Here is a 57,671-nt window from a genome sequence, read left to right as displayed (position 1 = left end):
GCACCGCTCACCAGGCCGCCCTGGCCGGCTTCGGAACGTGCCTCGTTGTCGACCGTGGCACTGGAGGCGACCTTCAGATCACCGATATCACCGCTGAAACGTCCGCTGATCAGCGCTTCGGTGCTCGTTTCAGCCGTGGCGACCGATATGTTGGCGCCCAGCGTAAGCAGGCCGGCGGCATAGCCTTCGGTCTTGGTGCGCTGGCGAACATCGGTGGAGGCGGCGAAGGTCCAGTCGCCACCGGACAGGCCGACGAAGCGGGCCGAGTCGGCTGTCTGCAGCAGGCTGCGGCTTTCGTTGTGCGCGGTGGCGACCACGGCGTTGGCCGATACGCCGAAGCCGCCGCTGACGCCGAGCCCCTTGACGGTGACGCTGTCGAGGCCCGACTGACGACCGATACGGCTCGCCAGGGTTGCGTTCTTCGCCTGCAGCAGCGCCTGGCTGCCGATATCCAGGCTGGCCAGCGCATCGGCCAGGGCAATGCCCACGGTACCGCCGGCAGCCAGCGAGCCGCCGAGGGCGACCCCGAGGCTCTCGGTCTTCACATAGGGGTTGGCCTCGGCAATGAGGCTCAGGTTTTCGCTCGCCGACAACTCGGCGTTGTTGCCAACCTTCAGCTCGGCGCTGCTGTGGTCGCTGGCGACCAGGATGACCGCGTTGACGCCGCCCTGCAGACCGGCCGCTGCGCCACGCCCGGTCAGGGTGACCGCCGACTGGGACAGGCTGGTTATGCTCAGATTGGCTGCCGTCAGGCGGGCTGAGTCGAGCACCGACACCTTGACCGCACTGTCGTGCGCTGCCACGCCGAGCACCAGGCCGGCACCCACGGTGCCAGCGAAGGAGGCACCCAGTGCCTGAACATCGAGGTTCTGCCGGTCTTCGGCGGCGACACTCATGTTGCCGCTGGTCTGCAGCGTACCGCCGAGGGTGCTGGAGACTTCGTTGTCGAGAATCGCCACACCGATGCCGGCACCCAGCGCGGCAATCAGATCGCCTGCGCCGCTGACGGCATAAACCTGCACGGCGGGGCCAGCGCCAAGGTCGGCGGCTTCAGCCTTCACGTTCAGGCTGGCGGCAGTCAGGCTGCCGCCGAGGATGTCCGCTGCAACCCGCGCGTTGGACAGGGTCAGCGCAAAGGCGCCGCCTACCGCGGTGCCGGCGCCGATTACCGCGTTGCCGGCCAGGTTGCTGCTGTGCAGCTTGTCCTGCGCCAGCAGCGTCGTGCTGCCGCCGGTCTGCACAGTGCTGCTGCTCACGCGCGCCACGGTCTGGTGCTTGCTGACCGCACCGGCGCTGAGCCGGTCGCCCATGCTCACACGGCTGTTGTCGTTGACCTCGCTGGCTGTCGCGCTGTCGCTCAGGTCCTTGAGTTCGTACTCGCCGGTGGTTTCGTTGAGTACGTAATCCTGGTAGCCGATGGTCTTGACCTTGTCGGCCTGGCCGTCGCGGTTGCTTTGCGACAGCGAACCATTGCCGTTCTTGTCCAGCTCATCGAGCGGATTGACCGTCTGGCCTTCGGCGCTGACGCTCACCGCGCCCGGGCCGAGCAGCAGCAAGCCGAGGCTGCCGCTGACCGCGCCCATGCCACCGGCGGCACCCGTCAGGGTATTGAGGTAGATGTCGCCTTCGCGCAGGGCCTTGAGGCTGAACGCGCCACTGGTCTGCAGGGTGCTGCGGTCGAACAGGGCGCGGTTGGCGCTGTTGACCACCAGTACGTTGGCGGTGCCGCCCACACTAATCCCACCCACCTGGATGGAGCCGGCGTTGTTCAGGACATCGAGACGATCGAAGGCCTGGACGCTCAGGCTGCCGAGCTTGCCGCCCGCGGTGCCGAAGTCGGCCTGGCTGGCGCCGGCCTCGGTGGTGGTTTCGATGACACTGATTGCCACCGAGCCGCCGACCGCTACCGGGCCACCGCCCGCGCTGGCCACGTTGAGCAGCACACCGGTGCGGTTGCTGGCATTGATGGTGACGGCCCCGCCGCGCACCGAGGTCCGCGCCCCGCTGGCCACGGCCGCCGCATCCAGGCTGGTGCCGACCCAGGCGCGCGTGACGCTCTGGTTGTAGAGGGTAACCAGCGAGCCGCCGACAGCGACGCCACCGGCTGCGGCCGTGGCGGCATTGGGTGACAGGTGCTGGCTGGCGCTGGCATCGACCGCCAGCGAACCGACCTGCAGGCTGCTGCCCCCATCGACCAGCGCCTCGGTTTCACCTTTGAGCACGAGCACGCTGGAGGTACCGCCGACGCCGACGATGGCGCCAGAGAAGCTGGCGACCAGGGTCGAGCCATAGGCCTGCGAGCCGGCCTCGACCCGCGTGGCCCCACGACTGTTGAGGGTGGTGCCGCGCAGGTAGGCGCGGGTGGTGCGAGTGATGACGGTGCTGTCCAGCGCACCGGACACCGCAGCGGCACTCGGACCGCCCGCGATGGCAGCCAGGTAGCCGGCGGTATAGCTGTAGCTGTCGGCGCCGACCCGCACGTTCTGGCCGGTGCCCGCGCCGCTCGCCCCGTTGATCCGGGCTGCGTCGATGTAGCCGAGGGTGTCGCCGGCCAGTACCGTGGTGTTGAGAACCCCCGAGACCGCGCCGCTGTAGAGCGGAATCACCGCGATACTGGCGGAGATGGCCAACTGACCGACCTGCTGCACGGAGCTGGCCTGTACGGCCAGGCCGGTGACGCTGTGCTGCGCAATGGCCAGGTCCGGTCGCGGGTTGAACTGATCGCCGCTGATCCACTGGTGGTCGCTACCCGGCGCGTTGACCAAGTTGCCACTGTCGATGAGCAAGGTATCGGCGGCATTCTTCGCCAGCGCGCTGACCGCGGTAGTGGCGCCATCGATGTAGGCGCGGGTGCGGGTTTCCACCACGTTGACCGTGCCGATGCCGGAGACCGCCGCGTTACCGCTGCCGGCCACGACCGCGGCGGTGCCGAGGATGCTGTCGACGTTGCGCGCGCTGATCCCGACATTGTTCTGCGCCACGACCTGCGCGCCGCTGCCGACATGGGCCAGCGCCTGGGTCTGGATGATGTTGGTGGCAGCCACCGCCATCACCGTGGCGTTGGCCGAACCGCCGCCGGCGACCGCGGCGGAGATGATGTCCGCCGCCGAGTGCGCATCGACCCGCAGGTTGTTCAGCGCCCAGCCGGTGTTCTTGGTATCCAGCAGTCGCGCTTCGATCTGGCTGTCCACGCGGTTGATCGCCGTGGCACCGCCGACCGCCGCGTTGGCCGCGCCTGCCACACCGCCAGCACCGGAATAGATGCTCGAGGTGTCCGCGGCCAAGACGGAGAGATTGCCTGCCGCACCGCCGCTGTTTTCGACGCTGGCCAGGGTGCGTGCGGCGATGTTGTTGCTGGTGTTGGAGAACACCACTGCCGCGTTGCCGGCACCGGCGCCGCTGAGGGCCAGCGTGGTAATGGTTGCCCGGGTGGCGGCTTCGACGCGCGCAGCGGCGCTGCCGATGCTCAACTGGCTGTCGAGGATGCGCGCCTGGCGGGCCTGGTTCACCGTACTGATGGCGACCGCACCAGCACCGGCACCGTTGCCGGCACCCTGCACGTTGCCGGCCAGGGTCTTGATATCGGCATCGCCGCGCACCACTTCGACCGTGACGCTGCTGGCCCCGGTGATCGTGGAGCCCCTGATGAGGGCGCTTTCCTCGCCTTCGATCACGTTGATGGCGATCGAGGCGCCGGCTGCCGCGTTACCCGCACCGCCGCCACCGACAGCGGCGGAACGAATGTGCGCCGAGCCACCGCTTTCCAGCTTCAGCGCGCCGGTCAGGGTCAGACTGGTATTCAGCGTTTCGGCGACGCGCTTGGACAGAATGATGTTGTTGGCGTTGGCTACGCCCACCGCGACCGTACCGGCACCGCTGATGGCACCGGCGAGGCTCCAGATGGTGCGATCGCCCTCGGCGGCCGACAGGGTGAGCGAGCCGACCTGGAAGCTGCCGCCGTCGATGGTCGCGCGCTCTTCGCCCTGCAGTACGTTGCTGGTCGAGGAACCGTTCACCGCAACGTTGCCGGCACCACCGCCGGCAATGGCGATGGCGTAGATGTCCTGCTTAGCGCCGCTGAGCAGGCTGGCGCTGGAGAAACCGCTGACCGTGCTGTTCTTGGCCAGGGCGATGCGGTTGGCGCCGATCCGGTTGACCGAGATCGCGCCGCCCACCGCGGCCGTGCCGCTGCCTTTGATCGAACCCGTCAGCGAAGCGATCATCAGCCCGGTGCCGCCGCTGGCATCGAGCAGCAGCGCCTTGCCGGTGCCGCTGGTGGTCAGGGTGCTGTCCTCGACCGAGACCTTGTCTTCGCCGTCGATCACGTTGATCACGATCGAGCCGCCAACGCCGGCCTGGGCACCGCCGCCAGCATCGACGCCGACGCCCCAGATCTGTCCGTCCAGGGCTGAAGCGAGGGTCGCATTGCCGGTCAGGTTGACTGTGCTGCCAGTGATCTTGGCGCTGCGATCGGCATCGATCACGTTCACCGCGACCCCGGCGCCCACGCCGGCTGCACCGCCTGCTGCGGCCAGGTTGAAGGCCAGCGACCAGATGCTTGCCCCGAGATTCGGCTGGCTGGCCGAGACGGTCAGGTCGTCGGCCTGCAGGTTGGCATTGCTCAGCAATGCGTTGGTGGTATCGGCCACGCGGTTGTAGGTCAGCGCGCCGCCAACGGCCACGCCGCTGCCGGATACCGAGCCGGACAGCGCTGCGGTGATGATGCGGCTCTCCTGCCCGGCCTTGATGGTGGCGTCGCCGCCGAGGCGGTAGCTGCCGTTGGCAACGGTCGCGGAGGTGGTCTGCTGCATGTCACTGAGGCTGAAGGCGCCGCCGACCGAGGCGTTGTTGGCGCTGCCGGTGATGTTGCCGGCCAGGGAATAGGCACCGCCACTCTTCACCGCGGTCACACTGAGGTCGTCGGCCTTGAGGGTACGGCCGGTCATGTCGACGCTGGCCGTCACCGTACCGCGGGCGATCACCGCAGTGCCCGAGCCGGACACGCCCACATTGGAGCCGCCCGCCGCAGAGATCGCCGCGGCGAGCACATCGGTGTTGTTGCTGGCGGCGACCTTCAGGTCGCCGGTGAGATCGATGGCCGTGTTGGCCACCGTGGCGCTGTAGTCGCTGCCGGTGTAGATCACCGAGAAGGCGCCGCCGACGCCAGCCTTTCCGCCAGTCGCGGCCAGCGAACCGGCCACGCCCAGCACCGCTTCGCCGGCGAGTTCACCGGTGAACAGATTGTGCGAACTGGTGGTGCCGGCGTCGCCACCCTCATCGAACAGGTTGTCGTTGGTTTCCACCTTGCCGTCGATCTGCCCGGTGGTGGTCTTGCCGTCCAGATCGAGTCCGGCATTGCTCAGCGCGGTCTGCGCGGCGTTGTCGAACAGACTGTCCATCGCCTGAGCGCCGGAGACGCTCTGCGCGTTGACGTTGACCGCGCCGCCGGTGAGCGAGGAAGCCCCGGTGCCGGCATCGACCCGGGCGCCCACGTCGTTCTTCACCACCACCGCCAGGATCGAGCCGGCGCCCGCGCCGCCTTCGGACCCGGCGGCAATCGCACCGGCAATGGCCCCAGCCAATACGCGCGAGGCGCTGTTGGCGGAGACATCGAGCCGGTCGAAACCGGTCGCCTGGCTGCCGAGCCACTCGGCCTTGACCTTGTTGGTCACCACGCCGACGACCACCGAGCCACCCGCCGCAGCGCCTTTGCCGCTGGTGCCGGCAAAGGCGCCGCCACCGATCAGCAGGCGCGAGCGGTCATAGGCAGTCACACTGATGCCGTCGACCGATGCTTCGCGCTGGGTGATTTCACTGTTCTCCACCGCCGCGCGCGTGGTGTTGCCAACCACCGCGCCGGAGGCGGAAACGGCTACCCCGACGTTGGTCTCGCCGCCGGTGGAGACGGCCAGACCGAGGCCCATGGCGATCTGATCTCCGCCGCTGGCCGCCTGGACCTTCAACAGGTCGTTGGCATTGAGTTTGGCGTCGTCCAGCAGCGCCTCGGTGACGTTGAACAAGTGGTTGTAAGCGATGGCGCCGGCAATAGCCGAGCTGAAATTACTCTTCTTGCCGCCAGCCAGGGTCAGAGCGCCAGAGCCGGAGCCGCTGAGCTGATTGGTCTGGTTAAGCGAGAGCACGGTGACCTTGCTGCCCTTGAGCGGGTCTCGCGGATCGAGGACGATATCGCCCAGATGCGCGCGGGTCTTCTGCCCGGACACGTTGAGCGACAGCGAGCCGGCAATCGCCAGGCTGACCTTGCTGCCAGGCTCTTGCTGACCGCTGTCGTCGCCGCCACCGCCACTGAGCATGCCCTTGAGCTTGTCCCAGTAACCTTTGAGCTTGTCAGGTATTTCGACGATGGTGTCCTTTACCTCCACAGCCTGGTCCTTCACCGAGGTGAGGCCCGAGCCGATGAGGTCGACGCCGTTGGTCAGCGTCTGGGTGATCGCTTCCCCGAGGCTACCTGCCAGCGAAGACGACCCGCTGTCGGCGCCGCCTTCCGAGGCGTTGGCTTCGTCCTGCTTCTGTTGCTCCTCGGCGGTGCGCGCCACCGCGCCGGCGACCGAGAAGGCACCGACCTGGCCCGTGCTCTCTGCATTGACCAGCACTTCATCCACGCGCCACTGGGCCTTGGTCAGCCCGGTGCCACCCGCGCCGAGCTGCTCGACAGGGCGCCAGGCACTGTTGTCGCCGACCAGGGCGAGCACATCGGTGGTCAGCACGTTGACCGCCACGCTGGCGCCGATGCCGGCGTTTTCCGACGCAGCCAGCGCGCCGGCAGCGGTCCAAACACCGATGCCATGATCGGCAGTGACGCTGACCTGGTCAGCGGTGACTGCGGTGCTGTTGTGCACCGAGGCGTGCACGGTGGAGTCGACCACGCTGACCACCACCGCACCGCTGGCCGCGACGGTCGCGCCCTTGCCGGCCGAAGGGCTGATACCGACGATCAACTCATTCTGTTTGGCGTTAACGTTCAACCGCTTGGCCGTGACCGAACCGTTGGCGCCAATTCCGGCGATGGCCTCATTGTCGGTGATCTGGACGTTGACACCGGCGCCCACAGCGCCGCCGTCTGAGGTGTTGTTGAACAGCGACCACCAGAGGTTACCGGTAATGGCGAGCTGCTCGAATTCGTTGGCCGCCTGCACGCTCAGTGGGGCATCCCACTCCCAGGCCATGTCGCGCAAGTCCTTGCGGGCCTCGTCTTCCTCGGCGCCATCCATCAGCACATCCAGGCTGGCCAGCGGGTTGCGCGTCCATGGCTCGCTGCTGGTACTGGTGGCATTCAAGGTGACATTGTCACCGACCCAGGCGGTGGCGTCCTGGTCGTTGAGCAGCACCGAGATCGTGCCGGTCATCGACAATTTGTCGGCTTCACCGGTGGAGTTGGCGTAGCTGGTCGACAGCATGCCGGGGACTTCCGGCATGGTGACGGTCAGGGTCTTGAGGTTGTCGAACACTTGGTCGAGCGAGCTCCAGCGGTCCAGCCCGTTGAGGTCCAGCTGCTGCTGATTCTGCGCGCCGAGGCCGATGCGGCTGGCGGTGATGTTGGCGCCATCGCCGATCAGGGCGCGGGTCTGTTGCTGGAGCTGGCTGTAGACCGCGGCTACGCTCAGGGCGACCTTGGTGCCGTCGTTCATCTCGACGTCGGCATTGACGGTACTGTCGGCGGAGTTGTGCAGCGCGCTCTGGCGCTGGAGCGCCTGAACGCTCAGGTCACCGCTCAGCGACAGGGTCGGCGCCGTGTCGTCGCTGCCGATGATCGCCTCGGCGGTGTGATCGGCGATGCCGATGGCCAGCGCCGAGGCCATGCGGAACTTGCTCTCGGTCGGCTTGGTGGCGGTGGGATTCGGGTCCTTGCCGAACAACTCCTTGACCTTGCTGAACATGTAGTCGGTCAGCGGCTTGGCCGTGGCGATGGCCTAGGTGGTGATGTAATCGGTGGTCGACTTGCCGGCCTGCACGGTTGAGCTGTTGCTCTGCTCGTGCACCAGATTGACAGCGGTGACGTCGAGGTTGCGCGCGCCGGACAGATTGGCGTTGAACACCGCCTTGGTGTCGCTATCGAACAGCGTCAAGGCAATGGCCGGACCACCGACCGCACCCTCGCCGATCGATTTGAAGCTCACCTCGTTGGACAGCGTCTGCTCGGTCACCGCCGCCAGCGACACGTCGCGCGTGACGTTCAATACCGCGCCCTTGGCGACCTGGGCGATGGTGTCGATGTCGCTGTGCGCCATGCCGAAGGCAAAACCGGCGGTGGACAGCTGGCTGCCATTGCCATCCTTGGAGTTGGTTGCGCTGGACGTCAGGGACAAGGTGTTGCCGCTGAGCGCTTCCATGCGCAGGTCGCGACCGCTGGTCAGCTGAGCGCCGCCCTTCACATCCACCAGCGTCTTGCCGCTGATACGTCCGTAGGCGGCACCGAGGTTGAACGGCAGCTTGCTGTTGAGCAGCGGAATGGAGCCGGTGCTGGTGTCTACCAGGCGCGTGGCTTCGGCGCGGATGTCAATGTCTTCGACGGCATTGAGCACGGCCGTGGTGTCGATCTTCACCTCGGCATCGGCATTGGCGATGGCCACGGTGATGTAGGGCAGCAGCGCGGCCAGTTCCGACCAGCCGCTCGGGTCGAGGCCCAGCGCGGTGATGATGGCGCTATCGGTTTGCAGGTCGGACGGCCGAACGCCTTGCGAGGCAGCATCGCCGAGTACGCCGATGATGTGCGACCAGGTCTCGGCGTCGGTCCAGCCCTTCTCGCCCTTGAGCTTTTCGAACTCGGCCTTCATCTCATCGCTGGAGAACAGGCTGCCCAGCAGCGAGCCAGTGACTTGCGAGGTGCTGGTGGCATGCAGGTCGATCGAGCCACCGGTGATCGAGCCCTTGACGTCGATGGTGCTCTTGGCGTCGGCATAGCCGCTGATCTGCTTGTCGAACGCTGCCGCGACCAGGGTGACATCGCCGGCCTTGGTCTTGTCGGTGGCGTGCCCGGCATCGAGCTTGGTACCGGCGCCGAGGATAATCTCGGCCTTGCCGGCGTGCGTGGCCAGCACCGGCTTGGCTTCGGCGCTGAGCTCGGCCTCCATCTTGGCAGCCAGGTCGTCGAGGGTCTTGGCGTCGCCCGCCTGGAAACCGATGTCGCTGAGTGCCGCCAGCTCAATGTCGCCGGACTGGCCGGCACCCGTCGCACGGGTGATCACTTCTGCATTATCGGCGAGGGTAATCGAGCGACTGCGAAGCGTGACATCGCCGCTGTTCTTGCCCGCGGCGCCGGAGGTGACGATGCTCGCGTCGCCCTTGAGCGCGACGGTCTTGCCGCCTTCAACGTGTACGCTGCCGCCGCTCTGGTCGGCCATCAGCGCCGCCAGCTCGCCGCTGATTTCGACGCTGTCGGCGGCAACGATACGAATGCTGCCATCCTGGCGGACGGCGCCTGTGGCGTTCAGCACGCCCTCGGTGTTTACCGTTGCGCCGAAAATGGCGGCACCCGCATTGAGCGCCGCACCCGACTCGACCACAGCCGAGGCGGCAAACAGGTTGATCGAGCCCGAGGTGTTGATCTTGCCCCCGGTTTCAACACGGACCTCACCTGCTTCGCCGGTCCCGCCGCTGGCGCCGTTCCAGTCGCCACGATCGAGTTCGGCGAGGAATTCGGTATCACTCCAGGTCCCGTTGCCCTTGGCCTTCTCGTGCAGCAGGGCCATTTGTTGCGCGTTGGGTGTGGTCACGGTGAGGCTGCCGACGTTCACCACGCCACTGGCGCCCACCACCATGCCGTGCGGGTCGGCGAAGATGACGTTGCCGCCCAGTTTGCCGCTGCTGAGCAGACTGTTTAGCTCGCCATTGATGACGATGCGTGAGTCATGCACCAGGTTGAGAAGATTGGCCGTGCCGGCTGGCAGGTGCAGGTTGACCGTGTTGGCCGTATCGACGTTGAAATGGTTGAACGAGTTGAAGCCGGTCTGGCCGCGCACGCTCGTGGTGCGAATGTCAGTCACCGAGCCCGCGGTGGTGACGGTAGTGTTCGTTGTCCCATCCTTGACGATAATGTTGGCGCCCCACGCATGGGTCGACCCCATCGCCATCATCAGGGCCACGGTAATCCGGTTCGGCTGGAATGTCTGAACGGCGCCTTTCGTCGATACGCGAATACGCACAGGGTGCTCCTTACCCGACATGACAAGCCTCACTCGTGATTACCTGGGATTTTTTATCGTTAGGAGGCCCGTCATTCGATGTTTCGACGACGTGCCACTCCTCTCGAACACGCGCACTCAGCGCCCGCCCCTGAAAAACAGCGGCAGGATCGCAAGCGGAAAAATACGGGATCGAAAAGGCAACGTTGGCCAATTGCTATTGGGCCAGATTAATCCTTCACCAGCTATAGTCTTTTTGCTCTATTAGCGGCTGAATCACTGCAGATGACAGCAAGATAACGGGAGTCCGTCAGGAGATTGGCGCCAGCCTTTCGTTATCTCGCGAGAGTAGCTCAAGCGCCTGGCAAAGCGCCGACTCACCGACAGGCTTGTGCAGCAAGGCCACCCCGCTGGCCAGGCCCTCGCGTATTCGCTCGGGCGCGGTATCACCCGTGACGACCAGCGCACCCGGTCGGTGCCCCAGCGCCACGCTTATCGCATCAATGGCCTGGTAGCCGGTGGTGTGGTCGCGCAGCCGATAGTCAACGACTAAAATGTCAGGCTGATAACCCTCAGCCACCCGTTGCAGGGCCTCGTCGAGGGTTTCACAGGCCCGGCACTCGGCATGCCAGCTACGAATCAGCGCCGACATCGCCAGGCAATTGGCCGGATCATCATCCAGCACCAGTACGGCACGCCCGGCCAGCCAACTGGCGCGCACCGGCCCGGCAGGCGAACAGACCGGCGGCGCAACCGCCTGCGCAGCTTGAGCCAGAGGCAGTCGCAGGCGAAACACCGAACCACGCCCTGGCACCGAGGCAAGCGTCGCCTCGGTGCCAAGCGCCTCGGCAAGCCCGTTGACGATGGCCAAGCCAAGCCCTAATCCCTTGCGGCGGTCGCGTTCCGGATTGCCCACCTGATGAAACGCATCGAAAACCCGCAGTTGTTGCGCCGCAGGGATGCCGATGCCGGTATCCCAGACTTCCAGCACAGCGCTGCCTTGCCTATGGCGCACTGCTACCAAAACGCCGCCGCGCTCGGTATAGCGGATCGCGTTGTTGATGAAGTTGCGCAAGATCAGCTCGACCAGCTCCGGATCGGCCCATACCTGCAGGGCCGTATCTCGCAAGCGGTAGACCAGACCCCGGCCCTCCGCTTCCGGGGCGAGCTCCCGCTCCAGCTTGCGCAATAGCGGTTGCAGCGCGAACCCGACACAGCGGGGCTGGATCGCACCGGCATCGAGGCGGGAAAAGTCCAGCAAGGTGTCGAGCATTTCCTGCGCAGACAGCGCCGATGCCTGCGCATGGCCGAGCAGTTCCTGCTGCGCCGGTTGCAACGGAGTGCGCCCGAGGGTCGCAAGAAACAGTCCCAGGGCATGCAGCGGTTGGCGCAGGTCGTGGCTGGCCGAGGCAAGAATCACCGACTTTGCGCGATCGGCCTCCTCGGCCTGCTGCTGCGCACGAAGCACCTCCTCCATCTGCTGCCGCACCTGGTTCAGCAGATCCAGATTCTCGAAATTCAGGGCCACGGAGCGGCGTATGTTCGAGGCGTTCCGGGCGATAAAGATCATCATCATGATCAGGAACAGTGGCGCCGCGATGATCATCGCATCGGCGCGCGGATCGCCGTCGAAGACGAAGACCATCCAGGTCGGCGCCACCGAAGCCAGCGAGAAGGCCGTGGCCACCGGCCGGCACGGGCAGAACAGGCCTAACGCGGCCGCATTCATGCCGGCAAGCATGCCGAGGACTTCGACGGTTCCCGACAACGAGCCGAGATCCAGCCAAAGCGGGGCCACCGCGCCCCAGAGGCCACCGGCAAGGCTCAACATGAGGGTCATCAGCAAGGCATAACGCTGGGCACCCGACTCGCCCAGACGATCCGGCAGCCAATGCCGCCCAAGCGGACCGACCAGGCAAACCAGCCCCATCAGCCCCACCCAGACCAGCACACCCTCGCCTGCACCACCATGCCGGAGCGTGGCGGCCATCAGCAACGCACCGCCAAAGCAGCCCGCCGCACCGGCCGCGTAACTGTCGTCGATCAGCTTCATTTGCGCGGCAAGGATGCGCGGCTCATCAAACCCCAGCCAGCGGTAACGGCTCACAGGCGCACGATGCCCCGCCGCTGGGCCTCGACCACTGCCTCGGTGCGACTGCTGACCTGTAGCTGGTCAAGCACTGCCGAGACATGCACGCGCACGGTGTTCTCGGACAGCCCGAGCAGGTAGGCGATGGCCTTGTTCGACTTGCCTTGGCATAGCAGACCCAGTACCTCGACCTGTCGCGCGGTGAGGCCCGAGTCGCTGCAACCCACTGATGCCGGCAACGACTGGGGCAGGCTTGCGCAACCATCCGGGAGGCAGGCCAGAACCGCCCGCTCGACCTCTGCCGGCTCAGCGGACTTGCAGATATAGCCCTGCAAATCAAGGCCGGACAGTCGAGACTCATCCGGCATGGCCTCACCCGAAATGACCAGCAAGCTGGCCGCGGGCAGGTGCAGCCTCAGCATGGCGATGCCATCGAGCCCATTGATACCCGGCAAATTGACGTCCAGCAGGATCACATCGACCATACGCTGACCGTGCTGCGTAATTGCGTCCGAGACGGTACCGGCCTCGAATATCTCGCCGACACAGTCGAGCTGGGCAAGCATCAGTTTCAGACCGGTACGGAACAGCGTGTGATCGTCGATCAACAGTAATCGGGCCTTGCGCACGACAAGAGCACCTCGCAATTGAATGCGGGCGATCTTATTGCAACAAGCAAGCACGATGCCAGCAATCGTTGCCAGGGACAGCTCAGCGAGCCTGCCGATCCCCTGCAGCCGTCGCCGCGCCTGGCGGTAGCAGCAGACCCAGCGGCAAACTGACGCGCGCCTCGAGCCCGCCGCCCTGACGGTTGCGCAGCTCCACGCTGCCACCATGCTGCGCGGCGATGCGCTTGACGATCGCCAGGCCCAACCCGGCACCATTCCCACCACGGGCGTGATCGCCTCGGATGAAGGGATTGAAGATGCTCGCCAGCGCATCCGGATCGATTCCCTGCCCACGATCCAGCACGCTGAGCACCACATAGGGCGAGCGCCGGTCGCCGGACACGCAGGCCTCCACCTCGACCCCATGGCCGCCATAACGCAGGGCATTTTCGATCAGGTTGACCAGCAGGCGCTTGATCGATACCCGCCGCAGCGCCAGTGGCGGCATCGGCTCCACGCACAAGCGCACGCTTTCTCCGTACTGGTTGTAAGGCGCCACGACTTCACGGACCAGCTCACCCAGGTCGACGCTTTCCACCGGCTCGTCGCTGCCGTCGCGGACGAAGGCGAGAAACTGGTCGAGGATCGCGTTCATGTCCTCGATATCGCGAACCATGTCTTCGGTGAGTTCGGCATCGCTAGTCATCAGCTCCAGCGACAGGCGCAAGCGCGTCAACGGTGTGCGCAGGTCGTGCGACACGCCGGCCAGCATCAGCTCACGCTCGCGGCCGGCCTGCTCGACGTCTTCGGCCATCTGATTGAACGCGCGATACACCTCGGTCATCTCGCTCGGCGTGTCACTGATGGGCAAGCGCACGCTGCGACCCTTGCCGATCTGCCGGGCGGCATAGACCAGGCGCTTGAGCGGCAGGTTGAGCTGGCTGACGAAAATCCATGCCGCGGCGGTGGACAGCAGCCCTATACCGAGAAACCAGCCGAGCACGCTCCAGATCCGCTGTCCGCGCAGCGGGTATGCGTAAAGCGGCACTTGCAACCAATCCGGCCCGAGGCTTGGCGCGCGCACCCAAATGGCCGTGTCAGGCTGGATGCGAACCCGCACGTCTGTCTCGACACCAAGCTCGGCCTGCATCTGACGCTGGAAAATTTCCGTATAGGGCCAGTGGTACTCACTGGGCGGTACATCTTCCGTCGTAACTCGCTGCAGCCCGGCCGCATCGGCAATACGCTCACGATTCTCCTGATCGGCGGCCCAGTAGGCACGCAGGGTCAACGCGGCGCCGTGGCTGTACTGGCGGTCGACCATGACGTCCTCGTTCATCATCAGGTACACAAGCATCAGCACCTTGGAGAACAGCACCACGATCAGCACCATCCACAGCGTGCGGGCGAAGAAGCTTTGCGGGAACCAGAGCGGGGTTTTCATAGAAGAGCCACGGCGCAAACGCCGGTTATCGAGCAGCCCGTGCGGACAGGCTGATTAGCGATAACGGCGGACTCTGAAGCATCCGCCGCCAGAAGTGATGCGTGCCGACTTACTTGTTGCCGTCCGGCACGAACACATAGCCCACGCCCCATACGGTCTGGATGTAGCGCGGCTTGGAAGGGTCCGGCTCGATCAGTCGGCGCAGGCGGGAGATCTGCACATCGATGGAACGCTCGAGCGCATCCCATTCGCGGCCGCGGGCCAGGTTCATCAGCTTGTCGCGGGTCAGCGGTTCGCGGGCATGCTGGACCAGGGCCTTGAGCACGGCGAATTCACCGGTAGTCAGCATGTGCACCTGGTCGCCCTTCTTCAGCTCGCGGGTGCCAAGGAACAGCTCGTAATCGCCGAAGGTGACGGTCTCGTCCTCGCTGCCCGGCGCGCCTGGCACCTGCGGCGCCTGGCGCCGCAGCACCGCCCGAATCCGCGCCAGCAACTCGCGCGGGTTGAACGGCTTGGCCAGATAGTCGTCGGCGCCCTGCTCCAACCCATGGATCCGGCTGGCCTCGTCGCCCTTGGCGGTCAGCATGATGATCGGAATCTGATTGCCGCCTTCGCGCAGGCGTGAACAGGCGGAAAGCCCGTCCTCACCCGGCATCATCAGGTCCAGCACGACCAGATGGAACAGCTCGCGGCTGAGCAGACGATCCATCTGCTCGGCACTCTCCACGGTCCGCACGCGATAGCCCTGCTCATCGAGAAACCGCTCGAGCAAGCGCCGCAACCGGGCATCGTCATCGACAATAAGGATCTTTTCGCCTTCGCTGGCGGGCGCAGTGCTGCTCATGGAAACTCCCGTAAATATCGTCAATGCATTATGCGCACAGTGATGTAAACGCAACTGAAGCCATTGTTAGCAGATTTTGCAGGGCGAAGCCGAGAGCCAATGGAATGAGTCGACAGGCCTCTTGCTGGCTTTTTCGTCCGACTGCCCGCCTCAAGCCAGCCGCTGCCTTTATAATCGCGCCCTTTCGCGCAGGCCCGGCCTGCATGGTTTGACTGACCCAGGTAGGTTCATGGACAGCATCAATTCTCGCCTCGCCGCTGAACTGGGCGTGCGCCCGCAACAGGTTGCCGCCACCGTGGCGCTGCTCGACGAGGGCTCGACCGTGCCCTTCATTGCCCGTTACCGCAAGGAAGTCACCGGCAGCCTCGACGATACCCAGCTGCGCCTGCTCGAAGAGCGTCTGCGTTACCTGCGCGAGCTGGATGATCGCCGCGCCTCAATCCTCGCCAGCATCGAGGAACAGGGCAAGCTGACGCCCGAGCTCAAGCGCGAGATCGACCTCGCCGACACCAAGACCCGCCTCGAAGACCTTTATCTGCCCTATAAGCAGAAGCGCCGCACCAAGGGCCAGATCGCTCTGGAAGCCGGTCTGGGCGACCTGGCCGATGCGATCTTTGCCAACCCCGAGCTGAATCCCGAAACCGAAGCCGCACGTTTCATCGATGCCGAAAAGGGCTTCGCCGACGTGAAGGCTGTGCTCGAAGGTGCCAAGTACATCCTCATGGAGCGCTTCGCCGAAGACGCCAACCTGCTGGCCAAGCTGCGCGATTTCCTGACCCACAACGCTACGCTCAGCGCGCGCGTGGTGCCCGGCAAGGAAAACGAAGGCGCCAAGTTCAGCGACTATTTTGAACACGACGAGCCGCTCAAGAGCGCGCCCTCTCACCGCGCCTTGGCGATCTTCCGCGGGCGCAACGAAGGCGTGCTCAGTGTGAGCCTGAAAGTGGGCGACGAAGCACCCGGCACCATGCATCCGGGCGAGGTGATGATCGGCGAGCGCTTCGGTATCGCCAATCGCGGCCGCGCGGCGGACAAGTGGCTGAGCGAAGTGGTGCGCTGGACCTGGAAGGTCAAGCTCTACACCCACCTGGAAACCGACTTGCTCGGCGAACTGCGCGACAAAGCTGAAGACGACGCCATCGGCGTGTTCGCGCGCAACATGCATGACCTGCTGCTGGCCGCGCCGGCTGGCCCGCGCGCCACCCTGGGCCTCGACCCCGGTCTGCGCACCGGCTGCAAGGTGGCGGTGGTCGACGCCACCGGCAAGCTGTTGGATACCGCTACCGTCTATCCGCATGCCCCGCGCAATGACTGGGACGGCACCCTGGCCGTGCTGGCCAAGCTCTGTGCCAAGCACGCCGTCGACCTGATCGCCATCGGCAACGGCACCGCCAGCCGCGAAAGCGACCGGCTCGCGGCCGATCTGATCAAGCAGGTGCCCGGCCTCAAGCTGACCAAGGTGATGGTCTCCGAAGCCGGCGCCTCGGTGTACTCGGCGTCGGAGCTGGCCGCCAAGGAGTTCCCGGACCTGGACGTCTCCATCCGCGGCGCGGTCTCTATCGCCCGTCGCCTGCAGGATCCGCTGGCCGAATTGGTGAAGATCGAGCCCAAGGCCATCGGCGTCGGCCAGTACCAGCACGACGTTTCTCAGCTCAAGCTGGCACGCTCGCTGGATGCCGTTGTAGAAGACTGCGTGAACGCCGTCGGCGTCGACGTCAACACCGCCTCGGTAGCGCTGCTGGCTCGCATTTCCGGTCTAAACACCACCCTGGCGCAGAACATCGTGGCCTACCGTGATGCCAACGGTGCGTTCACCGCACGCAGTGAGCTGAAAAAAGTGCCGCGCCTGGGCGACAAGACCTTCGAGCAGGCCGCCGGCTTCCTGCGCGTGATGAATGGCAGCAACCCGCTGGACGCCTCGGCCGTTCACCCGGAAACCTATCCGCTGGTCAAACGCATCGCCACCGACACTGGCCGCGACATCCGCTCGCTGATCGGTGACTCGGCGTTTCTCAAGCGCCTGGATCCGAAGCAGTTCACCGACGAAAGCTTCGGACTGGTAACTGTCAGCGACATTCTTCAGGAGCTGGAGAAGCCCGGACGCGATCCGCGCCCCGAGTTCAAGACTGCCGAGTTCCAGGAAGGCGTGGAAAAGCTCAGCGACCTGACGCCTGGCATGGTGCTCGAAGGCGTGGTGACCAACGTGACCAACTTCGGCGCCTTCGTCGACATTGGCGTGCATCAGGACGGGCTGGTGCACATTTCTGCGCTGTCCGAGAAGTTCGTCAAGGATCCGTACGAAGTGGTCAAAGCCGGCGACATCGTCAAGGTCAAGGTCATGGAAGTGGACATCCCGCGCCAACGCGTCGGCCTGTCCATGCGCATGAGCGATACCCCCGGCGAAAAGGCGGACAACATGCGCGGCAACGGCAACAACCGTGGCGGCCAGGCACGCGGCGAGCGCAAGACGGCTAAGCCGGAGACCAAGCCGGCTCCGGCCAACAACGCCATGGCTGCGCTGTTCGCCAACGCTAAAAATCTGAGGAAATAACGGTGCGCGAAGTCGAAGCGGTGGGCAGCAGCAGTGCCTTCGGGCGTCTGCTGGGGCTGGAGATCGTCCAGGTCGCAAATGGAGAAGCACTGCTGCGCCTGGCCATGCACGATGGCTTGCGCAATCTGCACGGCAAGCTGCACGGCGGCGCCCTGTTCTCGCTGATCGACACCGCCATGGGCCAGGCCAGCCACAGCCTCAACGGCGGCGAGCCGAACAGCGTCACGCTCGAGTGCAAGGTCAACTACATCCGCCCGGTTACTGAAGGTGAGCTGACCTGCCGGGCCTGGGTGGTGCATGGAGGTCGGCGCACCCAGGTCATCGAAGCCGAGGTGCATCAGGGCGAAAAATTGGTAGCCAAGGCCCAGGCGACCTTCTCGGTTATCTGAGTCATCGGACTGCAGCGTCGGATTCGCTGGAAACGCCCCGCAGCAGTGCGCGTTCCATCGTTGACGGCCTCTTGTAGAGCGTGCGATCCACCCCCATATTGTGCCGACTGACGCGTGAAGGAATTCCCAATTGAGCGATCTTCTCTCCCACCGCCTGGCGCTGCTGGCCGAGCACCACAACCTGTCGCTGCTCTCGCAATGCCTGCATGGGATCGAGCGTGAATGCCTGCGTGTCGACGCCGATGGTCAGCTGGCGCTGACGCCGCATCCGCGTGCACTGGGCTCGGCACTGACTCATCCGAAGATCACTACGGATTATTCCGAAGCGCTGCTGGAGTTCATCACCGGCACTGAAACCGACCCGACCAAGACCCTGGCCGAGCTCGACGCCATCCATCGCTATACCTATAGCCAGCTGGATGGCGAATACCTCTGGAGCCCGTCGATGCCGGGGCACCTTCTGGAGGAGGAGCAGATTCCGATCGCCGAGTACGGCAGCTCGAACATCGGTCGACTGAAATATGTGTACCGCCAAGGCCTGGCGCTGCGTTACGGCAAGACGATGCAGTGCATTGCCGGCATCCATTACAACTTTTCGTTGCCCGAGGCGCTGTGGGCTACGCTGCAGGCCGATGAGAGCGACCAGCGCTCTGCGCAGGACTATCAGTCCTGGCGCTATATCGCACTGATCCGTAACTTCCGCCGCTACAGCTGGCTACTGATGTATCTGTTCGGCGCTTCGCCCGCGCTGGATGCCAGCTTCATGCGGGGCCGGTCGCACAAGCTCGAGCAGCTCGACGAAGACACCCTGTATCTGCCCTATGCCACCAGCCTGCGGATGAGTGATCTGGGTTATCAAAGCAACGCGCAAGCTGGCCTTACGCCCTGCTACGACGATCTACCGAGCTACACCAGCAGCCTGCACAAGGCGGTATCGACGCCCTACCCCGATTACGCAGCGCTGGGCACCAAGGATGCTGACGGCAACTGGCAGCAGCTCAACACCAACGTCTTGCAGATCGAGAACGAGTACTACTCGAACATCCGTCCCAAGCGCGTGACCGATACCGGGGAACGCCCGCTGCATGCGCTGCGCGCGCGGGGCATCCAGTACATCGAAGTGCGCTGTCTCGACATAAATCCCTTCCTGCCGCTGGGCATAGATGTCAGCGAAGCGCGTTTTCTCGATGCTTTCCTCCTGTTCTGCACATTGCAGCAGAGCCCTTGCCTGATAGAAGGCGAATGCCGGGCCAGCAGCGACAACTTCCTCAAGGTCGTCAAGGAAGGTCGCAAACCCGGGCTCGAGCTGCGTCGCTGCAACGAAGACGTCAGCCTGCAGCAATGGGCGAGCGAACTGATTGGCCAAATCGGCCAGGTCGCCGCGCTGCTCGACCGCAGCCATGGCGGTGACGAGCATGCTCGCGCGGTCGCCGAACAACAGGCCAAGGTCGACGACAGCAGCCTGACGCCTTCGGCCCGCGTACTCGAAGAGTTGCAGCGCAACGGTGAAAGCTTCAGCCAGTTCGCCCTGCGTCAGACCCGCCAGCACGCCGAGGACTTCCGTGGCCGTGCGTTGTCCGATGCCGACATGGCCTGGTTCGATGAGGCTTCGCGTAACTCGCTGACACAGCAGGCGCAGGTGGAAGCCGCCGATACTCAGGACTTCGACAGTTTTGTCGAAGACTACCAGCGCAGCCTGACCAGCCTCGGCGGAGCCTAGTCCTCACCAACAGTCCGGCGGATCGCTCTAGTCCGGCGGCTTGGGCGGGGCGCCGGATATGCTGCGGCAAAATGTGAACTTTTCCCTCCTTCTCAGGGTTCCAATGTGTGTCTTCGCCGCGCCGATGCAGCGCGCCGAAGCCTCAAAAGAACAAGAAGAAGAGAGGTGCATTCATGTCGCTACTGGACCTGTTGGTGTCCGCCCGCAAAGGCAGCCTTACCACGGCAATCACCATTGCCTTGCTGATCGGGCTGATTCTGCAGATTGATGGACTTATCCCAGACCCCGCGCTTCGCCTGACCGGCGATGCGGTCGAGGTGCACTCAGCGAGCCCCTACCCGACGCCGGACTGAACCGGGGCGGCGCAGGGCCGCCGCTCGATCACAGCGCCTTTTCGAAGATCTTCGAATTGCGCTGGAAGTTATAGAGCGAGGCGCGTGCGGCCGGGAGGCGCTCGACACCGCTGGGCTCGAAGCCGCGCTCGCGAAACCAGTGCGCCGTTCGGGTGGTGAGCACGAACAGGGTTTTCAGGCCCAACGCCCTGGCACGCGCCTCGATACGCTCGAGCAACTCGTCGCCACGTCCGCCGTGACGGTACTCCGGGTTTACCGCCAGGCAGGCCAGCTCACCGGAGTCGGAATCGGCGATGGGGTAAAGCGCGGCGCAGGCGATGATCAGGCCATCGCGCTCGACGATGCTGAACTGCTCGACCTCGCGCTCCAGCACTTCGCGTGAGCGGCGCACCAGAATGCCCTGCTCTTCCAGCGGCGTGATCAGGTCGATCAGCCCGCCGACGTCCTCGATAGTCGCCTCGCGCAGTTGCTCGAATTGCTCCTGGGTCACCAGGGTGCCGTCGCCGCCGTCACGGGTGAACAGCTCGTTGAGCAGCGAACCGTCCTCAGCGTAGCTGATCACATGGCTGCGGCGCACGCCGCCTTTGCAGGCTTGCGCGGCGGCATCCAGCAGCTCGGCCTGGTAGGTGCCAACGAGGCGCTCGAGATAGGCCGGAATCTGCGGCGGACGCAGCTCGCGCACCAGCTTGCCACTTTCATCACGCAGGCCTCGCTCGGAGCCATAAAGCACCAGCTTGTCGGCTTCCAGATCAATCGCTGCGCGGGTGGCGATGTCTTCGCAGGCAATGTTGAAGATTTCACCGGTCGGGGAATACCCCAGCGGCGAGAGCAGCACGATGGTGCGCTCGTCCAGCAAACGGCCGATGCCCTTGCGGTCGACACGACGCACCTCGCCGGTGTGCTGATAGTCGACCCCGTCGTGAACACCGATGGGCCGCGCGGTGACGAAGTTGCCACTGGCCACCCGCAGCCGCGCGCCCTGCATCGGCGAGGCGGCCATGTCCATCGACAGCCGGGCTTCCAGGGCGATGCGCATATGCCCGACGGCATCGATCACGCATTCCAGGGTGGCCGTGTCGGTGATCCGCAGGTCACGGTGAAAGCGCGGTTCAATACCCCTCGAGGCCAGCCGTGCCTCGATCTGCGGACGTGAGCCGAACGCCAGTACCAGACGCACGCCGAGGCTGTGCAGCAGCACCAGATCGTGAACGATGTTGGCAAAGTTGGGGTGTTCCAGGCCATCGCCGGGCAGCATGACCACGAAGGTGCGGTCACGATGGGAGTTGATGTAGGGCGATGAGTCGCGAAGCCAGGTGACGTAGTTGTGCATTGCGCAAGCCTTAGATAACAGCTTTGTTCAGTCCGGAAGCCGGGTCGAGTATGGAGATGCAGGGAGCAGGTTCACGCTGCGAACATGTCGCCAGGCCTGCTCCTATCCTCGGCCTGGTTGCAGGCAATAGTGTTCGATCATCCCGCGCAACAGCCTCACAGTAGGTTCGATTCGGTCCAGGTCCAGGTATTCGTCCGGCTGGTGCGCGCAGGCGATATCACCCGGGCCAAGCACCAGCGTCTCGCAGCCAAGCTGCTGAAGATAAGGCGCCTCGGTGGCGAAGGCCACCGCCTCGGCGACATGACCGGTGAGGCGTTCGGCCAGTTTGACCAGCTCGGCCTCGGCAGGCTGATCGAAGGCCGGCACGCTGGGGAACAACGGGGCCAGGTCGATTTTCACCTGATGCCTGTCAGCCACCGGACGCAGCCGCCCGGCGATAGCTTCGCGTAGCTGATCAGGCTCCATCCCCGGCAGGGGCCGCAAATCGTACTCCAGTGAGCACTGGCCGCAGATACGGTTGGGGTTGTCGCCGCCATGGATGCAGCCGAGGTTGAGCGTTGGCTGTGGCACGTCGAACAACGGATTGTTGTATTGGCTTTGCCACTCCCGGCGCAGCGTCATCAGCTCACTCATCACGTCATGCATGGCTTCCAAAGCGCTATGCCCATAAGCGGGATTGGACGAATGCCCGCTTTGCCCTTGAATCTCGATGCCTTCCATCATGATGCCCTTGTGCAAGCGCACTGGGCGCAACCCGGTCGGCTCGCCGATCACTGCAGCTCGGCCCAGCGGCCGCCCGGCGTCGGCCAGGGCACGGGCGCCGGACATGGAGCTTTCTTCATCGCAGGTGGCGAGGATCAGCAGCGGCTGGCGGAACGGCTTATCCAGCAGCGGCAACACGGCCTCAATGATCAACGCGAAGAAGCCTTTCATGTCGCAGCTGCCCAACCCGTACCAGCGGTCATCCGCTTCGCGCAGCTGCAGCGGCTCGGCCGTCCACAGCTCGGCATCGAAGGGCACGGTATCGCTGTGTCCGGCCAGCACCAGGCCGCCGGGGCCGCTGCCATAGCTGGCGAGAAGGTTGAACTTGCCGGGGGTGATTTCCTGCACGTCGCAGGTAAAGCCGAGATCGCTCAGCCAGCCTGCCAGCAAATCGATGACCGGGCGGTTGGTCTGATCCCAATGCGCCTGGGTGCAACTTACCGATGGCGCAGCGATCAGCGCGGCGAACTGGTCTTTAAGCGAGGGGATGGGCACCGACAGCCTCCTGAAAGACGGAAAAGACGAAGGCACCCAGTGAAACATGAAACGCGCCGCCGCAGCCTTACCGTCGAGGTAAAAACTGCGGCGACGGCTAGATCAGACGAAGATCGCCTTCAGAATGGTGAAGAAGATGATCGAAAGGATCGCCCCGGCTGGCAGGGTGATCAGCCACGACATGAAGATCGAGCCGACCACGCCGAGGTTCAGCGCACCGATACCGCGCGCAATGCCGATACCGAGTACGGCGCCAACCAGCGTGTGAGTGGTCGAGACCGGCAGGCCAATAGCTGACGCGCCAACGACCGTGGTTGCGGTTGCCAGCTCTGCGGCGAAGCCACGGCTGGGAGTCAGCTCGGTGATTTCCTTGCCAATGGTGGCGATCACCTTGTAGCCATAGGTGGCCAGACCGATGACGATACCTACAGCGCCCAGCAGCAGTACCCAGCCCGGCACCGCCGACTTGGCAGCAACCTCTGCTGCGCCGCCCGATTGGATGACCCCGACCACGGCCGCCAGCGGGCCGACGGCGTTGGCCACGTCATTGGCACCGTGGGCAAAGGCCATGGAACAGGCGGTGAAGATCATCAGCACAGCGAAGACTTTCTCCACGCTGGCGTAGTGAAAGGTGCGATCGGCCTCGACATCAAGCTTGATCCGCGACAGCAGCGCGATCCCGACCAGCATCACCAGGACGCCGATGGCGAACGCTAGGAGGATGCCCTGGCCGCCGTTCAGCGTCAGACCGACATGCTTGAGGCCCTTGGTGACGGTCATCAGCGCGACCATGAAACCGGTCAGGAACATGTACAGCGGCACGAATCGCTTGGCGTTGAGAAAGGGATCATCGGTATTGATGATCAGCTTCTGCACGCTCATGAACAGGCCAAAGGCGACGATGCCCGACAGCATCGGCGTCACCACCCAGCTGGCCACGATGGGGCCGATGGCATCCCAATGCACCGCATCGGTGGACACGCCGACCGCGGCAAAGCCGATCACCGCACCGATGATCGAGTGCGTGGTGGAAACCGGCCAGCCTTTCATGGTGGCGATCATCAGCCAGGTGCCGGCTGCCAGCAGCGCCGACATCATGCCCAGCACCATCAGATCGGGCGATATGACTTCCGCATCGACGATGCCGTTCTTGATGGTCTCGGTGACCTCGCCGCCCGCCAGGTAGGCACCGCAGAACTCGAAGATCATCGCGACGATGATGGCCTGCTTGATCGTCAGCGCCCGGGAACCCACCGAGGTGCCCATGGCGTTGGCCACGTCATTGGCGCCTACGCCCCAGGCCATGAAGAAACCGAAAGCACAGGCGAGCACGAGAAGTACGAAGCCGTATTCCGCGATAAAGGACATAAGGAATTACCTGTTGAACCAGAAAAGACGCTGGCGCCTCAGCGCGCCAGCAATTGTTCCAGACGGTTACCGACTCGCTCGGCACGGTCAGCTACGTCACCGATCCATTCGATGATTTTGTAGAGGAACATTACGTCGACTGGAGGCAATTCCTTTTCCAGCTTGAACAGGGCACGGCGCACCGTGATCTGCATGCGGTCGGTTTCACGCTCGATTTCCTCGAGCTCCTCGACCATTTTCTCGACCAGCGTGGCCTCACGGCCGGCAAAGCCGGTTTCCAGCAACGAGTCCAGCTCCTTCAGCGCTTTCAGCGCCTGGCAGCTGGCGTCTACACTGCGCTGCACGAACGCCATCATTTCCGGCTGCAGGGCCGGCGGAATGGTCATGCAACGGCCCAGCATCAGACCGGCGATGTCCTTGGCACGGTTGGCAATTTTGTCCTGTACACTCAGCAGCTCCAGCAGATCCGAGCGCGGAACCGGCAGAAACAGGCTCTTGGGCAGATGTTGACGGACGCTCTTCTTGAGCTTGTCGGCCTCGTTTTCCAGTCGGGCCATCTCTTTCTGGATCTGTTCGACCCGTTCCCAATCTTCGGCTGTGATCGCCTGGAACAGCGGTACCAGGTTGGCGGCACATTCGTGAGATTTAGCCATGTGCTGCTGCATCGGCCCGATGGGCGAACGTCCGAACAGGCTGACGAAAGGATTGATTGGCATAGGGAGCACCCCGGCTTCAGAAGGCGGCAAGTATACGGATGACCTCAAAGGGCCGCTACCAAGTGACGTAGGTCACACTCAAACATAGGCATCATCTCGGCACCATGCAGAAAGAAACCGAAATCAAACTGCGCGTCAGTCGCGAAACCCTGGCGGCCCTGCGTGAGCATCCGCTGCTGAAGAAACGCAACAAGAGCGGCTGGCAGCGGCACGAATTGTTCAACCAGTACTACGACACCCCCGAGCGCGACCTGGCTCAGGCCAAGGTTGCGCTGCGTCTGCGCCGCGACGGCGAGCAGTTCATTCAGACGCTGAAAAGCCGCGGTCAGAGCGTGGCTGGGCTGTCCGAGCGTAACGAGTGGGATTGGTACCTGGACAAGGCCAAGCTGGACCTGAAAAAACTCGCGGACGAGTGTTGGCCCGCGAGCCTGGCCGAGCTGGACAAGAAAACCCTGAAGCCGATTTTCACCACGGACTTCGTCCGCGAAAAAGCCGAAATCGCCTGGGGTCGCGGCAAGGCTAAGGTGGTGATCGAAGCGGCGCTGGATCTGGGCAAGGTCGTGGTCGGCAAACAGAGCGAGGAAATCTGCGAGCTGGAGCTGGAACTGCGCCAGGGCGAACCCGAGGCCCTGCTGGAACTGGCCGCCGAGCTGGCCGCCGATCTGCCGTTGATGCCTTGCGACATCAGCAAAGCCGAGCGCGGCTACCGCCTGCATGACGCCGACAGCTACTCGCTGAGCCTGCCGGCACCGACGCTTGCGGCGGCCATGCCGCTGGACGACGCCTTTGCCGCGCTGGCCTGGCAGCTGCTGGGTAATAGCCAGCGGCTGGCCGAACAGTACCGCTTCAATGGTCATTGGAAATTGCTGGGCGAATGGCTGCAGCAATTGGTCGAACTGCGCGCCCTGCTGGGCAGCCTCGGTCAGGCCGCTCCGCGCGCCACCAGTCGCGAGCTGCGCGAACAACTCGATGCGCTGATTCAGGATTGGCGTCCCCAGGTCGAAGCCGGACGCGATGACGAAAGCGTGCGCCAGGCAGCGCCTGAACGATTTGCTGCTGAATTGTCTGCGCCACGCTGGGGCCTGTTCTCGCTGAACGCCTCACTCTGGCTGCTGCAGCGCAACTGGACAGCCAATCGCAACAACCGCGGCAACCGCCAGGGCGCAGCCGAGCTGGGCAACTGGCTGCCACGCCTGCTGGGCGAGGAAGCCGAGGCATTGCAGTTGCTGCGCTACCAGCAACAGCCCGAAGACCTCGCCGAACAGCGGCCGCGCATGGAGCGGCTGCTGGTCTGGCTGCACCTGGCCCGCGCCACGCTGGAGCTGCCGGAAGCGGACCGTCTCTTCGGCGAACTGGCCAAGTTGTACGAACTGGCAGGACAGCCACTGGATGACGAGCTGCTTGAGGCCCGCGTAGAGCAGGCTCGCGTGGTCTGGACGCTCAAATCCTGGAAGCTGCTGACGAAATAGCTCGCCGTGCGGCCCCGCTGGCATTCGGCCTATGCCTGTTTCACCCTAGGTGAAGGACTGGCGAAGTAGCGAGCCCCGCCACGGTCGGCGGCGTCACCGGCGGGCTTCAGTCCACCGGTGTCCCGCAACTTCCACTCGACACCCAACCTACATCCGGCACCGCCACCCCGTTGGGCTAAATCCATCCTAAAATCGCCGGTTCGCTCTACGCGCGTGCCATTCAGTTCGGTCCAGCCCGACATCACGTAAAGTTGGACCGCACGGCAGACAGCGCGTTGATTTATCGGCAAGCTTGCTCCTCGTACCCGCCACAACCGAAGAGCCCATGTCCGTGTTGAATTCGCCTGCCCAGGATCGCTTCCTCGACCTCAATGACCTGCTGCGTGACTTGGTTGCGCAGAGGCGACTGTCGCAGGAAACAGCCGAGCAATGCATGACCCTGCGGCGCAGTTCGGCAAACAGCCAGCAGCATCCGCTGGAATTTCTCGGCGCTCAACAACTCGATGATCTGGCTCGCCCCGGCAAGAAGCTGGATCTCGAAACACTAACCGTCTGGCTCGCCGAACAGGCCGGGCAACCCTATCTGCGTATCGATCCGCTAAAGATCAACGTCGCGGCGGTCACACCGCTGATGTCCTACGCCTTCGCCCAGCGGCACAAGATACTTGCGGTGGCGGTCGACAGCTCGGCAGTGACCATCGCCAGCAGCCAGCCTTTCGTGAAAAGTTGGGAAGCCAACCTTACCCATGTGCTCCAGCGACCGATCAAGCGGGTAGTGGCCAATCCGGTCGACCTGCAGCGCTTTACCGTCGAGTTCTACCGCCTGGCCAAGTCGGTCAGCGGCGCCACTTCCAATGATCAAAAGGTCAGCGGGACCGGCAATTTCGAGCAGTTGCTGAATCTTGGCGCCAGTGATCAGGAGCCAGATGCCAACGATGCGCACGTGGTGAACATCGTTGACTGGCTGTTCCAGTACGCCTTCGACCAGCGCGCCAGTGACATCCACATCGAACCGCGTCGTGAGCAGGGCAGCGTGCGCTTTCGCATCGATGGCGTCCTGCACAACGTCTATCAGTTTCCGCCGCAGGTGGCGATGGCCGTTGTCAGCCGACTCAAGTCCCTGGGACGAATGAACGTCGCCGAAAAGCGCAAGCCGCAGGACGGTCGGGTCAAGACCAAGACGCCGGACGGCGGCGAGGTAGAACTGCGCCTGTCGACGCTGCCGACGGCCTTCGGCGAAAAGATGGTGATGCGAATCTTCGACCCTGAAGTGTTGCTCAAGGGCTTCGACCAGCTGGGCTTTTCCGCCGAAGACCTGCGTCGCTGGCAGAGCATGACCGGCCAACCCAACGGCATCATCCTGGTCACCGGCCCTACCGGATCGGGCAAGACGACGACGCTCTACACCACCCTCAAGCAGCTGGCGACGCCGGAAGTGAACGTCTGCACCATCGAAGACCCAATCGAGATGATCGAGGGCGCCTTCAACCAGATGCAGGTGCAACACAACATCGACCTGACCTTCGCCAGCGGCGTGCGCGCCCTGATGCGCCAGGATCCGGACATCATCATGGTCGGCGAGATTCGCGATCTGGAAACGGCGGAAATGGCGATCCAGGCGGCACTGACCGGGCACCTGGTGCTGTCGACTCTGCATACCAACGATGCGCCATCGGCAATCACGCGGTTGCTGGAACTGGGCGTACCGCATTACCTGCTTAGGGCCACACTCCTGGGCGTGATGGCGCAGCGCTTGGTGCGTACGTTATGTCCGCACTGCAAGGCACCGGTGCAGCTGGATGCGGATGACTGGCAGGCGCTGACCAAACCCTGGAATGCGCCGTTGCCTAGCCATGCGCAACAGGCGGTGGGTTGTATCGAATGCCGGGACACGGGCTACCGCGGCCGCGCTGGGGTCTACGAGATTATGCTGCTCAACGATGCGATCAAGCCGCTGATCACCGCCGATACCGATCTCATCGCCCTGCGCCGCCAGGCCTTCAAGGACGGCATGCACAGCTTGCGGCTGTCCGGCGCGCAGAAGATCGCCGCGGGTCTTACAACCCTGGAAGAGGTTCTCAGGGTCACGCCGCAAAGCGAGCAGAAATAGCGGGACGGCTTTGAGTGAGGGCAAAGCCAGCCTCCAACCCCTCCCCGCTCTAAGGCAGCAGGACCTTTTAGTTGCCGCCTCTCGACGCCACCAGCGTCGCCACTTGGCCCGACTCGCAGTTGAGGTAAGCCGACGACTGCAGCCACTGCTGATCCGGGTACCAGGAAAACATGAATTGCCCGCCCTTGAGGCTATCGACCACCATGCGCGCCACTTCCGGGCGCACCGCTGGGCAGCCCTGGCTGCGACCGATACGCCCCTGCGTCGCGATCCAGGCCGGGTTCACATAGTCGGCCGGATGGATGACGATGGCCCGCTCGCGCGCCAGGTCGTTCACCCCGGGCTCGAGCCCGTCCATGCGCAGCGAGTAGCCATGCTTGCCGCTGTAGCTCTCGGCGGTGCGGAATAGCCCGAGGCTCGACTGATGGCTGCCCTCCACGTTGGAGAAACGCGTGGCCTGGTTCTCACCCGAACCGTTGCCATGAGCGACGAAATCCTTGAGCAACAAACGCCCACGCTGCAGGTCGAAAATCCACAGTCGGCGCTCCGAGGAAGGCAGAGAAAAGTCGATGACGGCAAGCCGCTGAGCCGGCGTCGCGCCATGATTCACGGCGCACTGCATAGCCGCGACAGCATGGGTCAACACGACCGGATCGAGCGTTGGTGCCACGCGGGAAAGATCGTCCACCAGCGGCTGATAAGCAGGCGGAGCGGCCAACAGCGGCATGGACAAGAGCAAGCCGGCGGCCAGACAGAGGCGGCGAAGCGAAACCATCATTCGTAGATCAACCTCGGCGGGCGCCAATGCCGATCATCCCTGCCGACCGACGCCCCCTGCTCGCTACCAGGCCCAAACAATCAAAAAGTAGCGAAATTAAATCAGACGGGACCTGAAGCGCTCCCACGTCGTCTGATACATCGTGTTCTAGTAGCCTGAACGGGCCATGTTTTTTCAGGCACCGCGGCTTGTTCAGCGGCGGAGTCTAGCAGTCGGCGGGACCGCCAGGAGTGAAGCGTTGTACAAAAAACATACATCGAGTCTGCTGTTCGCTTGGTTGTTGGCGCCATGGCTGGCGATGGCGGAACCCGCAGTAGAGCCCGCCGGCCCAGTTCAGGGTGTCCTGGAGAACCTCCCGACGGCGTGCGGGCAGCCTATGGCCAACGTGGACGAAACAGCTCTGGCGCGGCTCTCCGAGCTCTACCGACGCAACCACTTTGCCTTGCTGTGGACCTCTTATACGCAGATTGACGCGCTGTTGGCCCAGCTCGAGTCGCTGGCGGACGATGGGCTCCAACCTGCTTCTTACCACCCCGAAACCATTCGTCGGGTCATGCACACCGCCACCCGTGATCCGCTGCACCGCGAATGCAGCGATGTACTGGCCAGCCACGCCTATCTGTCGGCCTTGGGTCACCTGGCGCAGGGGCGCCTGCCGCAAGACAGCATCGAGCCCGTCTGGCATATCCCTGATGCACCTGGGACACTACAGGCCGAGGCGCAGCTGATGGCGATCGCCAGCGAAGGACTGGAACATCTCGAGCACGCCTTCAATAAAGCGCGTCCGTCGTTGGAGCAATACAACAACCTCCGCAAGGCCTATGCGCAGCTGCGCGATCAACCCAAGCCCCAGTGGCAACCAATCCCCGCGGGCCAGACCTTGCGCCCAGGCATGTTGGACCCGCGTGTTCCCCAACTGCGGCATCGTTTAAGCGCCGACGGTTACCTGCCCGCTTCGGCAGTCACGCCGGGCACCCGCAGTGATCGCTACAGCGATCAATTGGTGGAGGCGCTCAAGGCGTTTCAGCGCCGTCACGCCCTGCAAGATGACGGCATCATAGGTGCGGACACCCTGACCGAACTGAACGCGACCCCAGCCGACCGACTGAATCAACTGCGGGTGAATCTGGAGCGGTTCCGCTGGCTATCGGCCGACATCGAGCCGCGCTCGCTGCTGGTCGATATCGCCGGCGGACGGGTGATCTACTTTCGCGACAGTAGCCCTCAATGGGAAGCGCGCATCCAGGTCGGCCGCGATACGCGGCAGACCCCGTCCATCAAGTCGACCGTCACGCGCTTCACCCTCAACCCGACCTGGACGGTGCCGCCGACCATCCTGCGCGAGGATAAGCTGCCGCAGATCCGCGACAACCTGGACTACCTCGCGCAACACAACATGCAGGTGTTGGACTATCAGGGTCAGGTACTCGACCCAGCCACTGTCGACTGGAGCAATCCGGGGCGGATCCTGCTGCGCCAGGCCGCCGGGCCCGACAACCCGCTGGGCCGGGTGGTGATCCGTTTCGCCAACCCCTACTCCATCTACCTCCACGACACGCCCAGCCAAGGCCTGTTTGCACGCTCGCAGCGGGCGTTCAGCTCGGGCTGTGTAAGGGTCGAATCGGTGATGCAATTGGTCGATCTTTTATTGAACGAGGACGAACACGAGCGCGTTAGCCAATTGCTTGAGACTGGCCTGACCTACGAATACCGCCCGGAAGAAACCACCCCGATACTCCTGGCCTACTGGACAGCCGAAGCCGACCGCACCGGCCTGCCACGCTATCGCCCCGACGTCTATCACCGTGACCCAAAGCTGCTCGCAGCGTTGCAAGCAGCCGATCGCAACGCCATGCTGCGCGCCATGCCGGCCATTGATGAGCACTAACGCCAGCCCAGCACAATAAGCTGGGAGCTACCGCTCAGGACCAGACCGGCGGCTCTGGCAGATTGATCGTCGACCGATGTCTACTTGCCTTGGGGTCGAACCCAGGTATCTTGCCTAGCAACAACCGCCTGCACTTACGCCATTGCCTCGCCGCTGCAGGCGCTCGGTCAACGCAGTCTGGAACACCAAGATCGTTGCCGCCACGGATAGCCGAGCAGACGTTTTGAAGAAAAAAAATACAAGCAGTACATGGAACGAAGCTGACCGACTGGCAGCGCTTGCGCGTTACCGCATTCTCGACACCCCCGCCGAGGCGGCATTCGACGATCTGGTACAGCTTGCTGCCGAGCTATGTGCCTGTCCCAGCGCGGCCATCGTGTTTGTCGACGAGGACCGCCAATGGGTAAAGGCCTCGGTCAACGTCGAGGGCGCCGACCGCCCTCGGGACGAAGCACTCTGCTCCCGGGCCCTCGAGTGCACAGAACCGCTGGTGATCGAAGACCTGACCCACGAGCCGCTGGCCAACGGCATGACGGGTTTCTATGCCGCAGCGGTACTGCGCACCGCCGAGGGCCTGCCGCTCGGCACGCTGTGTGTTCTCGATAGCAAGCCGAGGCAGCTGTCGGAGCGCCAATCCGCCCATCTGGAGGCCCTGGGCCGCCAGGTCATGGCGCTGTTGGAGTTGCGTCGCAGCCGTGAAGCCAACGAGCGCAACCGACAGATCATCGACAGCGCAGTGGATTACGCGATCCTCACCACCGACGCCAAGGGTGTCATCACCAGCTGGAACCAGGGCGCCGAACGCATTCTCGGCTGGCCATCGTGCGAGGCCGTCGACAGCCACGCGGCGCGATTCTACGTAGCGGAGGACATCGCCTGCGGCGTGCCTGACAAGGAAATGGCCACTGCGGCGCGCGACGGCTCGGCAATGAACGAACGCTGGCATGTGCGCAAGGACGGCAGCCGCTTCTGGGCCAGCGGCGTGCAGATGCCGCTCAAGGATGATCACGGACAGCACCTGGGTTTCGTGCATATCCTGCGCGACCTGACCGAACGTCTTCATGAGCAAGCAGCGATCCGCCAAGCCGAAGAGCGCTACCGGGCCCTGGTCGACCTAAGCCCTCAGGTGATCTGGCAGTGCGATGCCGACGGGCAGCTGATCTTCTGTAATCGCTACTGGTGCGATTTCACCGGGATGAGCGCCGAAGCCTCGGCCGGCATGGGCTGGCTGTCGGCCGTGGCGCCGGATCACCGCGACGCCATACTGCAGCAATGGCAAGGCGCCCTGAAATCCGGCGAGGCCGGCAATTTCGAAGTCCCGCTGCTGGCCGCCGACGGCAGCTCACGCTGGTTTCAGGGCAGCGGGGCGCCCGTTTATGACTGCGATTGCCGGCTGCTGCACTGGGTATTGGTCGCGCAGGACATTCACGAGCGTCGCCTGGCCGAGATCAAGCGCCTGGAAAGCGAGGCGTTCACCCGCAGCCTGTTGGATGCCGCCAGCGAAGGCTTCTATTCCATCGACACGCGAGGCTTGGTCACGCTCTGCAACGAGGCGTTCGTCAAGCTGCTCGGCTTTACCAGCAAGGACGAGGTGCTTGGCCGGCAGCTGCACCCGTTGATCCACCACAGTCACACAGACGGCTCGCCTTACCCAATCGAAGAGTGTCCGATTCAACGCACGGCAAAAACCGGTGAGTCGGTACACGTCGAGTACGAACTGTTCTTTCGTCTGGACGGCAGCAGCCTGCCCGTCGAGTACCGGGTCGCCCCGCTGTACCAAGACAATGTTTTGCAAGGTGCGATCTGCACCTTTACCGACATCAGCGAACGAACCCGCGGTGAAGCCCAGCAATCCTATCTGCTGGAGCTCAGCGACCAGCTCCAGGACAGCAGCAGCCGCATCGAGCTGGCTGACATGATGGCCGAGCGGCTTGCCCAGCTGATGGGGGCGGAGTGCATCTATCAGGGACATCTCGACGAGCGCAATAACCTGATCGTCGATGAGCACTGGCCACAGGCTGTCAGCAAGCCGCGCACCGCTCACACGCTGGACGCCTGTGCCGAACCGTTGCGCCTAAGGTTGTCGCAGGGCCTGATCGTGCCCTTCGACGACCTCCTCGATGAGGCCGGTTGCCACGGCCGTTTCGGTGTTCTGCATGAGCATTTCGGCTATCGCAGCCTGCTGCTGGCGCCACTGCTGCAGCAAACGGCCAACTGCGCCTTTTTGTTGTTCGGCAGCCGGCAACCGCGAGCCTGGAGCCAGACCGATATTTCGTTTGTACGAGAAGTGGTCGAGCGCATCCGTGCCGCCGCCGACCGGGCACGCGCGCGCTCGGCCCTGCTGGAAGCCGAACAGCGCGTCAGCCTGGCCAACGAAATTGCTGCAATCGGCGTCTGGGAATACGATTTCGAGCACAACCGCCTGCACTGGGATGCGCAACTCAAGATGCTCGCAAACCTGGGGCCGAACGAGCCGGCGCTGTCGGTCGACCAGTTCCTTGCGCGGGTTCATCCGGATGACCGGCACACTCTCATTGCGGCCTTTCGTAATGCGCTCGACGGCGTCGGCGGCGGCGAGTTGAGCCTGGACTACCGGGTATATGACGAGCGCAGCGAGCAGTTCCGCTGGTTGGCCAACCGTGGCCGCCGGCTGATCGACGGCGACGGCAGGGTTAGCCTGCTCGGCACCGCCCGAGACATTACCGCCGAACGCAACGCAGCCTTGAAACTGCTACGCATGAACGCGCTGCTCGAAGAGCAGATACAGGAACGCCGGATCACCGAGCAGCGCCAATCGGTACTAATGGAACTGGGCGATCTGCTGCGCGGGCAACCCGATAGCGTCACCATCGTCACGGCTGCCGTGCGCGCGCTGGGTACAACGCTGCAGGTGACCCGCGCCGCCTTTCTGTCCATCGACCCGGGCGGACAGTACGCCACCGTCGAGCGCTACTGGAGCGACGGCGCTCTGGGTGACTACAGCGAGCGCATGTGCTTTGCCGACTACGGTGACTTCATCTACGACCTGCAGCACGACGAGCTGGTGGTGGTCGAAGACGTGCTGCATGACCCACGGACCGCCGCACAAGCAGCGAGCCTGCGACTACGGCGCATTCAAAGCCTGGTCTGCGTGCCGCTGCAGGAGCAGGGCGTCCTCAGCGCTGCCCTGATTCTCTTGCAGGACCGACCGCGGCAATGGGCCGAAGAAGACATTTCCTTTATCCGCGAAGTCGCTGACCGGGCCTGGACGGCCGATGAGCGGATGCGCGCGGAAAGTGCACTGCGCGCCAGCGAGGAGCAGTTCCGCACCCTCGCCGACAACATGAGTCAGTTTGCCTGGATGGCCGATCCCGCGGGCCGCATCTACTGGTACAACAAGCGCTGGTACGACTACACCGGCACCACGCTGGAAGCCATGCGGGCGCTGGGTTGGCGCTCGGTGCATCACCCGGACCACCACGAGCGCGTCAGCGCCTCGATGAAGCGCGCCGTGGCAATCGGCTCGATCTGGGAAGAGACCTTCCCCCTGCGTGGCAAGAGCGGCCAGTATCGTTGGTTCCTTGCGCGTGCAGTGCCCATTCGCGACGATTTCGGCCAGGTGACCCGCTGGTTCGGCACCAACACCGATATCACCGCTCAGGTCACCGCAGAAGAAGCACTGCGCGAGCTGAACGACAATCTGGAACGGCGCGTCGCCGAGCGTACGCGTGAACTGGCCGAGATCAACCATCTGCTGCATCTGGAAATGGGCGAACGGGAACGCGCCGAGGACACCTTGCGCCATGCCCAGAAGATGGAAGCCATCGGCCAGCTTACTGGCGGCCTCGCTCACGACTTCAACAACATGCTGACCGGCGTGCTCGGCGCCCTCGACCTGATCCAGCGCCGAGTCGCCAATGGTCAGGTAAACGATCTTGGTCGCTACGTGGATGCGGCGGCCAGTTCGGCCACCCGCGCCGCGGCGCTGACCCATCGCCTGCTCGCCTTCGCGCGGCGCCAATCGCTGGACCCGCAACCGGTAAACGTCAACCTGTTGGTCGAGTCGATGGAAGATATGCTGCGCCGCACCATGGCCGAGCACATCGAGTTCGACACCCGTCTGCAGGAATGCCCCTGGTTGGCTTACACCGATGCCCACCAGCTCGAGAACGCCCTGCTCAACCTCGTGATCAACGCGCGCGATGCCATGAGCGAGGGCGGCAAGCTGATCATTCAAACCGGCTCGGTACAGATCAATAGCTCGCAGCCAGACGGCCCCGAGCCCGGCGAATACGTCACCCTCAGCGTGGCCGACAACGGCTCGGGCATGCCGCCGGAAGTGGTAGCCAAGGCATTCGACCCGTTCTTCACCACCAAACCTATCGGTCAGGGCACCGGCCTTGGGCTTTCGATGGTCTATGGCTTCGTCAAACAGACTGGCGGCCACGTACGCATCGACAGTACACCGGGACAAGGCACCCTGATCACCCTGTTCCTGCCGCGCAACCGGGCACAGGCGGCCCATATCGAGGAGCCATCCAGCAAACCGGTAGCCGTCAGCGGTGCCGAGGCCGACGAAACCGTGCTGGTGGTCGAGGATGAAGCCGCGGTGCGCATGTTGGTGGTCGAGGTGCTGCAAGAGCTCGGCTATCAGGTCATCGAAGCGGTGGATGGCAACAGTGCACTGCCGCACCTGACGAGCACGCGACGTATCGACTTGCTGGTCAGCGATATCGGTCTGCCCGGCATCAACGGGCGTCAGCTGGCCGAGATTGCTCGCCAGCACCGACCCGACCTGCACGTGCTGTTCATCACCGGCTATGCACCCAATGCCCAGGTCCGTGGCGAGTTCCTCGGCCCCGGAATGGACATGCTGGCCAAGCCCTTCAGCATCGACATGCTAGGTGCCAAGGTTCGCCAACTGATCGAGCGCAGCGGATAGTTCAAGAGCGGATGGCCAAGGAACTCTGCTGATCGCTGCACACTCTCTAATGGAGGATCAAGCAGAGGCATCCATCATGCGCAAAACAATTCTGGCAGCCGTTACCCTGAGCTGTATCCCTTTTAGCGCGGCGATGGCGGACGACGGCTTCGTCCGCCAGATTCTTTCGTCCGGCGCCACCACCGCTTCCACCTACATGACGTTCCGCGACGACAAGCTGGTCGCTGCGGCACGCGAGGACGCCAGCAGTTTTGTGGCCAGCGATGGTGCGATCCGTGGTCCTTATCTCGAAGCGATGCTCGTCAAACTACGCCACGAGCAACCGCAACTGGAAGCCAGCGACATGCAGCTGGCCAGCGCCATCCTTGCAGCCGAACAACACTAGGTGACGCGATGCCGGCCAGCCGGCCGGCATGTCGCTCCGCATGCACTGAAGCGGCAGATCGCATCGCCATTCGTCCACTCGCAGCATCCGGAGAACTCCATGAAGAAAACCGCATCCGCCGTCTGGCAAGGTGATCTGAAAAGCGGCAAAGGCACCATCAGCACCGAAAGTGGCGCGCTTAAGGACAATCCGTACGGCTTCAACACCCGCTTCGAAGGTGCGCCTGGCACCAATCCGGAAGAGCTGATTGGCGCAGCACACGCTGGCTGTTTCTCGATGGCCCTGTCGATGATGCTCGGTCAGACGGGACTGACTGCCGAACGCATCAACACCACCGCCGAAGTCACTCTGGACAAAGATGACAAAGGCTTCTCCATTACCGCCATCGCCCTGACGCTGAAGGCCAAGGTGCCTGGAGCCGACAACGAGCAGTTCCAACAGATCGCCAACCAGGCAAAGGAAGGCTGCCCGGTATCGCGCGTGCTCAATGCACAGATCAGCCTGGACGCGACGCTGGAGAACTAAGTCCGCGCAAACAAAAACGCCGCCCATGGGGCGGCGTTTTTGTTGGTGCGGTTCGCTGGGTCAGCCGCGGATGTTGTAGATGTCCTTTTCGTTCAGCTCGGCGTATTCGTACAAGCGATTGAGGTAGGCGCTCTGCTGTTCCCAGACTTTGCTTGCGACCGGATCAGCAGCGGCAGAGGCGTCGACCACCTCGGCAGCCACTTCCCTCAGGCGGGCCAGCACTTCGTCGGGAAGGCGGCGAACTTCAACGCCCTGCTCACGCAGCTGCTCCATAGCCTCCATGTTCTTCGCGTTGTAGTCGTCGAGCATGTCTCCGTTGACTGCACGGGCCGCGGAACGAACGATGGCCTTCAGATCATCCGGCAGGGTTTCCCAAGCCTTGAGGTTGACGTCCAGTTCGAAGGTAACGTTCGGTTCCTGCCAGCCCGGCGTGTAGTAGTACTTGGCCGCTTTGTGCAGCCCCAGCGCCAGATCGTTGTATGGACCAATCCACTCAGTGGCGTCGATGGCACCGGTCTGCAGCGCGGTGAAGATCTCGCCGGCCGGCATGTTCACTACGGTGCCGCCCATCTTGGTCAGTACTTCACCGCCCAGGCCGGGGGTACGCATCTTCAAGCCGTTGAAATCGTCTACCGATTTGATTTCCTTGTTGAACCAGCCGGCGGTCTGTACACCGGTCGCGCCACAGGCCATGGGCAGTACGCCAAACGGCTTGTAGACCTCTTCCCACAGTTCCATGCCACCGCCGCGATGCAGCCAGGCGTTCATTTCCTGGGCGTTGGGACCGAATGGCAGAGCGCAGAAGAACTGAGCAGCCGGAACCTTGCCTTTCCAGTAGTAGGGCGCACCATGCCCCATCTCGGCAGTACCGCGCGAAACTGCATCGAATACCTCGAGTGCCGGTACCAGCTCACCTGCAGCGTAGACCTTGACCGTGAGGCGGCCATCGCTCATTTCATTGACCCGCTTGGCGAAATTCTCAGCGCCAACGCCCACGCCGGGGAAGTTCTTCGGCCAGGAAGTGACCATCTTCCAGTTGAACTTCTCGGTGCTTGCTGTGCCTTCGGACTTGGCGGCGGTTTCGGTTTCCTTGTTGCAACCGGCCAGTGCGGTTGCGGCCAGACCAACGCCAGCGGCGGCCAGAATTTGACGACGTTTCATGAGTCACTCCTTGTTGTTGTAATGCTGAATGTCGGAACCCCGAAATCAGGTAGTTCTAGCTATCATATGGCTATCTCTCACTCAAGCACCGTGACTACGTACAGGCACTACGTACGTAGTACTGCCGGTTGCGACACGTTCGCACAGCCGCCTAGAATCGCCGGCCGCCTGGCCATAACAATAAAGGATCTGCCATGTCGAAACATGCCCCTCCACTGCTCGGACTCGCCAGAGTCATCGACGCCGTGAACGCCCGCTTCGGACAGGCCTGCGCCTGGCTGACCCTTTTCCTCGTCCTGGGCACCGCCGTGGTCGTCGTACTGCGCTACGGATTCGGTATCGGCGCGACTGCGCTGCAGGAAGCCGTCCTTTACGCACATGCACTGGTGTTCATGGGCGCCGCTGCCTGGGTGCTGCAACGCAACGGGCATGTCCGCGTCGACATCTTCTACCAGCGCTTTACCCCGCGCTACCAGGCCTTGGTCGAAGTGCTCGGCACCCTGCTGTTTCTCCTGCCTGTCTGCCTGTTTCTCGGCTGGGCAAGCTGGGACTATGTCGCCAACTCCTGGGCGACGCTGGAAGGCTCCAGCGAGTCCGGCGGGCTGAAATTCGTTTACCTGCAGAAGAGCATCATCCTCGTGCTGGTGATTTGCCTCATCCTGCAAGGCCTTTCCGAGATCATAAAAGCTGGCTACGCCATGGCCGGACGCCTGCCTGAGCAGGAGGTGAAGCATGGCTGAGTTGATGGCAATACTGCTGTTCATCAGCATCTGCGCGGCCTTGATGGCAGGCTACCCGGTGGCGTTCACGCTTGGCGGCGTTTCACTGCTGTTCGCCGGCCTCGGCATCATCACCGGCACCTTTGACGGCGGCTACCTGAGCGCCCTGCCGAACCGCCTGTTCGGCATCATGAACAACCAGACGATGCTGGCGGTCCCGCTGTTCGTGTTCATGGGCGTGATGCTGGAAAAGAGTCGAGTGGCCGAAGACCTGCTCGAGTCCATGTCGCGGCTATTCGGCACCCTGCGCGGCGGCCTGGCGATCTCCGTTTGCGTGGTAGGTGCATTGCTCGCAGCCAGCACCGGCATTGTCGGCGCCACGGTAGTAACCATGGGTCTGCTGGCGCTGCCGACCATGCTGCGCCGCGGCTATGATCCAGCCATCTCGACCGGAACTCTGGCTGCCACCGGTACACTCGGCCAGATCATTCCGCCGTCGATCGTGCTGGTCCTGCTGGGCGATGTGATGTCCAGCGCCTACCAGCAGGCGCAGCTGAAGATGGGCATCTTCTCGCCGAAGACCGTCTCCGTCGGCGACCTGTTTGTCGGTGCACTACTACCCGGCTTGTTGCTGGTCGGCATGTACATCCTCTACATCATCGCGGTAGCCATCTTTCAACCCAAGAAACTGCCGGCACTGCCGCAGGAAGAGCTGGGCCCGATCGAGTGGGGCAAGCTGATCAACGCTCTGGTGCCGCCACTGCTGCTGATCAGCGCCGTGCTCGGCTCCATCCTTGCCGGCTACGCCACACCGACAGAGGCCGCGGCGCTGGGTGCGCTAGGTGCGATGATCCTGGCGCTCTACAAGGGCAAGCTGAACTTCGGTCAGCTGCGCGAAGTGGCCTATGGCACCACTGAAATCAGCGCCATGGTGTTTCTGATCCTGATTGGCGCCTCGCTGTTCTCGCTCGTGTTCCGCGGCTTCGGCGGAGAAGTGCTGATCGAAGACGTCTTTGCCCAATTGCCAGGTGGCGTGCTCGGTGCCTTCTTCCTGGTCATGGTCGTGATCTTCCTGCTGGGCTTCATTCTCGACTTCATCGAGATCACCTTTGTGGTCGTCCCGATCGTCGGCCCAGTACTGCTGGCCATGGGGCTCGATCCAGTGTGGCTCGGCGTGATGATCGCACTAAACCTGCAGACCTCGTTCCTCACGCCACCCTTCGGCTTCGCGCTGTTCTATCTGCGCGGCGTTACGCCAAAATCTGTGCCCACCAGCACGATCTACAAAGGTGTGCTGCCGTTCATCCTGATTCAGCTACTGCTGCTGGTGATTGCCTATCAGTTCCCGGGGCTGGTTACCTGGCTACCCGAACAGATCTACGGTCAATAGCCCCAAGCAGACGCCCGTTTTGACGGGCGTCTGGCTTTTCGGCAGCGGCTTTCGGCGCGATCATAGCCATGAACCCGCCATCGCCGAACCCTCATGTCGACCTCATTCAGCTACGCACAACTGGCAGAGCGCTTTCGGCGACTCGACGAGTTCCTGCTGCAGCACCAGGCGTTGTGGCGTCCGCGCCCCTTCACTCATAGGCGCCTTGCCTGGGAAGCCGAACTCCCCGAGCTTGCCTGCTGGCTGCGGGGCCGCTCGCTGGAACATGCTGAAGCCGCGCACAACCAGCCTGCACAGCTGCTAGCGCCCGCCCCATTTCTTCAGCTGGCTGCGCAGGCCGCCGCCCTGAGCTGCATGGATGAGTTACCCACCTCGTCGACGCCCGTCACTGAGGCCCGGCAATCGGTCGATGTGCCGGGGCGAAAATGGCAGCAGATCCAGGCATTCGGTGCAGCGCTGAGGTTCAGAGAAACACCCCAGCACTGGCTCGACTGGTGTGCGGGCAAGGGCCACCTGGGCCGTCAACTGGCCAGTCGCGGCGGCGGGCTGACCTGTCTCGAGTGGGATATGGCCTTGGTTACCTCCGGTGCCCAGCTCAGTGAGAAGCTGGGCGTCGTTGCGACCCATTGTCAGCAGGACGTGATGACTGACAGCGCGTCATTACGGCTCAATCCGACGATCACGCCGGTGGCGCTACATGCTTGCGGCGATCTGCATGTTCGACTGATCGACCTGAGCATTGCGCAACATTGTCGCCAGCTGGCGCTAGCGCCCTGCTGCTACAACCGCATCCAGACCAATACCTACCAGCCCATGTCATCCCTCGCGCGACAATCCGCCCTTGAGTTATCACGCGACGATCTTGGCCTACCCCTCAGCGAAACCGTGACCGCCGGCGCACGCGAACGCCGTCAGCGCGATCAATCGATGGCCTGGCGCCTCGGATTCGACCTGCTTCAGCGTGATCTGCGTGGCAAGGATGGATACCTGCCCACACCGTCACTTCCCAGCAGCTGGCTGAAAAAAAGCTTCGCCCACTACTGCCGCGACCTGGCGGCTCTCAAGCAACTACCCGAGCCACCGGAGCAGGACTGGGACGCGCTCGAAAAACGCGGCTGGCAACGACTCGCTGAGGTGCGCAATCTGGAATTGCTACGCGGCCTGTTTCGGCGGCCGCTAGAGATCTGGCTGCTGCTCGACCGCGCGCTGCTGCTGTCCGAAAACGGCTATGCGATACGCCTGGGCACCTTCTGCCCAGCCGAGCTGACGCCTCGCAATCTGATGCTGATTGCCGAGTTCGAGCACCCAAGTGCAAGCACATGAGAAAACTCATGCAAACAACTGGCAACAAACAGTTTACTCGCCGCGAGCAATGGCTATAATGGCGCCCATCTTTTAGCCGGTATAGCTCAGCTGGTAGAGCAACTGACTTGTAATCAGTAGGTCCCGAGTTCGACTCTTGGTGCCGGCACCATATAGATCAAAGGCTTGCAGCAATGCAGGCCTTTGTCTTTTCTGCTAGACGTAAAATTCGACGTAAAATTCTAACCCTCGACCGTAGAACGCCCTTCCCATCTAGGGGACAGAGCACTACACGGCGCTCCTATCTAGATCTAGCTCTACCATCGACCCTAGCGGCCACTATGCAGCCGGCGACACCGATACATAGCATGGTCATCGGCACCAGCAGGATGGCGGCCACAACACTATCCTGAACACCCCACTGGTAGGAGTCCTGGAGCAGCAGCCAGAATGCGCTTCCGAAAATGCCGCATATTCCGGAAGCGACCAGTGAGAAGATCAGCCAGTGTCTACGTATAGCCGTCAGCAGCTGCCGAGTACTGCAGTGAATCGCCCACAACAGCATTGGCACTGCAATCAGTGCCAGCAGCGCCGGGGCGCTCCTAACCGCCATGCCTAGGTGTCTGGCCTCCTCTGGCTGCAGGCTTGCCACGCTCCAATACGACCACACTGCGTAGCTGCTCAGTATCAACACAACGGCTAGCAGGATATAGCTCAGCGCGTGCGCTCTGGCCTCTGAATAATCTGACTGCATGATTTCCTCCTATGGCTACGTGGCCTTATCAATGGGGGCGGTCGCCCCTTCACCAGCCTGCGAGCTACAGCAAGAATCCCAAGCCTTAGGATCGAAAAATTTAATCTGACCAAAATGTGGTTGGATTAGCGCGCACAGGGCGTTTACGGCTCTCCATCATGCTTTCTCCACTGACTGGAGTCGCCATATGCCCTTTCTCAACAAACTCAAAACTTGGTTCGCCCCTAAAAAGCCCAAACGGAGCAAGCTGCTCGCCCCCCTGGTCGATCCAAGATTCGAGCACCCCGCCTATAAAAATATTCCACCCGAGTTACTGGCAGCAGTGGGCAACCCTGCAGGGCTTCGGTATCCACCCTACGACGAGGGATATTACGGTCTGATCTCCGGTGAGTTCTGCATGGGCAGGTTTCAGGAAAAGCTTTTCCAGAAGCTGAAGCGGCAGTCCGGCGTTTCACCAGAGGAGTACAAGTGCTACCTGGAGCCAATCCTGATCGCGTATGCAGAGCTGGTACACCTACTCCCGGCATCCCAACATCACCATCATAATTATCCTGGCGGTCTGCTGCGCCATGGCCTTGAAACCGCCTGCTTCATGCTCGACTGGATGGTGTTGACCAAATTTGATCACGAGCTAACCCCAGGTGAGGCCAGCAAGCGGCTGCGTCGCTGGTATGTAGCCGGAATCATCTCAGCGCTATTTCATGATGCAGGCAAGCCTCTGACCGATGTGCGCGTGATGAGCTTTGAGGGCGACAAGGAGTGGCATATGGGTACGAAGACCATCCACAAGTGGGCCGTCACTCATAACATCAGCCGATACTTCATCACCTGGATCAAAGATCGTTGTGACAGGCATATTTCGCATACCCCCTGGCTAATAGGTAGGTTCGTATCCGGCGACATTACGGAGTGGCTGATCGAGGGCGGAGAAGACATCTGGCAGGCACTACTGGATGCTGCCACCGGCCAGCCTGGACCTTTAACGCGAGCAGTCAAAATCGCCGACAGCCGCTCTGTTAAAGCGGATCGCGAGCGCGCTGGCCATGCCTTAGGCGAAGCCGATGCAAGCGTTTCTGTTGAACGTCTATGCGTGGATGCCATGCGCTTTCTATTGGACGAGAAGCTGTGGACATGTAATGAGTCAGGCTCGCGGTTATGGCTGACCACCGAGGGAGTCTTCCTCGCCTGGGGGCACGGCGCTGGCGAAATCATCCAACAGGTCGTAAAGAATCAGGCCAGCAACTTTCCGCGTGCTGAACAAAGCCTGCTTGCAGCCATGGAGCAGCATGAACTGATAGAGCGAGGGGCTGACGGCTCGCTCATCTGGCACGTCGCACCGCATGTACTTTTCAAGAACGACAAGGGTCCGTCCCTCCGCTGCGTTAAGCTACAACGCCCATACGAAATTTTTCCTGATGGGCTAAATGGGCTTAGGCCAATCTCTGCCACTATTGGCCGAGGCGAAGACGCGCAGGAACATCTAGCCTCCGCCAATTCCGCGCTACTTTTCGAGGCTCAGTCCAATACGGGAGAAGTGTCGACAAGTCCCTCTGAACAGCAGGCAAATGGTCCCAGCCAATACCCAGCTAACGAGGCAAATGTTGAGAAAACAATCCGCTCCAGCGTTCCCCTGCGGATCCCTCCACCGTTCATCGACCGCCTGAGCAACGAGGACGCGGACTACCTGCGCAGTAATTCTGGCCTGGCCAGCCGTCTACTGACGGATTGGGAGCGCAATCCGCGGATCCGCGAGCTTCAGAATCGGACATTCCTCCCCCTGAATGGGCTGATAACCGAAGCCGATCTGCCCGCACTCACGGAGGGAGGATGGCTCTGGCCTAATCTAGCCAGCAACAACGGTGAGCTGACTCGAATCCAGCGCGGTGAAACTGGCGTAATGCTCAATACCAGACTGTCGCTAATTTTCTGCCGCCTCACGAATGCCAAATGGCAACCACGGTGCCACGCCACCCTGCCAGAGGAGCTGCACAGTCAGGTGATTAGACGGGCCGTTGATCTGGTGCCGCATGCCCTTGAGGAGCGTGGACGCGGGGCGAAGGCATACAGTCTGTCGTTCTGGGCAAGAGATAAATTCCAGACCACCAACGGTCTCAGCAACGAGGAGACAGAGCGAGCAATTCTCTATGGCCTGGAAGCGGTGAAGATCAGCAACGAGAGGAAGTATTATTTTTCAGCGGGCATAGAGTTACAGCTCTGATATGAGCGCGCACATGATAGGCCACTGCCCGCCATGTGCGCTCAATACAAGACTAATTCGCCCCATCCCAAGCAACGAACCACGCATAAAATCGATACCCGGCATATCCGGCGGTGACGTAGCTCAGCACTATTAGCCACTCAATATCACCGCTTACCCCTGCCCGTCTCTGTAGCCAAAACAGAATGCCCGCGGTTACGTTGAAAGCCAGTATTCCCAGCCCAATCCCCAACAGCCGAAACAGCCGTATCCCCAGGCTGGGGACGCCGCCATCCCAGTTCTCGCTCAGGCAAAACGGGCAGTGGTTTCCACTTGGGGCATAGCCGAGAAGCCGCCGACTGTATCGTGCGCGCGGCACCATAGTTTTTCCGCAGTTATGACAGATCACGGTTGAGTGGCGCATGGGCTCCTCCTAGTTGGGGGTCGACTTACCTCAACCTCAACTACAACCGAGAAAACCCAAGCCCAAACGCGTTCAGACGCAGCACGGTTAGGCTCGTTGCCATAATGGAAAAGCTCCAGAGCTTTTCTACGCTCATGCCAATCAGTTCAGTTCAAATCCCCCCCGTGCTGTGGTGAACAAAACGGACTTGCTTTTTCGGTACGACTCCCCTTCCGATGCCCCTCATGTTGATGTGCGAAGTAGTGTAGAGCGCGTCCTCGACGAGATTGAGCAGTACCTGGGGTTACAGCGAGCGATGATTCAGGCCTACAACCAGGGGCTGGCCAACCAAACCGCGCAATGTATTGACCAGAGACGGACGCGCCTCCTTGCCCAGTCGGAGCGAGTCGCAGCGTTGGGTATCCCCGTGAAGCGACGGGAGGACGCGCCGAAGACTTACGCCGTTCCTACTGTCCAGAAGAAGGCGGCACCCAAGCTGCCCCCAGCGAGTGCTATGCCATTCAAACCGGAGCCTACCTGGGCCATGGAGCAGTACGAGCAAGCACTACGCATCATGCAAGACATGGCCGTAGTGATGGAGCGTAGCCCTGAGGCATTCAAGTCCATGAACGAAGAGGCGCTGCGGCAACACTTCCTCGTTCAGCTCAACGGCCAGTTCGAAGGCAAAGCCACTGGCGAAACCTTCAACATGTCGGGCAAGACGGACATTCTGCTGCGAGAGGCAGATCGCAACGTCTTTATTGCTGAGTGCAAATTCTGGAAGGGGCCCAAAGCCTTTAAGGAAGCGATTGACCAACTCCTCAGATACACCACTTGGCGGGATGGGAAGACCGCAATCCTAATCTTCAATCGCGGCATCGATACCACGACAGTCATGAACGGTATTGACGCCCAGGTAAAGGAACACCCCAATTTCAAGCGTGCCGTGAGCTGGTCTCATGAAAGCGGTTTTCGCTATGTGCTACGCGCGAACGATGACGCCGGTCGCGAGTTGTTCCTGACAGTATTGGTTTTCCATGTTCCAGCTTAATCCATCCCGAATAGATCAGCCGCGTTCCACAGCACGAAAAGGTGCAGACTTATTTAGGCCGTTTCTAGTCTGCACAGGCACAAAACGGCCAGAGGCGGACGATCTGCAAAAGAAATTCATACCACGTGCTGGAAGCGATGCAGTGAAAGCTGATGAATTCATTCTCTTTCCTGGTGAGTTATAACGCCGCATTAAGGTGTGAGCAACACTACCACCTAACCTAGATCATTGCACCGTACACACAAAAGCCAATCTTGAACTGAAATGCCAAGCGCTGGGAGTCACTCTTAAATGCTTTGTTATAAATCTGAACTCTATAGGTTTTGATTGGCAATTTTGTCGATAAAACCGGAGACTAGAGCCAGCGCCTTTTTGTTTTGGCTAGCCTGCCTATACATGCACGCTGCGCGCCCAAAACCCAAAGCAGGTTCCTTTTCCTCATGAGAAAAGAATGCGCTTGAACTAAATTCAAATAGAATACCTGCTACATTACGACCTGCATTTTTGTTTGATACATCTTGCTGCTCTCTAGCGAAATCTGTAATTGCTTTTTGTATTTCCATGTCATACAGACGCACATCGCTTGTTGCTGTAACTGCACCCTCAGGCAAGAGTACATCAGTCACATCCAGTGCTATCAAACCATACTTATTTTTACGATTTGCACCAATACGTGCATTTATCTGATTTGATGCTTCTTTCATACGAGAGGCTAATTTTTTCAAAGACTTTATACGTTTGCACTCTACATACAATCTGTCTTTACCAATAGTAACAACCACATCGCAGTCATCCGTTAGGTCGACTTCATAGCCGCCTTTGAGAAACCTAGAGGTAATGTTTAGCTCAAACGCGAAATCTCGTGCAGGGTCATCATTTTGTCCTTTTTTGTTCTTTATGATTGCTTCGGCACGCATAGTTTTACCAGACATAACATGCTTGATACGGTCTCTTAAGCCGTCGTGCTTACCATCCTTAAAAGTATTCCACAAACGGATGATCTGGCACGCTTCGGTCGCTGCTTGCATAAAACGATAGAAATCATCAATTAAGTCTCGTTCCGTAGGTGCTTTTGCCCCGGGGTTTACAAATGTTTTTAGCAGCCGCTCGTAGTCGCCCATCCGAGTGCTTTTATATGGAAAACCCATCTCTCTGGATAACCATTTACATGCTTCTGAGAATTCTTTTTTACGATCTGTAAAATTTCCGTGATACATTGCAGTTTTACTTACTTCTAACGTTGAGATATTCATAACCCTCCGAGCTCATGTGAATTATAACGCTCGCATTTGCGGATGGTTTGGAGCGCAGCGGAAACCATCCCGGCAACATGCGCTTGCTAGGCGATATTTTATGAAAGGCCTTTTGGTACGTGATGCTTTTGAGCTCCATTAATTAGATCCCCTAACGCATCACATCGTTCAAAGTACCTATTTCGCCACTCAATTTCTTCATCCGATGTTTCCGATGAATTTAGTATCTCTATGCCGGATATAAATTTCTTACGATTCTCTATGAAGCCTATAGTTTTTCCAAAACCCTTTCGGTACAACGAGACTAATTGTGGGGCGCCACTTGAAAGTTTATCTTCACCAGAATAGATGGCATTGCAAAATGAGCTAAAAACAGCCCTACTTGTCCCTCCCTGACTTGTAGCCTTCCAGCGCTCCGACCATTTACCCACGACTCTTGCTCCCGAGCCATCAATTTTTATTGCACTAGAAACTATAGGAATTGAAAGACTATCAACCGACCATGTAGATTGCTTCTTATTCCAAGCTATCGTATTTAATTTAAATTCCGCCTGAAGGCCAGCGCCTTCTCTTGCCCCATGAAATATACAAAATGATTCGCGAAATCCAGGAGGATAAAGCTCATGCGAGTTCTTTATGTGCTCAGCAACTTTTATAAAGCGAGTTTCACATGAGTCATTTACTCCAAATAGCCCGCCGTTATCAATAGCGTTGACTATTTGCCCCAATACCATCGAAGGAAATATTACGTCATTCACATATCCAAATATGTCAGGCGACGAATTAGATGAAAATGTCTTTCGAGCCATATCCCAGTGCGTTTCACCTGACGGGCCCCAAGAAATTCGGCTATCTGTGGCAAAATTAATCGATGCAGTCCCTCTTGAGTCTACGCCAACCCAAGCAACAAAAGTCGTCATGCTGTATTGACCTCCAATACTTGTTCGATTAACGTAACCTCAATTCATAAAGCGCTTTTCTAGTGCTTTTGTCACCGAGCAACTCCCTGACCACTCTCCAAAGTGCAATCATTGATTGTATTTTAGTGAGTGGGTCGAGGTGGCGTCCACCGGCTCATTTGAGCCGTGTGGGTTCAGGGTCATCTGTAACATTAACCATTTTTGTGCCAGCCTAATTAGGAAAAGGGGACAGCCTTATTTGCTGGCCACCGTCCGCTTCTGGCCTAGGCTGTGTGAAAACTCTGGCATCGACCTTGCTGTGATTTGATGGATTCAAATCAGCGGGGGATGCCGATGAAGCGGTTTATCCAGGGAGAGCATCGAGGCCAAAGCGCTCTACTTCCTGAGAACCTCGACGACTACGTGGCGGGCACCAATCCGGTGCGGGTGGTCGATGTGTTCGTCGACGAGCTTGACCTTGGCAAGCTGGGTTTCGATGGGGTGGTTCCCGCCGAAACCGGCCGCCCTGCTTATCATCCGCGCTGCTGAAGATCCACATCTACGGCTATCTCAACAGCATCCAGTACAGTTGCCGTCTCGAACGCGAAGCTCAGCGCAACGTTGGGTAAAAAGGGGACAGATTATTCACTGGGTGATCGTCCGCTTTTGGCCGGAAGCGGTCCCTGGGATTCTGGTTCATCGGTTGAAGATTAAGCCCAACGAGTACTGAAGACAGCTACTACCGATATCGGCTGCAGCTTCAACAACAGCAACGGGTGCATGAGCCGGGATGAACAGCCGTGAGTAGCTAGGTACCCGCGACAGAATTTGACGCTATGACAGCGTATTGTCCTCCGCATCCGCCTCACAAAAGGATGCTCGAAGACTGCTAAAGGCCTTGCTCCATTGCTGCCACCAGCTGTCACTGGCAAAAGACGGTGCTCGACGACAGAAATCGCGCACAGTGAAGGAGTGCTTCGTGCACTGCCCAAGATGCTGCTCGCCAGACCTTCTTGCCTGTCGAGCAACCTGACTAAACCCCCAGTCGCCAAGTCCATGCGTCCAAGATGCGCTGCCAGTGACATCATGGCAAATTGCTACTGAAAGGGTTAAATTGGTCATATAAGTGACGCCAACAAAGCGCACCTCATTGCCAACACAGGGAAGTAACTATGTTGCAAGCCAAGGACACCCTCCTGAGGCTTATTGCCCTACTGCGCCTTATACCGCGAGCGCCTGGTCGTATAGCGACCACAACCCTGCTGGAAAAGCTCAAGGAAGATGGTTTCTCAGTAAGCCTACGTACAGTTCAGCGCGACCTTGACCGGCTCTCTATCCCGTTTGCCCTGCAGCGTGACGAAAGTTCCCCTTCATTTCGCTGGAGTCTGTCGCCCGAAGCTCCTATTGATCTCTCGGCGATGGACACCCCTACGGCCCTGGCTCTGTACCTCGCGGAAAACCACCTGCAGCCGCTGCTTCCACAGAGCGTGCTGGACCAGCTAGGTCCACAGTTTCGCATGGCCCGTGATTACCTCGACAATCTGGAAAACAACGGTCTGGCACACTGGGCGCGCAAGGTTCGAGCGATTCCAAACGGCAAGTCCCTGCGGCCAGCACAGATCGCGCCATACGTCTGGGAGCAGACTTCCACTGCCCTACTGGAACGTAAACAGCTTCGGATCAGCTACCTAAGCCGCAGCAAAATCGACGTGAAGCAACTGCTGATCCACCCTGCCGGCTTGGTTTCTCGGCACGCCATCAGCTACCTGATCGGCAGCGTCGATGGCTACGAAGACCTGCGCCAATTCGCCCTGCACCGCATTCACCATGCTGAGTGCCTGGAAGCCCCTGCCCACGCCCGTAAAGACTTCGATATCGAGAGTTACGTCGTCCAGTACCTCAACACCTCCACAGCCATTGAGCAGGTGGAGTTGGTCGCCAGCGTTTCGCCGCAGATCGCCTGGCTACTTGGCGAAACTCCGCTGAGCACCGAGCAAAGCCTGGAACCGCTAGAAGGTAGCGATTGGCAGCACCTGCGCGCCAGGGTGCCTAATGACCAGGAAACAATGTGGTGGGTGTTTAGCTTGGGGGAGAACGTGGTGGTGAGTGAGCCAAAGCACTGGGCCACAGCAATCCGAGAGAGAGCCTCCCGCCTCGGGGCACTCTACGAGAAAGAAATACCCTCTGAGGTCCTAGCCCCGAATGTGTAAGGAGCGTTTCGTATGCTGAAAACTCAAGACATCTATCTGAACTATCTAGAAGCGGTGGAACGGCTAATCGTTGAGACTCCTCTGCCAGTAGACGAGCTAGGGCAGTTAAAGGAAGACCTACGCCACACCGAGCTGCTGATTCCAGTAATAGGTGCTTTCAGCGCCGGCAAGAGCAGTTTGATCAACGCATTTATTGGCGAAGACGTTCTTGGGGTAGGCCTCACTCCTGAAACGGAGCTCGCCACCGAACTTCGTTACAGCAGCGACCCGCACTTGTTGGCCCTGCGCCCGAACGGCAGCAGCGAGCGCCTTAGCGTCAGCGCCCTGAGCACCCTGAAGAGCCGGGCCGATGAGTTCACGCATGTGCAGCTGTACCTGGACAACCCACAACTCAAGGCACTTCCTTCTCTGGTACTGGTGGACATGCCAGGCTTCGGCTCATCGCTGGCCAATCACAACAAAGCCATTGGCTATTACCTACCACGTGGCGTGCATTTCATCGTCGTAACAAGCGTCGAGGACGGCAACATTACCCAATCGATGCTCCGCCAACTGGACGACCTGCAGACCTACGGCCGTGATTTCAGCTTCCTGTTAAACAAAATCAACCTCCGTTCCGATGAACAGGTCCAAGCCGTGTCGGACCTGGTCGATGACCAGATCCGCAGCAACTTCGTCACTTCACGCCCCCTGGTTACGGTTGGCCTCGATGGTGACCAGCGCCTGAAGGAAGTGCTGACCCGCCTCCAGCCTGAACAAATGGTGCGCCAGATATTCGAGGACAGGCTCAAAGACCTGACGCACTCGCTACTGAGCCAGATCAACCTCGCCCTGAACTCGTTGAAGAAGGATCAGGCTGAAAACCAGTACGCCCTGAGCGAGCTGGCCAAAGGTATTCGTCAAATCGAACGCAAGCGTGACGATGTACTGGAGGACCTCCGCGACCAGCAACTGGACCGCACCGTTGATCGCTGTTTGAAAACGGTGGGGCGCGAATTGGAAGGTGTGGAGTCGGAACTGGTGAGTGCGGGCCTAGCCGGCAATCAGGAAGCTTTCTCACGTATCGTTTCCGAGGTGGTACGCAGCTCGATGACCCGTTCCGTCAAGGATCAGATGGACACCCTCGGCCGTTCGGTGGTCGCTGATTTTGCCCAGGCCGTCGGCGATTTAGGCAAGAGCATGGGCCAATTCAACAACGAACTGAATTGGCTCGGTCAACTCACCGAACGAATCAATAGTAGCTTGCAGAAAACCGGTGAAACCCTAGGCCACTGGAGCGGCTCGCTGGCCGAGCGTAACGCTAAGGAACTGGAGCGTTTGAAAAAGGAATCCAAGTGGGAAGAGGGTCAGCCCTTGCCACGTGTGACCTATCAGGGTCTGGCCACTGTGTTGGCGGTTACCACTTCGGTGGTCAACCCGCTTATCGAGCTGGCAATCATCTTTCTGCCGAACATCCTGGCGTTCATCAACGAAGGTCGCCAGCGCGAACAACTGCGCCAGAAAATAGTTACCGAGGTCATTCCCTCGGTGAAACGTGAACTTCGGGATCGCTTGCCCGCCTTGCTCAGCGAACAGATGGACGCACTGGTGACACAGGTGAGCAGCGAATTCGAACGAGAAATAAGCGAGAAGCAGAGCGTGATCAACGAGATATCGAGCAATCGCCAGCAGACCGCCCAGGCCGCCGAACAACAGATCGAGCACCTGACCCGGGTCGGGGAAGCGCTACGGAAACTGGCCTCCGAAACCCTGTACGAGTTGCAAGCATGAATGCACAGGGCGTAATCCAACTTAACCAGCGCCTCCATCAATGGATGGAGCAATACAGCCCGGAGCTGGAGAAAGACATCGCCCAATGGATACGCAAACATGCGATCAGTCCGACCCACGACCTTGCCCGCTCGTTCAACCTGCTGGACGAAGAGCACCGCCTACTTCAAATCGGCGTGGTGGGACGGGTCAAGGCCGGCAAGTCATCTTTGCTCAATGCCTTGGTATTCGACGGTCACGCTGTTCTGCCACGGGCCGCCACGCCAATGACCGCCGCACTGACCACCTTAACTTACGGCGAAACCTTCTCGGCCCACGTACAGTTTTACGATGCCGCTGACCGGGCCAGTATCGAACAAAACGCAGCACGCTACCGGCAGCGCTTCAAGGAGGAGGAGGGCCTGGCCGCAGATACCCTACGCCAGCGCCGTCAGCGCAATGGCCAGCACGTCGAGGATGAACAGTTCCGCGCCGACGTGCACAAGGCGGCCCGGCGTGCCTTGCAGGGTGAGCACGCGCTGGTGGCCGCCCACGACCAATGGCAAAGAATCTGTGAGTGCAACCTTGACCTCAGCACCCTCGACAGCCTAGGACAGCTAGAAGCAACGGACCTAACTTCACTGGCCAGGCAGCTGGATGAATACGTCGCAACTGGGGGCGCCTACATGCCGCTGACCAAGAGCGTCGACATCTTGCTGCCCCTGCCCTCGCTGCGCAATATCAGGATCATCGACACGCCCGGTCTGAACGACCCGGTACAGTCCCGCGAGGAGCGCACGACCGTGCTGCTCAAGGATTGCGACGTGGTGTTCATCGTTAGCCCTGCCGGCCAGTTCCTAAGCGAGCAGGATATCGAGATGATGAGCCGAATTACGCAGAAAGAGGGGGTGCAGGAGCTGGTGCTGATCGCAAGCCAAGTGGACAACCAGCTATATGGTAGCGACATCCGTCAGCCCACCCTCAATGGCGCACTGAATAAAATCACTGAAACCCTCAGCGCCCACATGATCGACACCCTGCAACGCTTGAAGATCCAGCACCCAGAATTCGGCCGAACCTTCGATTGTCTTATCCAGAATGGTGCCGGCAAGGTGCTGCACACCTCGGGCATGTGCCACAGCCTATCAGTCCGCTTCGACGAGCAGGAGGGTTGGGATAGTAGCGAGCGCAAGGCCTGGGACAACCTGCAGTCCAACTACCCGGACTTCTTTACGCCTGACCATACCGAACGCTGCCGCGCTAACCTCGACCTGCTGGCGAACACCGCCACCCTACAGGACGTGCTGGAAAATGTTCGTGCGCAGAAAGACCGAATTATCGAGCAGCGCCGTGAAGAGCTGATCCGCGCCAAGTCGGCGGCACTTGAAGCATTTCGTGCTGACCTGCTGGCCTTCACACAGGCCAAGTACCATGAAGTTCGCAATGCTGATATCGAGGACCTGAAGGCTCAGCGCCGCAAGCTGGATAGCCTGATCACGGTGGCCACCTACGAACTGGACAGCATGCTCGCCACGTGCATTGCCGATTTCCAGGGCAAATTGAAGAAAGAACTCTCCAAGCGGCTGGACGCTGCCTATGGAAGCACGGGCTCGGCCGTTGACTGCGCAGGCGTTGAAACCCGCGAAAAGAAAGAAGTGGTGCGCGACAGCCTGGCTGCCAAGCTCGCCAACTGGGCGTGGGGGGGAGGGACGGAAACCCGCACCCATACCGAGTTCAAGTTATTCTGGCGCAAGGTGTATAACGAACTGGAACACTTCGCCGAGGAGGTAGTACAAAACCTCAGGGACGCGAGCGAGGCTCTGACATTCCAATTTCGTGAGCAGCTGATCCAGGAGTCAACAGGTGTCGCCAGGCGCCACCTGGGCGATGACCTCGATGCCGCACTGATCATCCGCACCAACCAGGGCCTGGTCTCCAACTTCAAGCTTCCGGCCTTCGAACTCGACACCCGCGATCTGCGAAAGCTCAAGCGCACCGGTCATCACCTGCTTGACTTAGAAGCTCGGGACTATCTCGACGAAGCGCAGCACCGCCTGGACGCGTTCAAAGGAGAGGCCAGCAAGCAGATCCGCCAATTGATCGCCGAAGTCAAGCACGCACTGCCCACCTCCTACGGTGACGCCTTCTTCAAGAGCATGCAGGAGCGCATCGCCCAGCTGGAGGAGCAAGTCGAAAACACCCTGCTCACCCTTGACCGCCTGCAACGCATGGCCAAGGAGCTGGAAGCCCTATGAACACAGACTTGTTTCCCGCAACGTTGTTGGCGCAACTGGACAAGCTCAGTCGTTTTTTTGTGTTGCGCCGCGGACCGCTGCACGACAGTATCGCCTCGGCGCTGCAGGCAGCCGATGCTCGTCACAACGCGATGAACCAGGCACACCAACACGACCTGGCGCGTCTGGAGTCGCTGATCCAGAGCCATGCTCAACTAACCGAGCAGCAGGCCAGCACCACCGCTGAACTTGACAGCACGAGGCAAGCCCTGCTTGGTGCAACGCACTCGCTTGAGCAGTTGCAAACCAAGCAGCGGCAGGATCAAGAGCAAGCCAAACTCCGCTTCGATGCCCTGTCGACCCAGAATTCCCGACTCGGTCAAGAACGCGATCAGCTGGAAGCCGCCCGCAGCACGCTTGAACAAACGCTGGAGATTACCCGCGTCGAGCTGCTGGCCAGCACCGAAGCCATCGAGTCGCTGCAACAGAGTCTGGCAGGTCACCAGCGAACCAATGCCGAGTTAGCTGAGAAATTCCAGGCATTACAACAACGCCATGGCGATACCTGGACCCGCTTCGAACTTATCTCCCGGTTACTGGCTGCCCGCCCGCAGGAAAGTGCTGGCCTCGCCCGCTTCCGAGAGCTGCTGGCATCCGACTACATGGCCTTTGCCGAGAGCGAGTCATCACTTGCCGCCGAAGCCAAGGCCCTGACGCTGTTGCAGTCGATTGAACAGGAGCTTGCGCTGCTGGTGAGTTTCCCTGACGTGCGCACGCGAACCATAGTCGGCATCGTTGGAGGGTTCAGCAGCGGTAAATCAGAATTTATCAACAGTTTTATCGACGACCCTGAGGTACGCCTGGCCGTCGGTCTGAAGCCGGTTACGGCCATTCCAAGCTACGTGCTAGCTACCGATGAGCGCATGATTCGCGGTTACTCAGCCAGCGGCGGGCATATCAATCTTGACGTCGATTTCTACAAAAACGTGTCGCACGCCTTCATCAACTCGTTCAGCTTCGACCTCAAGAGCTTGATGCCCTTCATGTGTGTCGGCGTGAGGATGAGACCTGAATGCCTTAGCGATATCTGCTTCATCGACACTCCCGGCTACAACCCACCTTCAACTGCGGCCGAGCACAGTCAGGGGGACAGACGCACCGCCGTACAATTTGCCCAACAAGCGGATTCGATTATTTGGCTTATCGGGCTTGATTCCAATGGTACCGTGCCAGACTCAGACCTCGAGTTCATCCAGCATATTGGTGTGGAAGGGCGCTCGGTGTACGTCGTGCTCACCAAGGCAGACCTCAAGGCCGAAGAGGACATTGACGACATCCTCGAAGAGGTGCAATACCGCCTCGATGATGAAGGCATACAGATTGAAGGCGTCAGTGCTTACAGTTCTACCCTGCGCGAAGAGGTCGCCTATCGCAAGGTACCGCTGCTGGAGCACTTCGCCCGCATCAACCGCTGTGGGAGCACTCAACAACATCTAGAGAAGCGTCTGGGCGAAGTGTTTGCCATGTATGGCGAGGCTATCCAGACGGATATCGCCGCGCTGAAGGCGCAAAAGGTTGCGATAAACGGACTTCGGCTGGATTGCCTAGAGTTCGGCGGCCAGGAGCTCTACGAGCGCATGCTTGCCCCAATTGATAAGCTCACACACAGCGTCGACACATCGTCTCTACAGGCCTGGCTAAAAGAGTCTCGAAGACTTCATGAAGCTTTCAACGAGGCGGTCCAGCAAACTGCCACAGCGTTGGACGCGGCCTATGACAGCATTAGCTCGGCCGTTGACTCCGCTGTTACTTAAACCAACAGTCAGGAGGACGTGGTGCTCAAAAGGCTGGACTATCAAGATCACCAACTGGATGTGGGGAGGCGTCACTAAAACCTGAATCCCCCTTTCCTCCTTCGCCATTGACGGGACTAATCCACCACCGGATAGCCCTTATCCCCCCGCAGGTTATCCGGGCTATCCATCATCAGCTCGGAGGTCGCGGCGCTAGCTTGCCCAGGACGTTTGTGCAGTCGCGCATTTGCTCACGGTTGATCGATCCATTTTAGTTAGCGCCGCCGTGGAAAAGCTGGTTGCGGAGGGTGTGAAGGCGGTTGAACAGCCCGCTGAGCAGCGACGACGTGTTGCCACTATCCAAGGCCAGTTGGGCTGCGCGCTTGCCACTGGCGAAGCGGCTTTTCCAGAATGCCTTCATCGACATTGCCGCGATTGTGATCCCAGAAGCTTGGAACACATACCGGTTATCTAACAGCACACCGATACTGCCGGAAAACTTCTGCCAGATCAGCACATCAATGCACTTACCCTCGTCAAGCGAACAAAGCTTTTACAGAAAAACTTTGAAAGTCTCTTGCTCAGAGAGGCGCTGGCGCTCGTCGATCTCAGTGGCATAGGCGGGCTCTACCCCTAACAGAGCAGCACTGTGTCGCATACCACGACACCATTTGTCGCGCAGTTCCGGCACAGTCTCTTCAAGCACAACGGAGAGACCATACATGCCGATACCGCTCCCGCCCCGCACCTTCATCTGCTCACATTGCCACTGGCAACGCACCTGCATTTTCACCCGCGACGCACTCCAGCTGGGAGTCGACTGGTTCAGTCACTGCCCGTCCTGCCAGCGCACCGAACTAGAAACCCGTCCGGCTAGCCGCGCGGAAATCATGCGGGAACGGCTGCGCCAATTCCTGTGCTAACCGAGAAATCGAGCGAAATAAAAGGAGACCCATCATGCTGAAAAATATTCTTGCTACTGTCGGTTTGGCTGTCGTGCTAAAAGCCGCTTTGGAACACTGCCGCGAGTTCCAGGAGTTAAAGAGAGGGAAGCAGGACGGTAGGAAACCAAGCACCTGAACGGCTGCGGATTTGCGTCTCTTTGCTAGCTACTTCTACTGACCGGCAATCGACATTAGGAAAAGCTGAGTGAGGTTCATCTGATTGAAATGACCTCATCCATCTCCACAGGAAGCTAACGAATCACCCCGCCCTGGCGGTGCCCTTATGGGAGCTTACGCCTTGTCTATGTCGTCTCCTCCAGAGATCATTCATGGTTCTGTGTCGGGCATGAGCTATTTCATCAGTTCGCACACCCAGGCAACGAGAGTGTCGAAGCCTTTGAGGCGGGCACGGTGGCGCAGGTGGTCGATATCCTGACTGTCGTCGTCCACGCGACCAGCGGTTTTACTTCGGCCTTCGCAAAAGTCCACGAATGCAAACATCGAGCGGAAACTGTTCCGCCGCATGTATAAGGCTGTCAGCGGCGAAGAGCTTAACGACAAACCAGGGACGCTATCTTCAGCCGGCAAGCGGGATAGCTAAGGAGAACCGAGCAGCCAACCCAACTGCGGGCATTCACGAACGTCCGCTTCTGGCCCAGAGTGTGTAAAAACGCTGCTAGCCAGTGTTCTATGAGCAACGACCCCTGTCGGTTGAGCGAGGACGCTGG

General features: G+C 61.0%; 37 protein-coding genes, 1 tRNA gene and 1 pseudogene (1 of these 39 running past the window's edge). 22 read left to right on the top strand and 17 right to left on the bottom strand.

Annotated elements, in window-relative coordinates:
• The 6 genes from ACSSNI_RS00195 to ompR form a co-directional block, all read right to left on the bottom strand.
• On the bottom strand, nucleotides 1-7,895 hold the start of the coding sequence (locus ACSSNI_RS00195) for a hypothetical protein (RefSeq protein ID WP_448258741.1). Its footprint begins 10,216 nt before the window's first position; only the first 7,895 of its 18,111 coding nucleotides appear in the window; the start codon lies at nucleotides 7,893-7,895; the stop codon falls past the left edge of the window.
• Nucleotides 7,896-7,928: 33 nt separating this feature from the next.
• Entirely contained in the window at nucleotides 7,929-10,160 is a 2,232-nt protein-coding gene (locus tag ACSSNI_RS00190; RefSeq protein WP_200640091.1) for a leukotoxin LktA family filamentous adhesin, read from the bottom strand.
• A 289-nt stretch (nucleotides 10,161-10,449) separates the two neighbouring features.
• On the bottom strand, nucleotides 10,450-12,246 hold the full coding sequence (locus tag ACSSNI_RS00185; RefSeq protein WP_200640092.1) for a hybrid sensor histidine kinase/response regulator: 1,797 nt from the start codon (nucleotides 12,244-12,246) through the stop codon (nucleotides 10,450-10,452).
• A complete protein-coding gene (locus ACSSNI_RS00180) occupies nucleotides 12,243-12,857 on the bottom strand; it encodes a response regulator transcription factor (protein WP_159969562.1) in 615 nt (204 codons plus the stop codon). The genes ACSSNI_RS00185 and ACSSNI_RS00180 overlap by 4 nt, the downstream gene beginning before the upstream one ends.
• An 82-nt stretch (nucleotides 12,858-12,939) precedes the next feature.
• Nucleotides 12,940-14,280 carry an ATP-binding protein gene (locus ACSSNI_RS00175; protein ID WP_200640093.1) on the bottom strand — a complete coding sequence of 447 codons (1,341 nt, stop codon included), beginning with the start codon at nucleotides 14,278-14,280 and terminating at the stop codon, nucleotides 12,940-12,942.
• Between the two features lie 109 nt (nucleotides 14,281-14,389).
• Complete coding sequence (gene ompR, locus ACSSNI_RS00170; RefSeq protein WP_102836504.1) at nucleotides 14,390-15,124, bottom strand: osmolarity response regulator transcription factor OmpR; 735 nt, start codon at nucleotides 15,122-15,124, stop codon at nucleotides 14,390-14,392.
• Between the two features lie 229 nt (nucleotides 15,125-15,353).
• On the opposite strand from ompR, the gene ACSSNI_RS00165 reads away from it, so the two are divergent.
• The 4 genes from ACSSNI_RS00165 to ACSSNI_RS00150 all read left to right on the top strand — a co-directional run bounded on the left by ACSSNI_RS00165 (nucleotide 15,354) and on the right by ACSSNI_RS00150 (nucleotide 20,137).
• Entirely contained in the window at nucleotides 15,354-17,675 is a 2,322-nt protein-coding gene (locus ACSSNI_RS00165) for a Tex family protein (protein WP_200640094.1), read from the top strand.
• Between the two features lie 2 nt (nucleotides 17,676-17,677).
• Nucleotides 17,678-18,064, top strand: coding sequence for a PaaI family thioesterase (locus tag ACSSNI_RS00160; RefSeq protein WP_148925606.1), 387 nt, complete (start codon nucleotides 17,678-17,680; stop codon nucleotides 18,062-18,064).
• A gap of 130 nt (nucleotides 18,065-18,194) precedes the next feature.
• Nucleotides 18,195-19,784, top strand: coding sequence for a glutamate--cysteine ligase (gene gshA / locus ACSSNI_RS00155; RefSeq protein ID WP_200640095.1), 1,590 nt, complete (start codon nucleotides 18,195-18,197; stop codon nucleotides 19,782-19,784).
• Nucleotides 19,785-19,957: 173 nt separating this feature from the next.
• The gene (locus ACSSNI_RS00150; protein WP_148925608.1) at nucleotides 19,958-20,137 is read left to right on the top strand and encodes a hypothetical protein; all 180 of its coding nucleotides are present in this window, start codon (nucleotides 19,958-19,960) and stop codon (nucleotides 20,135-20,137) included.
• Between the two features lie 28 nt (nucleotides 20,138-20,165).
• On the opposite strand, the gene argA is transcribed toward ACSSNI_RS00150, so the two are convergent.
• The 4 genes from argA to ACSSNI_RS00130 all read right to left on the bottom strand — a co-directional run bounded on the left by argA (nucleotide 20,166) and on the right by ACSSNI_RS00130 (nucleotide 24,808).
• Entirely contained in the window at nucleotides 20,166-21,467 is a 1,302-nt protein-coding gene (argA, locus tag ACSSNI_RS00145) for an amino-acid N-acetyltransferase (RefSeq protein ID WP_102836494.1), read from the bottom strand.
• 102 nt (nucleotides 21,468-21,569) lie between these two features.
• Nucleotides 21,570-22,724 carry an acetylornithine deacetylase gene (argE, locus tag ACSSNI_RS00140; protein WP_159969556.1) on the bottom strand — a complete coding sequence of 385 codons (1,155 nt, stop codon included), beginning with the start codon at nucleotides 22,722-22,724 and terminating at the stop codon, nucleotides 21,570-21,572.
• A 102-nt stretch (nucleotides 22,725-22,826) separates the two neighbouring features.
• The gene (locus ACSSNI_RS00135; RefSeq protein ID WP_102836492.1) at nucleotides 22,827-24,092 is read right to left on the bottom strand and encodes an inorganic phosphate transporter; all 1,266 of its coding nucleotides are present in this window, start codon (nucleotides 24,090-24,092) and stop codon (nucleotides 22,827-22,829) included.
• Nucleotides 24,093-24,130: 38 nt separating this feature from the next.
• On the bottom strand, nucleotides 24,131-24,808 hold the full coding sequence (locus ACSSNI_RS00130) for a TIGR00153 family protein (protein ID WP_045164191.1): 678 nt from the start codon (nucleotides 24,806-24,808) through the stop codon (nucleotides 24,131-24,133).
• A 104-nt stretch (nucleotides 24,809-24,912) separates the two neighbouring features.
• Here ACSSNI_RS00130 and ACSSNI_RS00125 point away from each other — a divergent pair, with 104 nt between their 5' ends.
• Complete coding sequence (locus ACSSNI_RS00125) at nucleotides 24,913-26,277, top strand: CYTH domain-containing protein (RefSeq protein WP_200640096.1); 1,365 nt, start codon at nucleotides 24,913-24,915, stop codon at nucleotides 26,275-26,277.
• Nucleotides 26,278-26,602: 325 nt separating this feature from the next.
• Nucleotides 26,603-28,387 carry a type IV pilus assembly ATPase TfpB gene (tfpB, locus tag ACSSNI_RS00120; RefSeq protein ID WP_200640097.1) on the top strand — a complete coding sequence of 595 codons (1,785 nt, stop codon included), beginning with the start codon at nucleotides 26,603-26,605 and terminating at the stop codon, nucleotides 28,385-28,387.
• A gap of 67 nt (nucleotides 28,388-28,454) precedes the next feature.
• Here the strand turns inward: tfpB and ACSSNI_RS00115 are convergent, their stop codons facing one another.
• Nucleotides 28,455-29,165 carry a murein L,D-transpeptidase catalytic domain family protein gene (locus tag ACSSNI_RS00115; protein WP_200640098.1) on the bottom strand — a complete coding sequence of 237 codons (711 nt, stop codon included), beginning with the start codon at nucleotides 29,163-29,165 and terminating at the stop codon, nucleotides 28,455-28,457.
• A gap of 238 nt (nucleotides 29,166-29,403) precedes the next feature.
• Here ACSSNI_RS00115 and ACSSNI_RS00110 point away from each other — a divergent pair, with 238 nt between their 5' ends.
• The 4 genes from ACSSNI_RS00110 to ACSSNI_RS00095 all read left to right on the top strand — a co-directional run bounded on the left by ACSSNI_RS00110 (nucleotide 29,404) and on the right by ACSSNI_RS00095 (nucleotide 36,884).
• Nucleotides 29,404-31,053 carry a L,D-transpeptidase family protein gene (locus ACSSNI_RS00110; RefSeq protein WP_234484682.1) on the top strand — a complete coding sequence of 550 codons (1,650 nt, stop codon included), beginning with the start codon at nucleotides 29,404-29,406 and terminating at the stop codon, nucleotides 31,051-31,053.
• Between the two features lie 223 nt (nucleotides 31,054-31,276).
• On the top strand, nucleotides 31,277-35,974 hold the full coding sequence (locus ACSSNI_RS00105) for a hybrid sensor histidine kinase/response regulator (RefSeq protein ID WP_200640099.1): 4,698 nt from the start codon (nucleotides 31,277-31,279) through the stop codon (nucleotides 35,972-35,974).
• Nucleotides 35,975-36,050: 76 nt separating this feature from the next.
• Nucleotides 36,051-36,359 (top strand): DUF2388 domain-containing protein, encoded by a 309-nt coding sequence (locus ACSSNI_RS00100; RefSeq protein ID WP_148925615.1) that lies wholly within the window; start codon nucleotides 36,051-36,053, stop codon nucleotides 36,357-36,359.
• Between the two features lie 99 nt (nucleotides 36,360-36,458).
• Nucleotides 36,459-36,884, top strand: coding sequence for an OsmC family protein (locus ACSSNI_RS00095; protein WP_200640100.1), 426 nt, complete (start codon nucleotides 36,459-36,461; stop codon nucleotides 36,882-36,884).
• A gap of 60 nt (nucleotides 36,885-36,944) precedes the next feature.
• On the opposite strand, the gene ACSSNI_RS00090 is transcribed toward ACSSNI_RS00095, so the two are convergent.
• Nucleotides 36,945-38,045 carry a TRAP transporter substrate-binding protein gene (locus ACSSNI_RS00090; protein ID WP_148925617.1) on the bottom strand — a complete coding sequence of 367 codons (1,101 nt, stop codon included), beginning with the start codon at nucleotides 38,043-38,045 and terminating at the stop codon, nucleotides 36,945-36,947.
• A 194-nt stretch (nucleotides 38,046-38,239) separates the two neighbouring features.
• Between ACSSNI_RS00090 and ACSSNI_RS00085 the strand changes: the two genes are divergently transcribed.
• The 4 genes from ACSSNI_RS00085 (at nucleotide 38,240) to ACSSNI_RS00070 (ending at nucleotide 41,628) form a co-directional block, all read left to right on the top strand.
• The gene (locus ACSSNI_RS00085; protein ID WP_102836484.1) at nucleotides 38,240-38,785 is read left to right on the top strand and encodes a TRAP transporter small permease subunit; all 546 of its coding nucleotides are present in this window, start codon (nucleotides 38,240-38,242) and stop codon (nucleotides 38,783-38,785) included.
• The gene (locus ACSSNI_RS00080; RefSeq protein WP_102836483.1) at nucleotides 38,778-40,154 is read left to right on the top strand and encodes a TRAP transporter large permease; all 1,377 of its coding nucleotides are present in this window, start codon (nucleotides 38,778-38,780) and stop codon (nucleotides 40,152-40,154) included. The genes ACSSNI_RS00085 and ACSSNI_RS00080 overlap by 8 nt, the downstream gene beginning before the upstream one ends.
• A gap of 93 nt (nucleotides 40,155-40,247) precedes the next feature.
• The gene (locus ACSSNI_RS00075) at nucleotides 40,248-41,477 is read left to right on the top strand and encodes a methyltransferase (RefSeq protein WP_200640101.1); all 1,230 of its coding nucleotides are present in this window, start codon (nucleotides 40,248-40,250) and stop codon (nucleotides 41,475-41,477) included.
• Between the two features lie 75 nt (nucleotides 41,478-41,552).
• Nucleotides 41,553-41,628: transfer RNA gene (locus ACSSNI_RS00070), tRNA-Thr, on the top strand.
• A 129-nt stretch (nucleotides 41,629-41,757) separates the two neighbouring features.
• Here the strand turns inward: ACSSNI_RS00070 and ACSSNI_RS00065 are convergent.
• Nucleotides 41,758-42,210: a hypothetical protein gene (locus ACSSNI_RS00065; protein WP_200640102.1), complete on the bottom strand. Its 453-nt coding sequence runs from the start codon at nucleotides 42,208-42,210 to the stop codon at nucleotides 41,758-41,760.
• 187 nt (nucleotides 42,211-42,397) lie between these two features.
• Here ACSSNI_RS00065 and mobH point away from each other — a divergent pair, with 187 nt between their 5' ends.
• Nucleotides 42,398-44,428: a MobH family relaxase gene (mobH, locus tag ACSSNI_RS00060; protein ID WP_200640103.1), complete on the top strand. Its 2,031-nt coding sequence runs from the start codon at nucleotides 42,398-42,400 to the stop codon at nucleotides 44,426-44,428.
• Nucleotides 44,429-45,003: 575 nt separating this feature from the next.
• On the top strand, nucleotides 45,004-45,861 hold the full coding sequence (locus ACSSNI_RS00055) for a hypothetical protein (RefSeq protein ID WP_200640104.1): 858 nt from the start codon (nucleotides 45,004-45,006) through the stop codon (nucleotides 45,859-45,861).
• 314 nt (nucleotides 45,862-46,175) lie between these two features.
• Here ACSSNI_RS00055 and ACSSNI_RS00050 read toward each other — a convergent pair whose 3' ends face one another.
• Both ACSSNI_RS00050 and ACSSNI_RS00045 read right to left on the bottom strand, forming a co-directional pair.
• Nucleotides 46,176-47,114, bottom strand: coding sequence for a hypothetical protein (locus tag ACSSNI_RS00050; protein WP_200640105.1), 939 nt, complete (start codon nucleotides 47,112-47,114; stop codon nucleotides 46,176-46,178).
• Nucleotides 47,115-47,212: 98 nt separating this feature from the next.
• The gene (locus ACSSNI_RS00045) at nucleotides 47,213-48,034 is read right to left on the bottom strand and encodes a hypothetical protein (RefSeq protein ID WP_200640106.1); all 822 of its coding nucleotides are present in this window, start codon (nucleotides 48,032-48,034) and stop codon (nucleotides 47,213-47,215) included.
• 333 nt (nucleotides 48,035-48,367) lie between these two features.
• Between ACSSNI_RS00045 and ACSSNI_RS00040 the strand changes: the two are divergent.
• The 5 genes and pseudogenes from ACSSNI_RS00040 to ACSSNI_RS00020 all read left to right on the top strand — a co-directional run.
• Nucleotides 48,368-48,636 (top strand): annotated as a pseudogene (locus ACSSNI_RS00040) (transposase); the annotation flags it as partial.
• Nucleotides 48,637-49,185: 549 nt separating this feature from the next.
• Nucleotides 49,186-50,223, top strand: a complete 1,038-nt coding sequence (locus ACSSNI_RS00035; RefSeq protein ID WP_200640107.1) for a helix-turn-helix transcriptional regulator — start codon at nucleotides 49,186-49,188, stop codon at nucleotides 50,221-50,223.
• 12 nt (nucleotides 50,224-50,235) lie between these two features.
• On the top strand, nucleotides 50,236-51,993 hold the full coding sequence (locus ACSSNI_RS00030; protein ID WP_200640108.1) for a dynamin family protein: 1,758 nt from the start codon (nucleotides 50,236-50,238) through the stop codon (nucleotides 51,991-51,993).
• On the top strand, nucleotides 51,990-54,227 hold the full coding sequence (locus tag ACSSNI_RS00025; protein WP_200640109.1) for a dynamin family protein: 2,238 nt from the start codon (nucleotides 51,990-51,992) through the stop codon (nucleotides 54,225-54,227). Before ACSSNI_RS00030 ends, ACSSNI_RS00025 begins: the two co-directional genes overlap by 4 nt.
• Before the next feature lie 278 nt (nucleotides 54,228-54,505).
• On the top strand, nucleotides 54,506-56,020 hold the full coding sequence (locus ACSSNI_RS00020) for a dynamin family protein (RefSeq protein ID WP_448258731.1): 1,515 nt from the start codon (nucleotides 54,506-54,508) through the stop codon (nucleotides 56,018-56,020).
• A 250-nt stretch (nucleotides 56,021-56,270) separates the two neighbouring features.
• Here the strand turns inward: ACSSNI_RS00020 and ACSSNI_RS00015 are convergent, their stop codons facing one another.
• Entirely contained in the window at nucleotides 56,271-56,516 is a 246-nt protein-coding gene (locus tag ACSSNI_RS00015) for a hypothetical protein (RefSeq protein WP_200640111.1), read from the bottom strand.
• Nucleotides 56,517-56,552: 36 nt separating this feature from the next.
• The gene (locus ACSSNI_RS00010; protein WP_200640112.1) at nucleotides 56,553-56,792 is read right to left on the bottom strand and encodes a hypothetical protein; all 240 of its coding nucleotides are present in this window, start codon (nucleotides 56,790-56,792) and stop codon (nucleotides 56,553-56,555) included.
• 164 nt (nucleotides 56,793-56,956) lie between these two features.
• Here ACSSNI_RS00010 and ACSSNI_RS00005 point away from each other — a divergent pair, with 164 nt between their 5' ends.
• A complete protein-coding gene (locus tag ACSSNI_RS00005) occupies nucleotides 56,957-57,079 on the top strand; it encodes a hypothetical protein (RefSeq protein ID WP_267908362.1) in 123 nt (40 codons plus the stop codon).
• Nucleotides 57,080-57,671 lie beyond the last annotated feature (592 nt).

It is taken from the genome of Stutzerimonas tianxiuensis (genome assembly GCF_053470365.1).
Note: the sequence above shows the minus strand (reverse complement) of the source record. Positions and strands in the feature narration are given on the sequence as shown.

Bases quoted from the DNA above. Each gene is read 5' to 3' on its own strand.
- ACSSNI_RS00175 (WP_200640093.1), bottom strand. From the start codon at position 14,280: ATGAAAACCCCGCTCTGGTTCCCGCAAAGCTTCTTCGCCCGCACGCTG.
- ompR (WP_102836504.1), bottom strand. From the start codon at position 15,124: ATGAGCAGCACTGCGCCCGCCAGCGAAGGCGAAAAGATCCTTATTGTC.
- ACSSNI_RS00165 (WP_200640094.1), top strand. From the start codon at position 15,354: ATGGACAGCATCAATTCTCGCCTCGCCGCTGAACTGGGCGTGCGCCCG.
- ACSSNI_RS00150 (WP_148925608.1), top strand. From the start codon at position 19,958: ATGTCGCTACTGGACCTGTTGGTGTCCGCCCGCAAAGGCAGCCTTACC.
- argA (WP_102836494.1), bottom strand. From the start codon at position 21,467: ATGCACAACTACGTCACCTGGCTTCGCGACTCATCGCCCTACATCAAC.
- ACSSNI_RS00135 (WP_102836492.1), bottom strand. From the start codon at position 24,092: ATGTCCTTTATCGCGGAATACGGCTTCGTACTTCTCGTGCTCGCCTGT.
- ACSSNI_RS00130 (WP_045164191.1), bottom strand. From the start codon at position 24,808: ATGCCAATCAATCCTTTCGTCAGCCTGTTCGGACGTTCGCCCATCGGG.
- ACSSNI_RS00125 (WP_200640096.1), top strand. From the start codon at position 24,913: ATGCAGAAAGAAACCGAAATCAAACTGCGCGTCAGTCGCGAAACCCTG.
- tfpB (WP_200640097.1), top strand. From the start codon at position 26,603: ATGTCCGTGTTGAATTCGCCTGCCCAGGATCGCTTCCTCGACCTCAAT.
- ACSSNI_RS00115 (WP_200640098.1), bottom strand. From the start codon at position 29,165: ATGATGGTTTCGCTTCGCCGCCTCTGTCTGGCCGCCGGCTTGCTCTTG.
- ACSSNI_RS00100 (WP_148925615.1), top strand. From the start codon at position 36,051: ATGCGCAAAACAATTCTGGCAGCCGTTACCCTGAGCTGTATCCCTTTT.
- ACSSNI_RS00095 (WP_200640100.1), top strand. From the start codon at position 36,459: ATGAAGAAAACCGCATCCGCCGTCTGGCAAGGTGATCTGAAAAGCGGC.
- ACSSNI_RS00090 (WP_148925617.1), bottom strand. From the start codon at position 38,045: ATGAAACGTCGTCAAATTCTGGCCGCCGCTGGCGTTGGTCTGGCCGCA.
- ACSSNI_RS00085 (WP_102836484.1), top strand. From the start codon at position 38,240: ATGTCGAAACATGCCCCTCCACTGCTCGGACTCGCCAGAGTCATCGAC.
- ACSSNI_RS00080 (WP_102836483.1), top strand. From the start codon at position 38,778: ATGGCTGAGTTGATGGCAATACTGCTGTTCATCAGCATCTGCGCGGCC.
- ACSSNI_RS00075 (WP_200640101.1), top strand. From the start codon at position 40,248: ATGTCGACCTCATTCAGCTACGCACAACTGGCAGAGCGCTTTCGGCGA.
- ACSSNI_RS00065 (WP_200640102.1), bottom strand. From the start codon at position 42,210: ATGCAGTCAGATTATTCAGAGGCCAGAGCGCACGCGCTGAGCTATATC.
- mobH (WP_200640103.1), top strand. From the start codon at position 42,398: ATGCCCTTTCTCAACAAACTCAAAACTTGGTTCGCCCCTAAAAAGCCC.
- ACSSNI_RS00050 (WP_200640105.1), bottom strand. From the start codon at position 47,114: ATGAATATCTCAACGTTAGAAGTAAGTAAAACTGCAATGTATCACGGA.
- ACSSNI_RS00045 (WP_200640106.1), bottom strand. From the start codon at position 48,034: ATGACGACTTTTGTTGCTTGGGTTGGCGTAGACTCAAGAGGGACTGCA.
- ACSSNI_RS00035 (WP_200640107.1), top strand. From the start codon at position 49,186: ATGTTGCAAGCCAAGGACACCCTCCTGAGGCTTATTGCCCTACTGCGC.
- ACSSNI_RS00030 (WP_200640108.1), top strand. From the start codon at position 50,236: ATGCTGAAAACTCAAGACATCTATCTGAACTATCTAGAAGCGGTGGAA.
- ACSSNI_RS00025 (WP_200640109.1), top strand. From the start codon at position 51,990: ATGAATGCACAGGGCGTAATCCAACTTAACCAGCGCCTCCATCAATGG.
- ACSSNI_RS00005 (WP_267908362.1), top strand. From the start codon at position 56,957: ATGCTGAAAAATATTCTTGCTACTGTCGGTTTGGCTGTCGTGCTAAAA.